At 42.9% G+C, this 57,671-nt stretch carries 23 protein-coding genes and 1 tRNA gene (2 of these 24 only partly in view); 15 read left to right on the forward strand and 9 right to left on the reverse strand.

Translation table 11 applies throughout. The features are described from left to right. The 7 genes from bcp to NOS7524_RS27750 all read left to right on the forward strand — a co-directional run. Window positions 1-27, forward strand: the 3' portion of a protein-coding gene (gene bcp / locus NOS7524_RS06390; RefSeq protein ID WP_015137661.1) for a thioredoxin-dependent thiol peroxidase. Its footprint begins 453 nt before the window's first position; 27 of the gene's 480 nt are visible here — the last part of the coding sequence; its start codon lies off the left edge, out of view; the stop codon is at window positions 25-27. Between the two features lie 145 nt (window positions 28-172). Then, window positions 173-829 (forward strand): hypothetical protein, encoded by a 657-nt coding sequence (locus tag NOS7524_RS06395; RefSeq protein WP_015137662.1) that lies wholly within the window; start codon window positions 173-175, stop codon window positions 827-829. A gap of 127 nt (window positions 830-956) precedes the next feature. Next, window positions 957-1,583: a hypothetical protein gene (locus NOS7524_RS06400; RefSeq protein ID WP_015137663.1), complete on the forward strand. Its 627-nt coding sequence runs from the start codon at window positions 957-959 to the stop codon at window positions 1,581-1,583. Window positions 1,584-1,585: 2 nt separating this feature from the next. Beyond that, on the forward strand, window positions 1,586-2,752 hold the full coding sequence (locus NOS7524_RS06405; RefSeq protein WP_015137664.1) for a cysteine desulfurase family protein: 1,167 nt from the start codon (window positions 1,586-1,588) through the stop codon (window positions 2,750-2,752). 299 nt (window positions 2,753-3,051) lie between these two features. Then, window positions 3,052-3,804 carry an IS630 family transposase gene (locus tag NOS7524_RS29270; protein WP_015137665.1) on the forward strand — a complete coding sequence of 251 codons (753 nt, stop codon included), beginning with the start codon at window positions 3,052-3,054 and terminating at the stop codon, window positions 3,802-3,804. Window positions 3,805-3,839: 35 nt separating this feature from the next. Next, window positions 3,840-4,121, forward strand: coding sequence for a transposase (locus tag NOS7524_RS30560; RefSeq protein ID WP_235622437.1), 282 nt, complete (start codon window positions 3,840-3,842; stop codon window positions 4,119-4,121). A 417-nt stretch (window positions 4,122-4,538) separates the two neighbouring features. After that, window positions 4,539-5,516, forward strand: coding sequence for a calcium-binding protein (locus tag NOS7524_RS27750; RefSeq protein ID WP_015137666.1), 978 nt, complete (start codon window positions 4,539-4,541; stop codon window positions 5,514-5,516). Window positions 5,517-6,060: 544 nt separating this feature from the next. Here NOS7524_RS27750 and NOS7524_RS06425 read toward each other — a convergent pair. From NOS7524_RS06425 to lepA, 3 genes are all read right to left on the reverse strand, one after another. Beyond that, window positions 6,061-7,065 (reverse strand): cyanophycinase, encoded by a 1,005-nt coding sequence (locus NOS7524_RS06425; protein WP_015137667.1) that lies wholly within the window; start codon window positions 7,063-7,065, stop codon window positions 6,061-6,063. Between the two features lie 142 nt (window positions 7,066-7,207). Then, window positions 7,208-8,395, reverse strand: coding sequence for a glycosyltransferase family 4 protein (locus tag NOS7524_RS06430; protein ID WP_015137668.1), 1,188 nt, complete (start codon window positions 8,393-8,395; stop codon window positions 7,208-7,210). A gap of 323 nt (window positions 8,396-8,718) precedes the next feature. Further along, on the reverse strand, window positions 8,719-10,530 hold the full coding sequence (gene lepA / locus NOS7524_RS06435; RefSeq protein WP_015137670.1) for a translation elongation factor 4: 1,812 nt from the start codon (window positions 10,528-10,530) through the stop codon (window positions 8,719-8,721). Window positions 10,531-11,058: 528 nt separating this feature from the next. Between lepA and NOS7524_RS06440 the strand changes: the two genes are divergently transcribed. Then, the gene (locus NOS7524_RS06440; protein ID WP_015137671.1) at window positions 11,059-11,295 is read left to right on the forward strand and encodes a hypothetical protein; all 237 of its coding nucleotides are present in this window, start codon (window positions 11,059-11,061) and stop codon (window positions 11,293-11,295) included. 178 nt (window positions 11,296-11,473) lie between these two features. Beyond that, window positions 11,474-13,231: a sensor histidine kinase gene (locus tag NOS7524_RS06445; RefSeq protein WP_015137672.1), complete on the forward strand. Its 1,758-nt coding sequence runs from the start codon at window positions 11,474-11,476 to the stop codon at window positions 13,229-13,231. 109 nt (window positions 13,232-13,340) lie between these two features. On the opposite strand, the gene NOS7524_RS06450 is transcribed toward NOS7524_RS06445, so the two are convergent. Next, a complete protein-coding gene (locus NOS7524_RS06450; protein WP_015137673.1) occupies window positions 13,341-14,078 on the reverse strand; it encodes a Uma2 family endonuclease in 738 nt (245 codons plus the stop codon). A 316-nt stretch (window positions 14,079-14,394) separates the two neighbouring features. Between NOS7524_RS06450 and NOS7524_RS06455 the strand changes: the two genes are divergently transcribed. Both NOS7524_RS06455 and NOS7524_RS06460 read left to right on the forward strand, forming a co-directional pair. Continuing rightward, a complete protein-coding gene (locus tag NOS7524_RS06455; protein ID WP_015137674.1) occupies window positions 14,395-14,625 on the forward strand; it encodes a NifU family protein in 231 nt (76 codons plus the stop codon). Between the two features lie 111 nt (window positions 14,626-14,736). After that, window positions 14,737-16,971: an alpha-amylase/alpha-mannosidase gene (locus NOS7524_RS06460; protein WP_015137675.1), complete on the forward strand. Its 2,235-nt coding sequence runs from the start codon at window positions 14,737-14,739 to the stop codon at window positions 16,969-16,971. 71 nt (window positions 16,972-17,042) lie between these two features. Here NOS7524_RS06460 and NOS7524_RS06465 read toward each other — a convergent pair whose 3' ends face one another. Beyond that, window positions 17,043-18,224, reverse strand: a complete 1,182-nt coding sequence (locus NOS7524_RS06465; protein WP_015137676.1) for an RtcB family protein — start codon at window positions 18,222-18,224, stop codon at window positions 17,043-17,045. A gap of 253 nt (window positions 18,225-18,477) precedes the next feature. Here NOS7524_RS06465 and NOS7524_RS06470 point away from each other — a divergent pair, with 253 nt between their 5' ends. The 4 genes from NOS7524_RS06470 (at window position 18,478) to NOS7524_RS06485 (ending at window position 21,109) form a co-directional block, all read left to right on the forward strand. Then, entirely contained in the window at window positions 18,478-19,380 is a 903-nt protein-coding gene (locus NOS7524_RS06470; protein ID WP_015137677.1) for a class I SAM-dependent methyltransferase, read from the forward strand. Continuing rightward, window positions 19,377-20,105, forward strand: a complete 729-nt coding sequence (locus tag NOS7524_RS06475) for an HAD family hydrolase (RefSeq protein WP_015137678.1) — start codon at window positions 19,377-19,379, stop codon at window positions 20,103-20,105. Before NOS7524_RS06470 ends, NOS7524_RS06475 begins: the two co-directional genes overlap by 4 nt. A 69-nt stretch (window positions 20,106-20,174) precedes the next feature. Continuing rightward, window positions 20,175-20,247 (forward strand) — tRNA-Ala (locus tag NOS7524_RS06480). A 217-nt stretch (window positions 20,248-20,464) separates the two neighbouring features. Continuing rightward, window positions 20,465-21,109, forward strand: coding sequence for a hypothetical protein (locus NOS7524_RS06485; RefSeq protein WP_015137679.1), 645 nt, complete (start codon window positions 20,465-20,467; stop codon window positions 21,107-21,109). A gap of 238 nt (window positions 21,110-21,347) precedes the next feature. On the opposite strand, the gene NOS7524_RS06490 is transcribed toward NOS7524_RS06485, so the two are convergent. The 4 genes from NOS7524_RS06490 to NOS7524_RS06505 form a co-directional block, all read right to left on the reverse strand. Beyond that, window positions 21,348-51,254, reverse strand: coding sequence for a DUF4347 domain-containing protein (locus NOS7524_RS06490; RefSeq protein ID WP_015137680.1), 29,907 nt, complete (start codon window positions 51,252-51,254; stop codon window positions 21,348-21,350). A 754-nt stretch (window positions 51,255-52,008) separates the two neighbouring features. Continuing rightward, window positions 52,009-53,559 (reverse strand): M16 family metallopeptidase, encoded by a 1,551-nt coding sequence (locus NOS7524_RS06495; protein WP_015137681.1) that lies wholly within the window; start codon window positions 53,557-53,559, stop codon window positions 52,009-52,011. A 54-nt stretch (window positions 53,560-53,613) separates the two neighbouring features. Next, complete coding sequence (locus tag NOS7524_RS06500) at window positions 53,614-55,167, reverse strand: M16 family metallopeptidase (protein ID WP_235622406.1); 1,554 nt, start codon at window positions 55,165-55,167, stop codon at window positions 53,614-53,616. An 815-nt stretch (window positions 55,168-55,982) separates the two neighbouring features. Then, window positions 55,983-57,671, reverse strand: the end of a protein-coding gene (locus NOS7524_RS06505; RefSeq protein ID WP_015137683.1) for a DUF4347 domain-containing protein. The gene runs 21,735 nt beyond the window's last position; 1,689 of the gene's 23,424 nt are visible here — the last part of the coding sequence; the start codon falls outside the window, past its right edge — the gene reads right to left on this strand; the stop codon is at window positions 55,983-55,985.

Genomic DNA, 57,671 nt, shown 5'->3' on the forward strand with positions numbered 1-57,671 from the left:
AAATTGCAAGAACTAGCAAAAGCCTAAATCAATTTATATCTTCCACCCTTGTTCATAACCGTAGGGTGGGCAATGACAACAACCTAAAACTTAGGAATTAAGCGAATTTGCGGCATTGTCCACTAGACAAAGCTTTGACTACAATATTAATAACTACCGTGCTTAATTAACTATGGTACAAATCATTCCATCACAGGATATTACTCTTGCCTATTTAAAGCAAAGGTTTTCACTTTATAAGTCTAATGATCAACAGTTTTTTACAGAATGTTTCAATGATTTACCTGCTATCAGTGAATTAGAAAAACAATATTTAGATAGAGTTAAGAATAACTATCTCAGCCTGACAGAAACTTCTCCACTTTTAGAAGATGCAGTCAAATTAGTAGTTTTGTCTCCCTTGCTAGATTTAGCTTGTTTTTATCAGCCTCCATTTTATATTGTTACAGAAAAAAGTATAGATATTACCGAGGAAATATTCATAGATGCAGAAATGCAAACAGAAGTTGAGAAAGAAATTATCAAAGGCAGAATTGATGTATTAGTAATTAAAAGTAAATTATGGTTACTGATAATTGAATCTAAAAGGTCTAATTTTTCTCTAGCCAAGGCAATCCCACAAGCACTTACTTATATGTTAGCTGCACCTGATACTGATGATCCTGTTTATTCCTTAGTAATGAACGGAGAAGACTTTCAATTTATGAAGCTCAGTCAGAAAGATACCCCAATCTATGCTCTATCTGATAGATTTACTTTATATAGACGTGATAACGAATTATATCAAGTTTTACGTATCCTAAAAAAGATAGGTCAAAGTTTCCTCTAATTAAGGTGGTAGGGTGCGTCAGTCTGAGAAAAATTAACTATAACAAGAACTTCTTTATACTGACGCACCCTACATATTGAATATTTTTTATCTGGAAGTCCCTAATCATCTATATCTGTGTGAAAATATGGTTCAATTTATTCAATCTCAAAATGTCGGCATTGCCTATCTAGAAGAAAGATTCGGCATTAAACTTGCTGAAGATGAGGCATTCTTTACAGAATGGTTTGAGAACTTACCAGAAATCACAGATATAGAAAAACAATATTTAGATAGAGTTAAATCTCACTTTATCCGATTGGTGAAATATCCTCCTTTATCGGAAGAAACAGTGAAATTAGTAGTTTTATCTCCATTGCTCAATTTCGCGGGCTTCTATGATGAACCTTTCTTGATTAGAAGCGAGCAATCTATAGAAATTTCTGCTGAGGATGAGGGAGAAATTATTCGGGGTAGAATTGATATTTTAGTGATCCAACAGCAATTTTGGTTATTGATCATTGAATCCAAGCGGTCTAGCTGGTCACTATTAGAAGCTATACCCCAAGCACTTACTTATATGCTAGCTCATCCGAATCAAGATAAACCTGTGTTTGGATTAGTAACAAATGGCAATGATTTTACTTTTCTAAAACTAATTAAAAACTCTAACATAGAGTATGCTTTATCTGATAAGTTTACTCTTTGGAAGCGAGAAAACGAATTGTATAAAGTTCTGGCAATATTAAAAAACTTGAGTCAAATATTGAGATAAATATGTCTACTCATCCTATATATCTTGATTGCCACGCCACCACACCTGTAGATGAACGGGTGTTAACAACCATGCTACCTTACTTTACAGAAAAGTTTGGCAATCCATCTAGTATTAGTCATGTTTACGGTTGGGAAACAGAAGCGGCTGTGAAACAATCACGGGAAATTTTAGCCGCAGCCATTAATGCGACACCCGAAGAAATCATCTTTACTAGCGGGGCAACGGAAGCGAATAATTTAGCCATTAAAGGTGTAGCAGAAGCTTACTTTCAAAAAGGTCAGCATATTGTCACTGTGGCAACTGAACATAATGCTGTACTTGACCCTTGTGAATATTTAAAAAATCTGGGTTTTGATATTACTATCCTGCCAGTTAAACCAGATGGATTAATTGATTTAAAAGAATTAGAAACAGCATTGCGTCCTGAGACGATTTTAGTATCGGTGATGGCGGCTAATAATGAAATTGGTGTATTGCAACCCTTGGCGGAAATTGGCGCAATCTGTCACGATCGCCAGATAATTTTCCACACAGATGCAGCCCAAGCCATTGGTAAAATTCCCCTTGATGTGCAAGCGATGCACATAGATTTAATGTCTATAACCGCCCATAAAGTTTACGGACCAAAGGGTATTGGCGCATTATATGTCCGCAGACGCAACCCCAAAGTCCAACTCGCACCCCAACAGCACGGGGGAGGACATGAACGGGGAATGCGTTCTGGTACATTGTACACACCGCAAATCGTTGGTTTTGGCAAAGCTGTAGAAATCGCCTTAGCAGAACAAGAGACAGAGACTCAACGCCTCACCCAGTTAAGACAAAGTTTGTGGGATCAGCTATCACATTTAGAGGGAATTTATCTTAACGGACATCCCACCCAGAGGTTAGCGGGAAACTTGAATATTAGTGTAGAAGGTGTAGATGGTGCGGCATTATCACTAGGCTTACAGCCAGTTATGGCAGTATCTTCTGGTTCAGCTTGTTCATCCACGAAAACCGCACCTTCCCACGTTCTTACCGCCTTGGGACACTCCGAAAAACTAGCTTATGCCTCTATCCGCTTTGGGATAGGACGTTTCAACACTCAAGCAGAAATTGATTTAGTAGCGAAACACGCGATCGCTACTATTCAAAGTTTACGTAAACAAGCGACTTTGGTATAAGGAATTTGGGGTTAGAGACATGGAAGTAAGTACGATACTTCCGCGTTTATTGCTTAGTTGTTGTTTTGGTATTGATATTCTCACTTTCCAGTCTCAAGCTATTTAATTCACATTAGGCATGATTGAGTAATTGTGAGGATAGTTAAGTAGGTGGGCAGAAAAATTTACAGCTATGTCATTACGAGCGTAACGGAGTGAAGCGACGTAATCGTAAGAGTTATGAAGTGTTTACACTCTCTTATACCAATTCACGAAAAGTATGATACAGATAAATAAGGAATAAATATTAACGAGCAAAGATGGCTGGAGTAACCAAAGTAGAAATAAAAGAGTCAGTAGAGGAATTACATGAGTTGCTCTTAAAACAAAAAACAGCATCAAGTTTTGAACGGATTCAAGCTTTGTATTTGCTGAAAATAGGACAAGTGAAAACAATACAAGATGTAGCGGTGGTAGTAGGAAGGGCAAGGGTAACGGTACAAAGATGGTTAAAAAATTATCAAGAGTCGGGAATCAAGGGTCTATTAACAACTCTAAAGAGTCCAGGGCGACCTGCAATAATTAGCTTACAAGTAAGAGAGCAGCTAGACAAAGAGCTTCAAGAATCGGAGGGATTCAAAAGTTATGAGGAAATCCGAACATGGTTAAAAGCAGTAGAAGGGATAGAAGCATCATATAAAGTAGTACATGATACAGTGCGCTATCAAATGAAAGCAAAGCTAAAAGTGCCGCGAGCAGTAGGTATTAAATACGATAGCGAAGCAGAATCAGAATTTAAAAAAACTGCCACAATACCTAGAAGTAATAAAAAACACGTCATAGCACCAGTAGATAGGCAAAAAACAATGAGATATTGGTGTGGGGACGAAAGCCGTGTGGGATTGAAGACTGAAGCTGGGAGACTAATTACTAAAAAAGGAGTCAAGCCCATCGGCATTATGCAATGGAAGCGGGATAATTTTTACTTATATGGATTAGTGGAACCCTTAACTGGAGAGTATTTTATCTGGGAATTCTCTCATTTGAATACAGCCTGTTTCAATATTTTTTAGAAAAATTTTCCCAGACTTATGCTCAAGATATTCATATTCTTCAGTTAGACAATGGGGCTTTTCATTTAAGTCAGCATCTGAAAATACCAGAAAACATAGTTTTGTTATTTCAACCTCCACATACACCTCAAGTTAATCCAATAGAAAGATTGTGGGAAGAAGTTAAAAGGCATCTAACTTGGGAAAGCTTCTCAAATTTAGATGAATTAAGAGAATTTATCTGGAAGCGATTGGAACAATTAAACACATCAGTTGTTGCTTCTATCACAGGTTGGGATTTTATTCTTGATGCTTTATTTGTATCAGGCTTTTCGTGAATTGGTATTACATAGATGACTTTATTTGCGCCTACCTACTTATTACCTAAAATCAGCAGTCTAACTATTCCAATGTAGAAATAAGTCATCAGATTACTTCTAATAAATGCGCTCATATAAATAACGCTTATAAGCAATCATATTTTACTAATTTGTTTAATTTTTATTGTTTCAAATACCAAAATTAATAATTGCCAATTTGGCTACCACGCAACCTGTAATTCATACATAATAAGTTACCCAAATTGACTAATTAAAGATGTGTTAGCTTTCGTTTTATATATAACAAGTCTTTTCAACGGTCTTGTCCACATTTGAAAAAGCTAGCCAGAATCTCAAAATAATTCCCGTATTTTTATTACCTAATCAAGGTAATTTTCCATTGACATTCTTTGAAAAATAAGAGGATATACGATTATGGACACTTATGTAGGAACACGCGGTAACGATAGGAAACCTCAAGACTTTACCCCACCTCTGCCTCCTTTCCCCAGTGCTATTAGTAACTCTATGGTTTATGGGGATACTGATGGCGAGCTAAATGACAATCAAAGAGGTGGGAACGACCGCATAGAGATTGTTGGGAATGATAACCGTCTCTTCGGCGATGCTGAGATTATGCGCGACAAAGCCAGAGGTGGCGACGATATGCTCACGCTACTTACTGGGAATAGCAACATCCTCATCGGCGATGCTGTTTTTATGTTGGGAAACGCCAGAGGTGGCAACGATAAGCTCACTGCTATTGGGAATGACAATGGACTCATCGGCGATGCTGTTGCTATGTCGGGAAACGCCAGAGGTGGTAACGATAAACTCACCACTACCGGGAATGACAACGGACTTGCCGGCGATGCTAGGAATATGCTCAGCAACGCCAGAGGTGGCAACGATAAGCTCACTGCTACTGGCAATAATAATTTTCTCTATGGCGATGCTGCTGTAATGCGCGACAACGCCAGAGGTGCTAACGATAAGCTCATAGCTACCGGGAATAATAACTCTCTCTACGGCGATGCTACAGATATGTACGACAACGCAATAGGAGGAGATGATATATTAATCGCCTCTGGTGGGGTCAACACCATGTGGGGGGACGCAGAGTTGCTAGGGACTGGAGTAATCACAGGGCGTGATATCTTCGTCGTACAAAAAGGTGTTATCCCCTGCCTAAGTGGTGACATGGACTACAACATCATTAAAGATTTTCGACCAGGAGAAGATCGGATTGGTCTTTCTTTTGGTCTGTTTTTCCACAAACTCTACTTTGGTGTAGACCATTGTAATCATACTACTTTAAATATTTTTAGTGACTCGACTCAAACTGACTTATTAGCAAAAGTAGAGAATGTCACCGCCCTCACACGTAATGATTTTGTTTATTTTTTTGGTTAGATAATGTTTGAAAACTATAAAACTAATGGCGTTGTATGGCTTATTAGTTAGAGGTTGTTTGAAAAGTATTCGGCTGTGACTTTAAGTACATTCAGATCCCCGCGTAAACTACGGCAAGATTTAGTTCCCTCCTCGTTCACCTATGGTGTATACACAAGTCTTGGTGTAGTGCATCTATCCCGCCTCGGAATCAATTCCGAGTCTCATAGCGTAAGTCCTCTCAAGAGGACTCAGGGACTTCCAGATAAAAAAATATCCAAAATGTACGGTGCGTCAGTGCGATAGAACCTAACTATACCCAGAAATTATTCATACTGACGCACCCTACCAAACCGTCAATTTCGGATAATTTATTTTCTGGTCTTCCCTCAACAAAAAATTCCATCCCGTCCACTTAAGTGGACTTTAGCTATAAGAGAGAAACTTTAGTTCTAGGCGGGATATGGGTTGAGCGTGAAAATTTCCGACTTGTGTATACACGGTAGCCCCATTCACGGGAAGGGTTAGGGTCGAGTAACAAATATTTTTGCAAGAGGTCTATTGACTAATAGGGATCAGAATCAAACCTACCCCGCTTCACACTCCGAAAATAATAACCCCTACTAGGTGGATTATTCAAGTCGAAGGTATTACCACTGGGAACACGCCAAATTTTGTAGTCGTGATATGTCAAGGGTGTTCTGGGTTTACATACCTCTGGTGGATGATCTCCTAAAACAAAATAGGCTGCATTCCTCCCCATCACTTTCGCTTTACCATATTTATCTACAACTATCGATGTCTCCTCACTAATGGCGATACCTAAAGCACTCCTAGACACACCATCTTGAATTTGTCGGGCAATAAACGCCATAATGCGCCCCATGCGTTTACGACTATCAAAATGGGTATCAATAATCGTTCCCTGTAAATGATGCCATCGGAAAAAGTTGTAGGTAAAGGTAATATTCTGGTAAGGATCTTCCAAAGCATCCTTAGTTTCAATAGGGTCTTCACAAGCACAAGCATCGTAAATAAAATCACTGAGAATCATTGCCCCGGCGCTAGTGCCACCAATACCGCCACCCCTTTTGTAAACGGACTGGACAGCCGCTTCTAGTTTGGTGTTTTTCCAACTGCGAATGTATTGGCATTGATCACCACCAGCAAAAAAAACTACCCCAGCATTTCTAATTTTGCGTAAAATATCATCTCTGTTAGCATCTTGGCGATTGCTGACTATCAATGTTGCTACAGAGTTCACACCTTTCATGCTATAAATCAAGCGATTGTAGTCATCACTACCATAGGTGCGGATAACTACAACATTGATTTTATGGGGAGAATTAGCACCGCCTCTGACTTGGTTGATCATCCACTGGATAGCTGCTTCTACGTCAGTCCCGCCACCACCTAAGTTAAACACAGGGCCAGCTAAGGTGGGCAGAATCTCGGCAGTGTTGCTATCAAAGTCAAATCTCAGGTATGCTTTCAGGCGGCTAATCACCCTCAACAACATAGTTCCTGTTGCTTTCAAGAACCTGGCTATACTTGGGAATGCCCTTGTCATACTAACCTTCTGGAGCAAACTGCAACTATTGCTTAATTTCGCACTCCCAAGGGTAAAATTCCCAGCGTACAGGGCTGGTGTTGTTTTTTAACGCCAAATAGTCCAAAATAAACTTTGTGTATCTGGTTAACGCGGCATTTTGTTACCAATCAACTTGCGATCGCTCCTCTAATACTTTTTGATAAACAGCATCGGTTTGTTGAGCTAATTTCGGCCAGCTAAAGCGGCGTTCTAAATCTTCATAGGCATTATCAACCAACCATTGGCGATAACCGGGATTTCGCAACACTTCCAAAATTCCCCACGCCAATGAATCGGGATTATTCACCCCGGTAACAACCCCAGTTTTAGTATGCTGCACTACCTCTGGGAATCCGCCTGTATCGGATACCACTACAGGAACCCGCGAGGCGAAGCTTTCTAAAGCCACAATGCCGAAAGGTTCGTAAAGGCTGGGAAAAACAGCACAATCAGCCACAGTTTGGAATTTATCTAAATATTCATCGGTTAGGAAGCCGGTAAAATAACATTTATCCCAAATTCCCAAATCCCAAGCTTGACGTTTGAGGTTATCTGTGTTACCTCCCCCAACAATCACAAACTTGACATAGCCACCCATTTCCCAAAGTACCTTGGGGGCAGCATTCATTAAGACTGAGACACCCTTTTCGTAGGTCATCCGCCCCACATAATAGACAATTTTCTCATGGTCGGCGGCGAACTGGCGGCGAAAATCTTGGGCGTGAAAATCTTCGTGATGTTTTTTCTTTTCGGGGCGGATACCGTTATGAATGACATCGATTTTATCCCAAGGGCTAGCTAAGGTTCGCGCTACCTCTTGGCGCATATAATTGGTACAGACGATAATCCGCCAAGCGTTGTAAGCCAGTAAGTTTTCTTTACCGTGAATATAGTTCTGGACATCGTTGTGAATGCCGTTGTAGCGTCCGTATTCCGTGGCGTGGATGGTAGCAATCAGGGGAATTTTAAAGGTATGCTTGAGAGCGATCGCGGCATCTCCAACTAGCCAATCATGAGCATGGATTAAGTCAAACGGCCCTTCCTCCGCAATTAACTTACCACCATGATGTCCCATACTCTGATTAAAATTGACTACCCAATGAAAAAAGTCATTACTGTGGGAAACTGGGATTCGATGTACGTGAATTCCCTCCACTACCTCATACATCGAAGCATGACCAACCTCTACTGTAATCAAGTGGATCTCATGGCCTAACTTGACTAATTCGGGGTATAACTCTGCCACATGACGCGCGATACCGCCAACTATTCTCGGTGGAAATTCCCAACTTAGTACCAGTATCTTCATGAACTAGACTCCCCAATGCTTTATAAAGATTTAAAAGTATGAGAGTGGCAATTGCAGTAGGTAGATTTACTAAAATTTTCTAATTTTTTTCAGTTTTTGTTGGAAAAGCTGATCAAAAATTATCAATCCTGAGTAGATGAGCAAATACTATATGAAATTTTTTAGGTTAACTGATCCCTACTTAGATAGTATGAAGTCTCTTACCCCCCAATATACGGAACAGGGAACAGAAGACAGGGAATAGTTAGTTCCCGGTTTCCTGCTCCCTATTAAAATTTAATATCTGTTAAAAACAAACTCTAACCTGTCACCTGTCCCCTTCCTCAACTTTGATCTAAACGCAACACAGCCATAAAAGCTTCCTGGGGTACATCAACTGTCCCGACGGATTTCATGCGCTTTTTACCTTTAGCCTGTTTCTGTAACAGTTTCTTCTTCCGGCTGATGTCACCGCCGTAGCACTTGGCAAGTACATCTTTCCGCAAGGCGGGAATATGTTCACTGGCGATGACTTTACTACCAATTGATGCTTGAATGGGGACTTTGAATTGGTGGCGAGGAATCAATTCTTTAAGTTTTTCTGCCATTGAGCGTCCCACACCGTAAGCTTTGTCACGGTGGACAATCATTGCTAAGGAATCCACAGGATCACCGTTGATCATAATATCCAACTTCACCAAGGGATTCTCACGGTAGCCAATCAGATGATATTCCATGCTGGCATAACCGCGCGATCGCGATTTCATCTGATCAAAAAAGTCGGTGACAACTTCCGCCAAAGGTAACTCGTAAGTCAGGGTGGTGCGTCCTTGGGTGAGATATTTCATATCTTTGAACACACCCCGGCGATTTTGCGATAACTCCATCAACGTACCTACGTATGTTTCTGGTGTAATCATTTCTACTTGAACGTAGGGTTCTTCGATGCGTTCGCGATCGTTGGGAGCAGGTAAATGGCTGGGATTATCAATATACAGTTCTTCACCCTTGGTAGTGATTACCTTATAAACCACAGAGGGGGCTGTAATAATTAAATCCAGGTCGTATTCTCTCTCTAACCGTTCTTGCACAATTTCCATGTGCAGCAAACCCAAGAACCCACACCGGAAACCAAACCCCATGGCGCTAGAAGTTTCTGGTTCGTAATGTAGCGCCGCATCATTCAGCCGCAGTTTTTCTAAAGCTTCCCGTAAGTCTTCAAATTGATCAGCATCAATGGGGAACATCCCACAGAAAACCATCGGGTTGGCTTCGGTGTAACCAGGTAAAGGTTCGGTGGCTTTAGCGTTGGCGAGGGTGATGGTATCACCTACCCGTGCATCAGCTACAGCTTTAATAGCGGCAGCTAAATAACCTACTTCTCCAGCGTGGAGTTCATCAACTTGCTTTTGGGTGGGAGAGAGAACGCCTAACTCATCAATTTCGTATTCCTTGCCAGAAGCCATCAGGTGGACGCGATCGCCTTTTTTCAGCTTCCCATCCATCACCCGGAAATAGACGATGACACCGCGATAGGCATCATAGTAGCTATCAAAGATTAACGCTCTTAAACGTTCATCTACGGTATCCGGGGCGGGTGGTACCCGTTCCACAATGGCTTCCAGAATTTCACTAATACCAATTCCCTCTTTCGCCGAGGCTAAAATTGCCCCACTGCAATCAAGACCGATAATTTCTTCAATTTCGCTGATTACCCGGTCTGGTTCAGCCCCAGGTAAATCAATTTTATTGAGAACAGGGATAATTTCTAGATTATGTTCCAGGGCTAGGTAGACGTTAGCCAGAGTTTGTGCCTCTACACCTTGAGAAGCATCAACCACCAACAACGCCCCCTCACACGCCGCCAAACTGCGCGACACCTCATAAGAAAAGTCCACATGACCTGGGGTATCAATCAGGTTCAACACATACTGCTGACCATCTTGAGCTTGATAGTTCATCCGGGCAGCTTGCAGCTTAATTGTAATGCCGCGCTCCCGTTCCAGATCCATGTTATCGAGAAACTGTTCCTTCATCTGCCGGTCTTCAACAGTTCCCGTCGCTTGCAGGAGGCGATCGGCAAGGGTGGATTTCCCGTGGTCAATGTGGGCAATAATACAAAAATTGCGAATGCGAACTGCGGGAACGTCAGTCATATACTAATCTTTGCTGAAGCAGCAACCAAGGTTAAAAAGCGATTTACTTCATGTATTTTAATGCTTTCTTCGCCAAGACGGTATTAAGTGATAGGCAATAGGCAATAGGCAAGAGTTATTAGTTTTTCTCCTCTGCTACCCTGCTACCCTGCTACCCTGCTCCCTTGCTCCCTTGTCTCCTTAAAGATTTTCGACAGACTTTTTAAGAATCTCTATAAAGTCCATTTTTCGGTGCTAGTATTCATCAACCTGAAGCGTACAATAAAAATATAAGTACATAGTGTAGATATGATGGGCGATTGCTAGCCGTAATTGCCCGGATGCTCTAATTTACTGACAACACTTCTAGCTTAGTTTCTAGAACGTTTTATGAACACTGCCACTTGCTACCTGATGCTGTTAGTTTGATGAAAATTCGGGGAACTATGTAAATATAAACTTTTCATATTTTGTCAGTAAACAACCCGAACAGTGAAGATAACTGCTTTACAAAGCTTGTGACAAGAGCGTTTCTGAGTATATAAACCTATGAATATGAAAGAACGAGCTACCGATGCGGAATCAATGCCAGCCGATAAGGTAGAAATTGCTGTCCATCTAGACTCGGATTTACTGGAGCAAATTCAGCACCTTACCAATGATCCCAGTAAAGTGATTGAAGTAGCCATTCGTCAATGGTTGCGGGGTGAAATTCTCAGAGATGATGAACTAACACGCACCCCCCATCGTATCCCCATTCCACCCAGAGGAGAATGGAATGATTAACTTTCCATAAATAGGTTGTAAAGAATCGAACCGAAAAATGTAAAGTTGGTCAATCTAAATTCCAGAACAGTTACAATACGCAATACTCAGTGCGTAAGTGCTGTAATATTTTATGCCAAGCTTTGCCTAGCTTTAGTAAAACTGTTTTGAGTTGCCATTTGTCTATCCAACTCGATTAATGACTATTACTGCCAGCTCCCAATTGCCAAACATATATTCTCAGAATCTGGAATTGATTACTCATAAGGCTGATGGCTTATTACCAGCCCTCGGTGCTGAGTTGGTATATACGCAGGATGGCGTAGGGCGTTATCTGTCGTTTTATTGGCACAAAAGTGACCTTTTGGGATGCAACCCTGAACAAATAGTCACACAATGCAATGAACAGAAAGCTTTTGTACCAGTAGATAGAGTTTCCTATTTGGAAACATTGCATCGGGTGTTGACCAATTTGGTTCCAGAAAGGTGTCAGTGTTGGTTTAGCTGTGAGCAAAATTTATTCGAGTTGGAGTTGGCAATCTGTCCGATTATCCCGCCCTTGGGAACTGCCGCTACTACAGTCTTGGTTACAGGCAGGTTATTACAACTGAAAGTTAATCACCAAGAAGCAAACGTAGTTATTAATCCGCCTACACAGATAGATTTAGCTGTGCGATCGCAGCAACACCAAAGAATCGTCAATAAATTTACCAGAAATATTCGCCGGACTCTAGATTTAGATATCATCTGGCAACAAACAGTTGATAGTCTAGGTAAAGCATTGCGGCTAGAGAGGTGTATTATTTGTCCCTACCAGCCCTCTAGCTCCAAAGTGCGGGTGATAGCAGAGTACCATCAACCAGAACTTCCTTCCCTGCTGGGTTCAGAAATAGATGTGAATACTGAACCAGCCTTTGCTCAGGCGTTAGCCACCTTGGAACCAATTGTGATGGAAATTCCAGGGTATAATGTCTGTCCCCAAAACAAAATTTTAGTAGTGGCTACCTGCTATCAAGACCAAGCAAATGGCTTGATTGCCATTAATTTGCGAGATGAATGCTATCCCCTCACAGATGCAGAATTAGAATTAGCTAAAGAAGTAGCAGATCAGTTAGGAACTGCGATCGCTCATGCTACCCTGTACAAAGAACTAGAAGTAGCCAGACAAAAAGCCGAAGAAGCTTCCCGCCTCAAAAGTGAGTTTCTCGCTAACGTCTCCCATGAAATTCGTACACCTCTCAACGGCATGATTGGCTTTTTAAAGCTGATTTTAGAAGGCATGGCAGACGATGCTGAAGAAAGAAATCAGTTTTTAGCAGAAGCCCATCACCTATCTTTACATCTACTAAATATTATTAACGACATCTTAGATATAGCCAAAATTGAAGCTGGAAAAATGGAGCTGGTTTGCGCTCCCGTTAAGCTAGATGAGCTATTCTCTGATGTGGAAAACTTCATGCGTCCCCAAGCCGAAGCTAAAAACCTCAGTTTCCGGATGCAATTACCGCCTACCTCTGATGACATCATTGTTCAAGGCAACTACCAACGGCTATTGCAAGTCATGCTGAATTTGACGGGTAATGCCATCAAATTTACCCATGAAGGCGGTATTACTATTAGCGCCGATGTTGTCCTGAAAAAAGGTAAATTACCAGAACAGCAGTTTCCTGGCATGGTGAGAGTGAGGGTAGCCGACACAGGTATAGGTGTCTCCCTCGACAAACAAGACAAACTATTTCAACTCTTCTCCCAAGTAGACGGCTCTCGTACTCGCCAGTACGGTGGTACAGGTTTAGGATTGGCAATATCCCAGAAATTGGTAGAGGCTATGGGTGGGGAAGTACATTTTTATAGCCTCGGTGAAGGACTTGGTTCTACAGTCACCTTCACAGTACCCTTATATCAACAACCAGTCATGTTGTCATCTACTGACATGGACTCAGAAAGTTGTTCTTAATAGCCTTGAACTAGCGCGGCGACACAGGCAGCAAAATAGAGAATAAACAATCTCTTCGACTCTTACTCTTATTTGTCACCTGTCACCTGTCACCTGTCACCTGTGTTTCTTAAAGGTTGCCGGGTAAATCCTTCGGATCAATACCTTGAGATTGTAAATAAGCCATGAGCCGTTCTTTTTGCTGACGTTCTTGTTCAGCGCGTTGGCGTTCTTGTTCAATCTGTTCCACAGCCCACAACAACAAGTTACCTGATTCATCCCACCACCGCAACCAGTAACCTGTTCTACCCTCTTTTGTACCGTGCCAAGTTCCTAGAAATAATCCCATCGCCGCTATCCAATGATGACCATTTTCATCGGGCTGCTTTAACTCATAGCGTCCGTTTTCCAGGTGATAAAATTCCAGCAAGCCGCCAGTGGGGTCAAAAATTACGTAAATTGGAACTTGTAAGATTTGCTCGTAGAAAAACCATTTACCCGGCGGGTAGGTGCGCTTAAAAGAATATTCTCCCCCCTCCGTATCAGATAAAAATTCCATGACAACCGCAGGAATATCTCCTTCTAAGTTGGGTGTGTAGCTTTTGCGATCGCCTACAATTTCTTTTACACAAGGAACATACACCCAATCAGGAGCTTTAGCAATAAATTGCCCGTTGACTGTCGCACAAACAGCAAAATTGGAAGCAATTAACATTTGGGGTTGGATGAAACCAGCAATTTCTAGGCTCTCACGCAAAGCACCAGCCAAAATTGGCTGACTTGTATTTTCCACCGGTTCATCCTCAAGCTGAAAATTATCGGGCAATGGTTCCCAAGAAATGTCCAGTTTAGTGATTTGGGCTACCATAAGTAAAGTTTTTTGGGTTTATTTCAGTGTATCAAGGGGTTGGGGACTGGGGATTGGGGACTGGGGACTGGGGAAGCAGGGGAGCAGGGGAGCAGGGGAGATGAGGGAGAATAACTAATAACTCTTGCCTATTGCCTATTGCCTCTTGCCTCTTGCCCATTGCCTATTGCCTATTGCCTAAAAAACCAGCATTTAGATCTAGGATCGATTTAATCAGGCTAAAAAATAACATTTCGGATAATGTGTTTGTAGTAGACTTTAGCACTACTACACATTAATTCGTTATCACCATTGTTAACTTACTAGGTATCACACGATGGAATTAACAGTTGAAAACGTTGAAAAAGTCTTGGATGAAATGCGTCCTTACCTCATGTCTGATGGTGGCAACGTGGAACTCGTAGAACTCGATGGGCCAATTGTCAAACTGCGCCTGCAAGGTGCTTGTGGTTCTTGCCCCAGTTCCACCATGACCCTGAGAATGGGTCTGGAACGCCGTCTGCGGGAAATGATTCCCGAAATTGCCGAAGTTGAGCAAATCATGTAACGGCAAAATCTCAGGGAAATGGGACTGTGTTTTTAATGAATTATGAATACGCAATTGAAATCATTCATAATTTATCATTATTACCCAGTCCCAAATCCTTAATCAGTTCCCATGTCTCACCCACTTTATGTCGCCTTCATTTGGCATCAACATCAGCCGTTGTACAAATCTCCTGGCAACGGTGTTTCAGCGTCTTCAAGTCAGCAATATCGTCTACCTTGGGTACGCTTGCATGGTACAAAAGATTATTTGGATTTGGTGTTAATTCTGGAAAAGTACCCTAAATTACACCAAACGGTGAATTTAGTACCATCCTTAATTCTGCAACTAGAAGATTATATTGCTGGTACTGCTTTTGACCCTTACCTCAAAGCCAGCTTGACACCTACAGAACAGCTGACTCAAGCACAAAAAGAATTTATCATTCAACATTTTTTTGATGCCAATCACCACACCTTAATTGATCCCCATCCCCGTTACGCCGAGTTGTATTACCAAAGGCAAGAACAAGGACAAGCTTGGTGTTTAGCTAATTGGGGATTGGCGGAGTATAGTGATTTGCTCGCATGGCATAATTTGGCATGGATAGATCCCCTGTTTTGGGATGATCCAGAAATTGCGGCTTGGTTAGAGCAGGGTCGTAACTTTACATTAAGCGATCGCCAGCGCATTTACTCCAAACAACGCGACATCCTCAGCCGCATCATCCCCCAACACCGTAAGATGCAAGCAGCAGGACAATTGGAAGTTACCACCACACCCTACACTCACCCAATTTTACCCTTGCTAGCTGATACCAACTCTGGGCGGGTCGCAGTGCCACACATGACTTTACCAGAGTCTCGCTTTCAGTGGGCTGAAGATATTCCTCGTCACTTACGTAAAGCTTGGGAATTATATAAAGAACGCTTTGGACAAGAACCCAGAGGTTTATGGCCTTCAGAACAGTCCGTAAGTCCCGCAATTTTGCCGTATATTGTCAAACAGGGATTTAACTGGATTTGTTCTGATGAAGCCGTCTTGGGATGGACATTGAAACACTTTTTCCACCGGGATGGGGCGGGGAATGTACTAGAACCTGAACTGTTGTATAAACCTTACCGCCTGACAACTCCAGCCGGAGATTTAGCCATTGTCTTCCGTGATCATAGATTATCAGATTTAATCGGTTTTACCTACGGGGCAATGCCCGCCAAACAAGCCGCAGCTGATTTAGTGGGACATTTGCAGGCGATCGCTAGAAAGCAAAGAGAACGTCCCAGTGAGCAACCTTGGTTAGTTACCATCGCTTTAGACGGCGAAAATTGTTGGGAATTTTACCCCCAAGACGGTAAACCCTTCTTAGAAGCTTTGTATCACAGTTTAAGTAACGAACCCCACATCAAACTCGTTACCGTCTCCGAATTCCTGCAACAGTTCCCAGCTACAGCCACCATCCCCGGAGAACAACTCCATAGCGGTTCATGGGTAGATGGCAGCTTTACCACTTGGATTGGCGATCCTGCCAAAAACCGCGCTTGGGACTACCTCACTCAAGCTAGGGCAATGCTAGCCAGTCATCCCGAAGCCACAGAAGAAAATAACCCCGAAGCCTGGGAAGCTTTATATGCTGCCGAAGGTTCTGACTGGTTTTGGTGGTTTGGGGAAGGACATTCTTCCAATCAAGATGCCATCTTTGACCAATTATTTCGTGAACATCTGTGTGGCATCTACAAAGCATTGAATGAACCAATACCACCATATCTTAGACAAGCCGTTGAGGTTCATGAAGCACGGGCAGATCATTCTCCCGAAAGCTTTATCCATCCTGTAATTGACGGTAGAGGTGATGAACAAGACTGGAACAAAGCCGGACGCATAGAAATCGGCGGCGCACGGGGAACAATGCACGTCAGCAGCGCCATTCAGCGTCTTTGGTATGGAGTCGATCACCTCAACTTTTATCTGCGCTTAGATTTTAAAAGTGGCGTGAAACCAGGCCAGGATATACCCACAGAGTTAAATTTGCTGTGGTTCTATCCAGATAGAACAATGCACAACAGCCCTATTCCGTTGGCAGACGTACCGGATACAGCCCCTCTGAATTACCTGTATCACCACCACTTAGAAATTAATTTACTCACCCAATCAGTACAATTTCGGGAAGCTGGAGAACATTATCAATGGCATTGCCGCAGCAGTCGCGCTCAAGTCGCTTTAGAAACCTGTTTAGAATTAGCAGTACCTTGGGCAGATTTACAAGTACCACCTGATTATCCCTTACGCTTGGTTTTAGTCCTAGCTGATGAAGGATGTTACAAAAAATACTTACCGGAAAATGCTTTAATTCCCATTGAAGTACCTTAGTTTGTAGTCAGGACTTTAGTCCTTTTTAAATAGGAAAATGAGGGCTAAAGCCCTCACTACAAGCCTTTGTATCAACCTTTTACACAAACAACTTGTTTGAGTGTGGCTACAACTTCCACCAAATCAGATTGATTCTCCATCACTTGATCTATCGGCTTATAAGCACCGGGAATTTCATCTAAAACACCCGTATCTTTGCGGCATTCTACACCCTGAGTTTGCTCAATTAAATCATCAAGGGTGTAGACATTTTTAGCTTTATTTCTTGACATTAAACGACCAGCACCGTGAGAGCAAGAACAAAAGCTATGAACATTACCTTTACCTTTGACAATGAAAGATTTTGCTCCCATTGAACCAGGAATAATCCCATAGTCTTCTTTATCGGCGCGGACTGCACCTTTACGAGTGACATACACATCTTCGCCAAAATGTATTTCTTTTTCAGCGTAGTTATGATGACAATTTACCTGTAATAAAGGTTTAGTTACCTTGCCTCCGGCTAGATGTTTTTCTATGATGCGTTTAAAACGTGCCATCATTACATCGCGATTGAAACTGGCGTAATTTTGCGCCCATTGTAAATCATGCCAATAAGCCTGAAATTCTGGTGTACCAGCTATAAAATAAGCCAAATCCGGGTCAGATAAATTATTACCCGCCATCTTTGCTAATTCCTTAGCTGTATTAATATGGCATTGAGCGAGATTATTGCCAATGTTCCGAGAACCGGAATGTAACATCAGCCAAACTTGGTTCTCTGTATCTAGGCACACTTCAATAAAATGATTTCCGCCGCCGAGAGAACCCATTTGTTTCATCGCTTTACTTTGTAAGTCTTGCACCCCACGATGCAAGTCTTGAAAATCTCGCCAACGTTGCCAATTGGTGACAGATTTTTCTGCATCTTTATTTTCGTTAAAACCTGTAGGAATTGCTGCTTCAATATCGAGACGAATTTTCTTGAGTTTGCCTTCTAATTGTTCAGCAGTAAATGGTGTTTTAATAGCACTCATACCGCAACCAATATCCACGCCGACAGCAGCAGGAATAATTGCTTCTTTTGTCGCAATTACAGAACCAACTAAAGCACCTTTTCCTAAGTGAACATCTGGCATTAATGCTACGTGTTTAAATACAAAAGGTAGCGATGCCACATTTTTAGCCATCTTGATTTCTTCTGAACCCAAGGGGTGATTTGCCCAAGATAAAACGGGTGATTGTGTCTTAATTTCTAACTTTTCGTAAGGCATATTTTTAGAGGGAGTAGTGAGCGGGGAATGGGGAATGGGGAAGAATGATTATAATTTTTTTTGTATAAACGGCGATTTGTCACGCTTCTCTCAGCGTGAATATAGGTTTGACAAACTATTTATATTACATTTGTAGTACAAGTAGGTTTGAGTGTCAACCTCTGCGCCTACCAGTTAAGTCTGCCAAAAAAAGCAGACATTTGCTAAATAAACTACAATTTGTAAAGACCATGACTCAGCCTCACTTAAATCTATGACGGCACGTCAAAATACTATTTGGGAAAGTTTTTTATCGCCTGTAGTACGTTTTTTTATTGATGAAGAGAAATTGCGGCGTTACGCTGAAAGTATCGATTGGGAGAAAGAAAGCGACAAGTTCCGACGGGGCGATGTGACAATTCCCGCGTACTACATTAACCAAAACTTTCACGGTGTCGAGAGGGGATATCTTAATCCTAGTGCGGCTGTCACCTACGACCCCATTACCGAATACGTCTTACCACCCAATGAAACTTTGGTGCGTCAAGCCTTAATTGATGCGGTGAAAGTCCAACCCCGGCGCATACTTGACTTAGGGTGTGGTACAGGTTCTACAACTTTGTTATTAAAGCAAGCGTTCCCCCAAGCAGAAGTCATCGGTTTGGATTTATCACCCTATATGCTGGTAAGAGCCGAAGATAAAGCTAGAACTGCGGATTTGGATATCATTTGGCGACACGGAAACGCCGAAAAAACTAGCTTCCCAGATGCTGCCTTTGATTTGGTGACGGCTGCTTTACTATTTCACGAAATACCAGTTGATGTATCCCAAACCATTCTCCAGGAATGCTTTCGGTTATTGGTAGCTGGGGGACAAGTGTTAATTCTCGATGGAAATCAGAAAACCCTACGTCAATTAGATTGGCTCAATAATGTCTTTGAAGAGCCTTACATTCGTGAGTATGCGGCGGATAGTATAGATGCGCGGATGGGTGCGGTGGGGTTTGAAGCAGTGCGAACCGAAGAAGTGTGGTGGATACATCAAGTAACTAGCGGTGTCAAACCCATTCCTATAACAGATGCAAGGACTTCAGCAAAAGTCAGACAATATATACCAGCAATAGATAATAATAATTTGGAGGGTCTAGAGTCTCCAGCTTTTGGCATAACGGCATGAGTTTAAAGGCAATTCTGTTTGATTTTAATGGCGTAATCATTAATGACGAGCGCATCCACCTACAACTGATAGATGAAATTCTACTGCAAGAAAATCTGCAACCCCAAAAAGTTAAAGAGCGTCAAGCTTCATTAGGACGCAGCGATCGCGCTTGTTTTCAAGAATTGCTAGCAAGTCGTGGTAGAGTCGTGAGTGAAGAATACTTAACCCAGCTACTCCACCGCAAAGCTGAAGCTTATGTACTGGAACTGGATAAGCTAGAAAAGCTGCCCATATATCCAGGTGTAGAAGACTTGATATATCAGGTGCGTTCCCAGCATCTCAAACTAGCTATAGTCAGTGGTGCGCTGCATCAAGAAATTGAATTGGTATTAGAGCGAGCCAAACTAGCAGAATATTTTACAGTGATCGTGGCTGGGGATGACATCACTACCAGTAAACCCCAACCAGATGGTTATTTACTCGCAGTTGCACGCCTCAATCAGGAGTATCCCGACTTAAATCTCCAACCCCAAGAATGCTTGGCAATTGAAGATACCCCAGCAGGTATCCAAGCCGCGAAACACGCACAAATGCAAGTGTTGGGTGTAGCTAATACTTATCCCTTCCATATGCTCCAGCGTTGCTGTAACTGGACGGTAGATTATCTGACTGACTTAGAACTAGAACGAGTACAACAAGTGTTTTCTGGTAAACAGCCCCTGCCCAGCATGAGTGAATGTTAAAATAAGCTACAGTAGCAGAGGGTTGACATTAACTGTCCTCAAATCAAGACTCAGCACTCAGCACTGTTCGGGGAATTAGCTCAGTTGGTAGAGCGCTGCGATCGCACCGCAGAGGCCAGGGATTCGAGTTCCCTATTCTCCATTTGTACATTAAATAATTATTGTCAGTTTTAAAGAATTATTGTCCAAAAATATGCGGCACAATTTAGCCAGATATACGCTCTCTAATGTTCATATAGTTTCTTTGTGTCTTTTGCAGTCTAGCCTGATATCCACATAATATTGTATAATTTTACTCATTATGCAATAGAATTTCCTCAGCCTCATTGGCTATTGTTTTGCACATAAAGACTCTAGATATGGTTAACCTAGAAGTTGAAGACCGCAAACAATTGATAACTCTTCTCAAAGATATACCAGAACTAGCTACAGAGCGATCGCGTCAGCAAATTTTGGAACAAGCAGATTTAAAACAGTTGTTGCCAATGATTGACATTTCTGGAGCGACCTTTGTTGCAGTTAGTGAAATAGTCAGCTATTTATCTAATTACGGGCGTTTAACTTATGAACAAGAAGCATTAGGACGTTTCTTAAATACTGTGAAAGGCTTTGTGGGAATGCAGCAGCAACACTTTTTAGACAAGCTGCTTACAAAATATGACATGATGACACCAATCGCCGCATTACCAGCGATAAATGACTGGCGAGGAAGAGAAACTGTAGCAGACATATTCGAGAAAATAATTGGAGAAAATACCCTACGCCCAATTTCATTTTTACAGCAGGGGCTTGCAGTTGCAAGGTCAGTGGCCTATATCGGAGTGCGAAGTAGCCAAGGATGCTGGTCAGGGACAGGGTTTCTAGTGGCTCAGAATTTATTATTAACTAACAATCACGTTTTACCAAGTTCAGATTTACTACCAGGTACGATTTTTAGGTTTAATTATGAGGAGAATTTCCACGGAGAAGCTCTTCGAGGTACATTATCTGCAAGGCTCAAATAGGAAAACGTTTTATCTTGCTCTATAGTCAGTTTTATTCTTAGTGCTGCTGGCATTTTCAATCATTTGTTCTTTTCTAGTCTTATGAGTCACGATCTGTGTAGAAAGTCAGGCGATCGCTTTCTATAAAACACCTGATTGTGTGAGTGATGAACTGTCATGTGGCTAGGGTATTTTTTCAAACCTAACTGTTCTGCTCTGACTTGTACTCTCATTGCCACCTGAGCAGGAGTCCGAAAGATTAGATGAGTTTACTAACAGTAGTGGTGGCAGTATATTTACGACCATCATTGTCAGTCACAGTGACAGTCACAATGTAATGATCCACATCGTCATAGATGAAATTGCTAGGATTCTTCATATCTTCCAGAGCAACATTCTCAATAATTAAGAAATTTCGGAACATAGCCGAACCAGACTGACCATCACGGTCAATTTGCACAATTGTGCTGGGGATTTTGGTAAGACTACCATCATTATTAGTTACAGTGCGTGTTGATCCGTTAATCAATCTGACATAACCATCAGCAATAGCATCCGTACCCTGATAACCACCATCTACCAAGCTATCAAGTAGCTGGCTGAGATTGATTTTGTCACTCCCAACTTCAAAGTCGGCAATGCGATGACCCACTTGGTTGAGGTCGGTATAAACAAACTCATCATCCCCTACACCACCAGTAATCGTTTTACTATTCACACCGCCAAAAATCCGGTCATCACCGCTATTACCATTGACAGCAGAGCGGCTACCATCACCACTGATGACTTTATATTCATAGGTAGCAGTGAATGTGCCTGTAGTCGCATCGACTACTGCATTGGAGGTAGTACCATTACCCCAATCAATAGTCACAGTGTAGGTATCTGTTAGTTCTATATCAGCGAATTGACCAGTAATAGAGACTAAATTGCTGCGATCAACTTTAGTTTCAGTGTGTTGGAATATGGTGTTAGGACCTACTGTCTTGACTTGATTCGTTGAGAGGGTGATGCTGATGTTTTTGGGTGCAGAGTCCTCATCGACTGCGCTGATGATAATTTGAGCTTGGCCAGGATTGGTGTAAATGTGGCTGGCAAAGGTGGTGTTACTACCAAAGGTTGCTATCGTGCCGTCGCCCCAATCAATGCGCCATTCAAAAGTGGGTTCATTACCAGGCTCAGTGGCTAAGAAGTTGATGATATAGGGTGTGCCTACTGCGACGTTGATAGTTGGTAGTTTGACACTGCCCTGGATTAAGCTCAATTTGCCAAATTCTAAGAATAGGGTTCCTGCCTCCAGGACAATATTTTGGTTAACATCAAGCTGTTTTGCTGCGGCTAAATTTAAGGTGTGACTGCTCAAAAGCTGATCAGTATCTGAGGTATTCAGCAGGTCGATAATTAAATCTTCTGTTTCACTACTCAAGTCAATGGTACGACTAGCACCAGCCGTGAGTTGAGCAGATGTTTTCAATGTACCAATGTTGGAAACTAAGATATTTCCAGTGGTGGAAGTAATGCTGTCAACAGAAAGGGTACGGTTATTATTACCAATTACACCCAAGCCCTTAATCTTCACATCACCGTAAGCATTGGCTGTGATTTCACCCACATTAACTTCTATTAAACCAATGTTTCCTGTGCTGGCGTTAGTTGTCAGGTTAGCCTTGGCGGCAATCAATTCAGCAATACCATCATTGTCATTGAGAGCAACAATATCACCACCTCCATTAGCTGTGAGGTTGATTTGGCTGAAGTTCAGGGGATTCCCACTATTGTCATAGCTACTGAACAAACCAGCATCAATCTGACCAATGCTCATGTCGCCATTAGCAGTTAGGCTAAAGGTGCGGGCTTGACTGTTGTTCATCAACTTCACTAAGGTAGCGGTGAGTGTACCAGTGGTTGTTAAGGTAAAGTCGCCATTGCCAATTTCCACCGAGGTCAGGTTGAGATTAGTAGCACTGTTATTAATTGCAGCGTTACCTGTACCACCTGCTACTAAGTTGAGGTTCCTGACTTGGGTGTAGAGGTTAACATTACCGTTAACAGTCTTGAGGGCTAAAGTATTGGCACTAATGTTATTGGTATTATTGCGGGTGATGTGATTAGCCGCAACAGTCATCAAGTTACCAGCAGATAAATAAGCAACCTCGTCTAAATCCAGAACTAAATTACCCGTCGCTTTTAAGGTCAAATTATCAGCCGCTTGTAAGCGATCAATGGTGACTGCACCACTGGCTACAACTGTAATGTCATTTCCACTACCTAAACCTCTGACGTTTTGCAGACGGATACTACTGATGGCATTAATGGTAATATCGCCGTTGTTGGTAGTAACTGTCGTGGCGACCTCACTGCTGTCTTTTTTATCTATTGTCAGGTCAATGTTGCCTGTGCTGGTGTTCGTAACAACTAGATTGTTAGTTTTGAGGTTGGCGTTAATACCTGATTTCGCTGTTAGGTTCGTGGTGTTAGCTGTAATTAAACCATGTTGGCGAATATCGTTATTAAATTTGTAGTTATTGATGCTGCCCTGGGAGGCTGTCATGGTGAGTTTACCTGTGTCTAGCCAACTGGAAGGCAAATCAATATTACCAGTAGTTACCCCTGCTCTAATGGTAATGCTACCCGTTGAGCCTGTTTGCAGGTAAGTAAAAGCATCTCCTGAAATGTTACCATTACCACCTACTTGACCAGCATGAGCGGTGATGCTGTTGTTAGCACTAGCAAAACCTGCCAAATTCAAATCATTACCAGCATTGAATCTAATCTGGCTACCGTTAGTACCAATGTTTCCAGCTATGGCATTGCCACTAAAGTTAATGTCACCAGTGGCAGAATTGGTAGTGAGGTTAATTTTGCCATTATTACCATTGGCACGTAATTCACTCAGGTCGGAAACGTTGATATTAGCTGCGGTGATAGAGAGGTTATTTTGGGTAGAAATTACAGCAGGTGCAGCAATGGTGGTACCAATGTCTGCACCGATTGGTAATTTACCCTTCACTTCTACATCATTGCCACTGGTGATGGTAATGTTTGCATTAATCCCAGTAGTGAGAACTTGACCACTAATGTTCACCTTACCACCCGCATCAATGGTAATGCCGTTAACTGCTCGGATGGAATCATTGTCAAATTTACCGAAGGGTCTGTTCTTACCACCGTCTGACCGTTCCACAATCCAAATTGTTTGGTCTTCAGTGATATTTTCCGTACGGTATTTATTCTCGGTTTTGATTTCTACATTTCTAGTAATAAAGTTGCGGGTTTCAAATACCGGGCGGTTATCGTAGATATCTTCATCTTTGCCGGTCCACCGGTATTGTATTGTTTGGCGTGGGTCTTCAATGTCGGTAGTGGTTGATGTCCAATTGTAGAGGTAGTCATACTGGGTTTCGGTAAGATATCCACCTGTCCAAACTCTGTATAGTCGTTCTACTTTGAATGCGCCATATTGATCATTTAGTCCACTAGGATGCACATTAGTCCAACGAATATTGAAAAGTATAACGGGATTATTATTTGGATCGCCATTATATCCAACGTATTGACCACCATAACGTACATCAGGGGTATCACTTGTGTAAAGATAAGCCGCACCTCGTCTTGATGGATCAACCCATCCATGTTCGTAGCCTGTAGCACGCATTCCCGAAGGAATTCTGATAGAAGAAACGGTATTATTAAAGCCTGGTACGTCACCTAAGTAGAAGTAGTCAGTTGTGTAAATATTTAATGCTGCACCACTATAATTCCCGTGAGTATAAACAGTGATGAAGTTATCATTGAGGTCTAGAGAATCTACATCACCGAAGGGTCTATAGGTATACCAACCATCACTATATTGCTCACGAGGAGAATAACCTACAACAACATTGTCACGAATTGCAAATGTGGAATCAAAAGAGAGCGCGGCGGTTTTTGAGAGGTAGCCATCAAGAGGAGCAAAAACGTATCTACCCAGATAATCATAACCTACTTGATTACCCCCCCAATTAGGATCTTGACGATGAACCGGAGTATCGGAACGCTCATTAATTGCATATTGACGATTACCGGTGTTATCGTGGTAACTTACCGCCCAACGTCCCTCACTATTATCATAATCAACAAGCCAAACACCATTTTTGATATCTGGTGTGAAAACTGATCTGTCTTGAGTGTACTTAGCTTGTGCTGTATCCCAATAGTAACCAACCTTTTCATTCCAGTCATATGGACTAGAACTTTGAACCACTCCCAAGACATCTTCTAAGTCAGCTTTTGCACCCACAGGAACACGGATGTATTTATCACTCCAACCATCTACCTGGATGTTAATAATCTCTTTAGCTGTAGTAGATTTCCAACTAGGATTCCAGTCTGTAACTGTGGTGTTGCCATTAATAGTTTGATTTTGCTTGAGATTAGTAAAGCTGAAGTCATAGAGTTTGTAGTACCCCAAAGACTTCATCACGGCATTTTTCTGTTCAGGGCTTAACTCCTTAAAACTATGGTTAGGGTTGGTGGGTTTAGTGGCAAGATAAGCTGCCCAGTTAATGCCATTTGTCGTATAGTCAACCTGATTAATAAACCATTCCCGTTCTGTTTGAGTGGTGGGATTCCAGTAACTATCTTGGGTGAGCGTAGCATCAATAGAGTAGAACTTATTCCCTACTTTGAATAATTCTGTGCCTACTTGAGACACTGTAGTAGTAGGAATCCAGTTGATAACTGCCACTTGAATTGTGCCATCAGCAACCTGCTTAGTACCAACGACAACAGGAACAGTAATGGCACGTTGATTAATCGAGGGGACAGGTACTGGTTTATTACCTCCTACAGTAGAGTCAGCATCAACAGTCACAGTGCCACCCGCTAACAGCGTCACTGTACCTGTGGTAGATTGCAAAGTTCCTTTACCGTTGATGAGGATGTTACCTCCTGTTAACTGAGAACGGGTAACAGTTCCCCGGAGTGTACTTAGTGACCAGTTGGGGTCAACACCAGCTCGGACTGCTAAGTTGCCGTCTGCGTTAACTAAACCACTGATTTCAGCAGCATTGACAACATTAAGGGTAATGTCACGACCAGCACCACTTTCTAAATATCCTTGTATCCAAAGATTATCGGCGATTACTTCTATATCTTGATGGGAATCTACCAACGCACGGGTCAGAGGTGCTTGGCTAAGGGCAATCACGACTTCACCTGTGCCGTGAATTTGAATGGCTGGGTCAGTGACGGATAAACTGCCACTACCATAGGTTTTAATCAGGGCGTTATTGGGACGAATGGAGGACTGGGGATTGCTTTCTTGGTAGTCAACTAGGTAGAGATTATTACCTTTAACTATGACCTGACTTCTTGCGTCTATGATAGTGTCGATGAAGATATCACCAGTGTTGTTTTCACTAATAATGGTAACTTTTTCGGCTCTGACTGCACCATCAATAGCATTGGCTGGTGCGACTTGACCACGCAGAACAATTCCTGCCTCAGCAGAAATATTAATGAATCCTCCAACTCCAGTTTCGAGTGTACCGCCACTCACACGAGTAAGGTTGTCAAGGTCTTCTGTAGTAGAAATAGGTGCGACACGAACAGCTAATTGATTTCCGTCAGCATCCACATATTCACCAACGGCATTGATGTAGAAACCGGAACTGTTAACTAAACGTCCCTGGGTATCTTGATAAATTAATGGTGTGAGCATTAAGCCATACCTTTCGGCGTTTGTGCCACCATCCAAGTTAAGAGTGTCTTCGGCGTACAGGTAGCCGTTAATTAACAATAAGCCTGCACTGTCAATGGTGATATCTGCATTGTTGTCGTAAGCCTGAATTAAACCGTCAATTTCTACTTGACCTTGGGCAGTAATGTTAATGCTGGTGTCGGTGTCATTGGTAAAAGTAAGTGTTTCTGTTTCACCAAAGCGGGCTGTGGTATCACTCTGAATCGAACTGAGACTATTCATCAACAAGTCTAGTTGATTTGTACCACCAGAGACATTGATGTTAATGTTGCCTGTTGCTGCTGCACTACCACCACGAGTGACTATGTTTGTACCATCTGCACCTGCACCTCCAAAGGTAACTAAGTCAGTAGCGTTGAGGTTAATTGTTGCTACTTTACCTGTCCAGGTACGGGTATCGTTGATCAGGTTAGCACCTGCTGCCAGAGAACCGACTACGTTGATGACATCACCTGTAACATTGATGCTACTGTTATCGCCACTGGTGAATAGACGGACTCCAGAACCAATGTTAACTGTACCGCTACTATTGAGACGAAGGTTATTGATTGCTACTAAATCTAAGCCTTGTTGTTGATATTTGCTATCCACAACAACTGTGCGACCCAGGTTAATGCTACCGTTGGCATTGGTTTGATTGATGGTGAGAACTTCACCTGTGCCTTGTACTAATATTTGACCGTTGTAGGCGGAGATGTCATCCCCTGCAACAATACTAATTGACCCTTGGCTAATCACATCGGTCATCAAGGTGGTTGTATCTGTGGCAGCTATGACTAATTCTGTGGTGTTACTATCACCATCACCTTGAGTTTGCCGCAGTACCCCTTCTATGTTGACATTCTTACCTGTGAGGATGATGTCTGCATTGGTGATAATTCTGCCAGAGATACGAGCTAGGGTTAAATCACCATCGGTGGCAGCAATCTCAATGTTGGTCATGTTGGTTTTGTCTTTACCGATGGTGCTGTCGATGATGACATTATTTAAACCTGTGATCTTGAGGGAGCGACTATCAATTTTGCTGGTTCCCAGGGTGTGAATACTGGTTTCTCCAGGAACTATAGTTTTTCCGGCACTGAGTTGAACTTGCTCAGTTGCAGTTAAACTACCGTGTAGTTTTAGGGTGTTGTTAGCAGTGAGGATGATATCTGCATCTGTGCCGCCGGCGATAATATCACCTTTAATTACGCCGTATTCACCCACATTGAGGTTGATGGAACCGTTGATGGTTTCTAGTAAACCTGTGGAGTCGAGGTCGATATCAATACCATCGGGGGATGTACCACTGTAGAGAGCGATCGCACTTTCGGCAATCACTTTTCCTGCTATATATAATTTACCGTTGGTGGCTGTGGGTGAACCAATACTAACCACTGAACCGGAGTGAATGGCTTTGATTGTGTAGGGGAGGCTAGAAGTTAAATCACTGGTTAAGTTGGTGAAGCCTAACAGGTCAGCATTACTTGAACCACTCTGGATTAACTTAAATCCGTAGGAACTGGTCAACATTAACCGTCCTTCCCGAATTTTTACCTTCATGTCTGCATCACTAAAGCCGGTGTAGGCACTACCCACAGGATGAGTCGTGGTATCTTGAGATGTCACAACTGTCCAATTAGCCCCTTGTAGAGCAGTTTGTAAATCAGCTACTAGGTCAGCAACGCTTTGGTTATCTTCGGTGGCAGATTTGGGTAAGGTGACACTGGCTACAATCTCAAAATCTACTCTATCGATGTGTATTTCTAAGGTGACATCTTGACTAACAACACCTGTGGCTAACTCGTAGAAACCAGTCGCTTCAATTTCGTTGGTATGTGCTGGTGCCAAAATAGCCACTTCTCCCGGTGCATTGAGGTTAATTTGGCTATTGGCTTGCCAAGTTTCGATTTGGGTTGAGCCAAACAACACTATACCTTTGCCAGAATAATCTACACCTGCTTCTACAGGATCAATGCCACCAATTAGGTCTATTTGCTTCCCGGCTTGCAGTGTTTGACCAATGCGGATTTGATGGTCTGCTGTAATTGTGATAGTTGAGTCGCCACCGAAGTTATTAGTATAACGCCCCATGTACTTACCGTTGGCATCTCTGACGGGGATTACTTCTCCACCCGGTAACAGTAAACCTTGGATATCTGCATCTTGGACAGATTTGATGGCAATGGAACTATTGGCATTATGGGTAACTAATTCACTAGCAGCATGAATATATGTGCCTGTACCAGAACTGTGTGTACCGCCAGTAACTTCTATGCGGTCATTGGCAAATAAGTAACCACCTGTTTGAATGGGTGTACCTTCTTGGTTGACTGTGTTACCACCAATGAATGCTTGACCTTGGGAGTTAATTTTAATTTCACCGTAGTTACGTGACCAGGTAACTGTTTGGGTGAGCAGATTTCCATCAACATCAAAGGTCTGATTCAACTGACCACCAGCCACCAGGGTTCCCATCATTTCTATGTCACCAGTGCTGTTGATAGTCAACAGTCCACCAGAGTTATCAGAGGTGAAACCTGCGGCTGTGGCACCACCTGCTGGTGTCACCAATACAGCTAAATTATGATCATCGACTCCAGCAACACCGCCATTGATGGTGATGGCTTTGGAAGCTAATAAACCAGTGTCGAGGAAGACTTGCTCTTGGGCTGTTACAGTGATACTAGAATCATCTCCAGCCCAGGTAACGCCAGTTTCATTAATTGTGCCTCCTGCAACTACCGCACCGAAGATATCAACGTCTTTTGCACCTTTGAGGTTGATGCTACTACCGGCTTGCTTGGTGTTGACTCTGGATGTACCGTGGACATAAATACTGGAGCCTTGACTATTAGAGGTGTTTGTGCTGCTGCCATCGGCTCTGTAACCACCGAGAATGTCGATCTTATCCTCAACGGTGAGGAAGCTTTCAATGTAAACCCAACCCTCAGAGCGAATCTTCAGATCGGAATTGCTACCGTTGACGTTGATATTACCGCGCAGAATTACATCATCACTAAATTCTAGGTTGACTGTGGCATCGTCAGCATTACTGGTGAGAGTTCCGACGAGGAAGAGGGAGAAGTTATCTGGTTGTAGTGCTTTGAGGTAGAGGTCATCAGGCAATCCTACACTCAAATAATCATCATAGTTCTGTAGTCGAGAAGTACCTGCCACCAAGTTCATTTGATTGGCTGTGGTGATTGCGCCCCAGATAAACAGACCATTATTCGCGTCTAAATCTAGGGTATCTGCGGTGATTGAGCCGACGCGCATATCACCCGATATGACAGCGATATCTGCATGACCAACTGCGTCTACTTGGTTAACAAACAGGTCGTCCGTTGTTTCTTGAACATAAACATCACCGCCACTGGTAACTGTGAGTTCACCATCATTTACTGAGTCGGTGTTGATTTCTAGAACATCGGTAACTGTACCAATATTACCTATGGTTTCTAAAGTGATATTTCTACCAATGACATCAACAGTGGTGTCTTCTGTATCTAGAATGGATGATCGCGATCGCAATCCCACATCAAATTGAGTGTTAATTTGCCCAACTCTCAGGTGATTTTCTGGGGAGTTGAGGTAAATATCACCTTGTAAAGCTGCGGCATTAATTACACCATCAATATCTAGATAGTTGGTAAATTCACCAATAGAACCTTGTGTGGATTGCAGGTCAATTGCAGAACCTTGAATATTTAACTCGTTGGGCTGGTCGGCTGCGAGGATAGAACCTTGTGCTTGTAAATTGACGCTACCCGTAGAGGAGATAATATTTACCAATATTCCGGCTGTGGGTGCTGCTAATGTGACATTGCCACCAGCATTGACTTGATCAATAAATAAGGTATTTTCTGCGACTTGTTTTAGATGAATCTCACCGATGACTTCGGCACTGAGTTTGCCGTCAGCAGCCAAACTGACTCTTAACGAGTTATCAGTTGTTAATCCCTTAACTGCACCCTCGGTACGTAATAGTAGACCCCCAGAAGTAGTAGTAATAGCGGCTGTGGCATCGGTGCCATTATCTAAGATGTCTCCAGCCGCTTGCAGACGCACATCATTACCAGCATTGAGGTGATTAATCTTCATATTGCCTGAAGATTGTACTGCTACCGCATCACCTGCATCTATGGTGAGGTTATTAGTAACAGTAATGTCAATATCATCAATTAATTGCAGAGTTAAATGCTCAACTACGGCTTTATTCTGCACCAATTGTCCGTTGAGCAGATTGACATTTCTGCCTGTGTCTGTGTCATAACTGGTTCTGACTTTTTCCCACAGACGGAGATTACCATAGACTTGTTGTGATAAATCCAGTGTTGCGTCGTCACCTAGGTACTTGTAAATACCGTATTCAGCCGCTTCATACTGTACTAGGACGGTTTGACCGGTCAAGATAGATACTTTTTGTTCAACTTTCCTCGTGGTTTGAGAGATCAAGTCAATTTGTAGTTCTTGCCATAATGTTGTGTCAGTAAAGTCGGCTGTAGCTAGGTCAACACCTGTAGCATCATCGCCTAGGTAGGTGTAAATCTCGTAGGTTACACCCACCACATCAGAGGCGGTGGCGGTGGAGAGAATTTGCTTATTGGCGGTTGATAAGCTGTCATAACCACCAGAAAAATCAATTGATATCTTATCTGAGATGCTGCCTAACTGGGCATTTGTGCCTGTGGCTTTGACAGTTATATTTCGACCACTAATATTGATATTTTCGCTGCTGCTCAGACTTTGGTTCACCCCTAAGAACTCTGCATTAGGATACAGGAAGCTGTAGAGATTGGGAGACAGTGGATATTGCAGTGATTCTAAGGTGAAAGTACCCGCATCAATTTGTGCTTGTAATAAGGGGTTGATGCTTCTGCCGATGAGTTTGGAACTAACTGACGGATCTTCGATGAAGCTGTCGATGATTGAACCATTGGTAGTTTCTAAATAAATGTCTCCGGTTACAGACTTGATGGATACTAAATCAGTTGTGCCAATTGAAGGTGTACCCAGTTTCATATCCCCTGATGTTTCTAGGAGATAGATGTCACCGTTGGCTTGGGCTGTCACTCCAGTGGTGCTGTTGATGCGAATTGGTTGGTTAGTTGCAGTTCCTATCGCCCCGCTTTGAGCATACAGTTCAATTTGTTGCCCAGTGATCAGGGAATTAGAATTTTCTGGGGTAATTCCATGCTGTGCATTGATAATTACGTTACCACCAGTGGAGGTAATTGTTCCGATCACAAAGCTGCTGCTGGCGTTGTCTACTGAAACTGCTGTGACATCAATATTGCCACCTGCTGTCAAACTCAATGGGTGGGAACTGCCTTCAATATTTGCCTGGAAACCACCACCGACATTGACGTTATTGATTTTACTGAAAATTGCTACGGTTGGCGCAGATGTCACTGAACCATTGGTAGTGGTAAAACTGACGCTACCAGTATCAGGCGTTTCGATGTTGCCCTGTAGGTAGATGTCATTTCTGGCATGAATCTTGATTTCTGGTGTGGCCGAACCCTGGATAAATTCAATATCAATGGGGTTATCGGCTGCTAAAGTGTGGGTGTAATAGTCTTTGAGTCCAGTAATGGTTGTGACTTTGGTGTGATAGGTTTTCTTCCTGAACCAACCACCGCCACTTGTCCAGTTGTCTATAGTTCTGGAGAAATTGACGTAATTACTGTCAAATTTGTTGTTTTGTCTATCTGTAATGCTGCTAGTGCTGGTGGTGTCGGTATCCTCCCATTTACTGGTGTCTGTGAAGTCTTGGAGTGATAATTCTAGGTCAGCGTTGTTGCCTATGTAACGGTATATCTTGTTAGTAGAAACATCCCTCACTAGGGAAGTGTCTTTAATCAGGTCTACGCTGTTATCGTTCCTTTGTTCATAGCTGATCGTGTATATAGGTACACTGATGTAATTGCTATCAAATTTATTATTTAGTCTATCGGTAATACTGCTAGTGCTGGTAGTGCCAGTATCTTGCCACTTACTTGTGTCTGTGAAGTCTTGGAGTGATAATTCTAATTCAGCGTTGTTATCTATGTAGCGGTATATCTTGTTATTTGAAACATCCCTCACAAGTGAAGTGTTTTGAATGAGGGCTACAGTAGGTATGCTGGGTGTAGCGATCGCCAAGGACTCAGACTCTAGCAGGGGTTGGTCATCACGGAAAGTAGTTTGTTCCCAGGCACGTCTTCCAGGATCTTTTGCTAGATCATCCCAATCAAAACCGAAGAGATTGAAGCTTTTCTTTTCAAACTTCTCAACTAAAACCTTTGTTTTCTCTTGTCCCTCTGTCCAAACGTACTGTAAGCCTGTAGTTGGTCGATATTGAATTGTGACGCTGAAGCTATGGGAAATGGGAGAACCTTCCAGGGTGTAGTCAATGTTGGTAGTGCCTTCTCGGCGAGTTCCCGTATATTTGGTTTCTTTAATCTTGCCAGCACTAACAGTATACTCAACCTTTTTGAATTGCTTAGGATCGCTGTTGCTGTATGTGTCAACAAGCGTAATTATGCCTTCTCGGTTGGTAGTCGTGTCAATGCGGTTGAGAATGAGTTTGTAGGCACTTTCATTGTTAATATCGACGCTGGCGTAACCGTTAGCAACCTTGAGTTGACCATTACCTGTACTGAGAATTTGACCTGCTAGAGTAATTCTGCCACCTTGCGGCACAATATCTTCGATGACGATCGCACCCTGTGCCGCATCAAAGTAACCCTTCACTGGTACATTTTCCGTACCAAAACTCACACCAGCCAGGATATTACCGTCATCATCGATCAAGCTTTGGGTAGTTGTACCAGGGTTGAAGTCAGGAGATATTTCCAATTCAACGGTATCGACACCACTTTGGATTAAGCCGTTGATATTGAGATAACGGGCTGTAACTGCGATCGCGCCTTGGGCTAAAATTGCAGATTGATTGCGCTTAATACCTGCATCTAAGTTCTGTCCTCCAACCTTGATACCCAATATTGTCTGTTCTCCAACATTCGACCCCTGGGTATAAGTTTCGGACTTCGGAGTCCCATTGACGTTGTATACTCCTGCCCGCGCTCCATTATAGTCAATGTATTGTCGGGGATCTTGATTGGTGTGCAACCAGTCCTCGGTATTCAGGTTAAAGTCTCTGACTGCCTGAATTGTCACATTTTCGCCTCTAATTTCCCCGGAGACGTTAATACTGCCTTCTTCATTGTTGATGTATAAATCCCCGGCTTCATTGACAACATCACCGATGATATACAAATCCTGGTCAATCTGTGGTATTACCAGATTACCTATATTGTAGGCACTATTGGCGAAGGCATTCTGAACAATACTGATGTTCTTACTTTCTGCAACAAATTTATTCCGTGTTGCGTCTGGGACAAAGCTATTGGCATTCTCATTAATATCTACTTCCCAAGCTGCATCAGTATCATAACTTACTTCAGACAAAGACAATCTCTGGGTAGTATTGCCAATATAGCGGTAGACTTGATCACCATACTTAACTAATGTGGTGTTGGGAATTACATTTACACTAGCGCCACCAACTAGGATGTTGTTGACGTAAACATTTCCAGGTTGCAGGACTGTATACTTACCATCAATAACTGTGACTCGCTTGTTATCACGGATAACGGTGTCGTTGACTGTCAGGGTAAATGGAGACTGATTGAGGATGTCAATTTCTGCACCAGAACGAGCCTTGAGTCTGTTACCTAGCAAGGAAGTGAAATCACCTGCACTCATGCTATCTGCTTCGATAAAGATTGAGCCTGGGGCTGCATAAATATCTGGCAAATTCACAAATAACAGATCCAACCCTCTCTTAATGACTTGGATATTTCGTCCATTGACTTCGATTTTTTCCGATAAACCCAACTCTTTTAATGTGGTATCCAGTTCGGCTAATTGTACCTCATAACGGGCGATCGCTTCAGCCTTAGTTGAGTGATTAGCTATCCACTCCAGAATTTTCTCCCGTTGTTCTAGTAACAAATTACCGACGTTGGCATAGGAGAGGGTGACTGCATCTAAGTCTTGCGGCTTAATAACGTAAAACTTATCTGTGAGTTGTGCTTTTAAATCTTGTGTGACGTTACTTTGGTAAACTGTGTAGGCTTCTTGTTGTTCGGCTGTCAAGGTGGCACCTAGGTTTGTCCATCTAGCCGTGTTTGAGAAGTCCTCATTTTGCAGAATAATTGTATCGGAAGCACCTCCGGTAATGGGCTGGTATTGATAGTAATTACCAACTTCACCTCCTTGGTTAGCATTGGCAACTACCTTGACTACTGTGTCAGTGGAAATACTAAAGGTAATGTTATTTAAATCTAATCGGCTGTATTCATAGGCTGTATCTAACGATAGTCCTAAAGCGGTTTTTTCATCATTGCTCAGTAGCGTTCCCAATTTGGAACTAGGTAACTGTTCTACACCATTTAAGCTCAGAGGCTTAATCTGCACCACTGACTTGTTATTAATCCCGGCTTCAATGGTGGCATCAGTGCCAATATTGACTTGATTTGTACTGTTGACATTTGCCTGAATTGACGGTCTAGAAGCATCGGGAGTCAGAGGAAATCCGTAGGGAGGAATAGCTAAATTGACGAGGGTGCCATCAGTTCTGGCTCGTTCTCCACCTCCTATTCCTTCATTAGCCACTAGGTTGACATCTTCTAGGGCTTGGATATTACTTGTGCCAGTAATGTCTACCTTGTTAGTTTCATTGATTGTGGCATTCAATACTGGAATACTCACACCGAAATAGCTGACTGTAGTAATTTCGGCATTGGCAAAACTATCTATGAGGTTGGGAACTGCAAAACTATCTCTACCTGCATAGAGATGAATATCACTGCCTTTAATAGTTGCATGATCAACTTTAATTTCATTGGTGGCGTTAGTAGTGGTTTTGGCATCTCCAGCATTAACTGAGCCAGCACCTAGAATTAACAGATTGTTGCTGGGAGCGAGACTAGAATCAGTGCGGGACGTGAGATAAACATCGCCAGTTTTATTTTCTAGAGTTGCCCCATTTAAGTTAACTCCGGCTTTGGTATTGGAATCTATTCTGGATAAACCCACGCCTAGAGCATAAACACCGGCACTTTCGATAATTACCTGGTCATAGGCAGTCACTTCATTGAGGGTTTCAATTTGCAGTAGTCCAGGATTGGCGTTTGTGCCGTTGACGGTAATATTAGTGCTGTTACCAATGTTAACTAAAGCTGCAAAGGGATTACTTGATGTACCGATATCTGTACCACTTTCTAGAACTGTCAGCACTCCTGCACCAGCAGAGCCTGATTTGAGGTTGGCAGAGTTTAATAGTCCGATGGGGCTGTTTACAGAGTTCGTATATCTATCTTTAGTCAGGCGGTTGATGGCGTTGATGATGACGTTATCGGCAGTTACCGTGGTGTTAGCACCAATATCTACATTGGCTTTCGAGGTAATTTCATTATCTACACCTGCTCCGTTACCAACTGCGCCTCCGTAGGTATAACTGTCGGCGGAGGAGTCAACATCTTGGGTATGGCTGGAGGTGATAGACAGGGTTTTCACTGTGACTTGGGCATTGTCACCAATTTGTCCTATGGTGGCATAGTCACTGCTGAGAGTGGATTTCGCACCTCCGGCTGCCACTAACCCAGCCCCAGCCGCGACGCTTTCGGCTAACAGGTCATCGGTACTGGTGGCTATAATTCTTAAGGTGTTGGCGGTGACTTCTGTCCCGTCCCCGATGGTGGCTTCTAGTTCATTTACATCGTTACCTCTACCCAAGTTAACGTCAGACACCATTGCTGTTACAGCTAGTCCTCCCAATGCCCCACCGTTGGCGGAACTTCTCGCCCGGTTGTTAGCTGTAGACTTAATTTCAATATCTCTAGTTGATGTTAGTCTTGTTCCTTCTACAAAGGCTTTGACTATCGTTTGGATATTGGCTTTGGCTTCGTTCCCGGCTCCTGCAAAAGTGGAGGCAGAAACACCTGCGGTTAAAGTTTTGTCAATGTTGGCAACTGAATCTGCGTGGACTCTTGTGTTAACTGAGTTAATAGTGGTGGTGATGGGAGTACCACTTGTCCAGGCTGTGGTGGCATCATTATCAACCCAGGCTTGGATGCTGCTGTTAATTTCATTTTCCACTATGGCTACACCCAATGCCCCACTGATAATAGAAGCAGCAATAGTTACTACCGTGGCATCACTGGAGAGGAAAGCATCTTCCTTGGCGAGAATATCAACGTTACCACTGGTGGCATTGACGGTGACAGGCCCAGTAATGTATGCGTCAACTTGATTATTGATTGTGTTGTCCAAACCAACTCCGCCACCACTCAAGGCAAAGCCTTTGACTGTTGCAGCAACCGATGCCACTACCGCCGTGACGTTGCTGATGCTGGCGCGACCAACATCGGCGGAGACTAAGACATTCCCTGTGTTAGCTTGGATGGTTTTAGCCGTGTCACTCTTAATGTAAGCTTGGACACTATTTGCAATTTTGTTGACTACTTTAGATGCCCCTACAGAGACTGATCCTCCTTCACCTATGACAGCAGCGATCGCCGCCCCGACGGCATGGGCTTTAGTCACTTGACTATCGGATGTAGCTGTGATTTCTATGTCAGATCCGGCGGTAGCTTGGGTATTTTCTAAGTAGGCGTGGACGTTGCTGGCCATTTTGCTGGTTGATTCTGCTCCAGAGCCAGCTAAGGCTAAACCAGCAGTGCCTGCGGCGATCGCTACTGAACCGGCAAAGGATACTGTTTCAATTGTTTCTGTGTTGCTGGCATTAACTTTGATGTTCCCGGTTGAGGTGGCTGTCGAATTTTTGATATATGCCAAAATTTCGTTGCCATAGCCTGAGTTATCGGTGATGGAATCATAGCCAATCAAGTTTCTCGCTAAGGAAACACCAATGGACCCTGCTGCTGCTGTAAATCCCCCAGAACCAGCAACGCCAACTGCTCCAGCCAATGCAGAGATGTATGAGGTGTTTCGGGCATCCAGTTTGATATCGCTGGCGTTGCCACCTTGGGTTTCGATGGTGCTGTTATCAACGTATGCTTTGACGCTGTTGTTAATAATATTGGTTGATTCTGCTCCGACCCCAGCCAAAGACAACGCACCTGTCAAGAGACCGGAAGATACGGCAGCACTCACAGATACTGCTACGGCATTGGAGGTGATCCTGGAATTTTCCATCGCTTCTATTGTCACAGAGCCATTTTTGGCTTCTACCTTATCAGCATTCTGAATGTAAGCGTGGACTTGATTGTTAATATCATTATGTGCCGAACTCACCCCTATGGAGGCGGCTACTGAGTTCTGTCCCAGAACTGCGAATCCTACTGCGGCTGCTCCGACTCTGGCTGTAATGTCGCTGGTATCATTGGCTTTCAAGGCGATGCTATTGGCAACAATTCCTGTATCTCTATCTCCGTCAATAAATGCACTGATGACTTGGGCAATTTGATTATCAGCTAGAACACCTGCAACACCAAGACCAACATTGGTGCCACTGGCTTTCGCTGCAATGGCGATCGCTCCTGCACCAATATCGGCGGTGATGCTGCCCGATGCTGTGGCTGTTTGTCTCAAGTTACCACTGGCTTGAATACTGGAATTTTCAATGTATGCCCTGACTTGGTTTTTCTTACCGTCGGAATGATTACCAATGAAGTTTTTTGCTACTGATGCGCCAATCGCTGCGGCTCCTCCTACTCCACCTGCACCTGTGCCGCCTGCTCCGCTACCTGCTACGGCTACTACGTCAGCATCTATTGTGTTGTGGGAGTTGGCAGTCAATGTCACATCCCCAACGTCCCTGATGCTGCTGTCTTTGATGTAGGCGTTGGTATCAGTGAAAATGAAATTGGTGGCTTCTGCTCCACCGCCATTCAAGGCTACACCCGTATTACCAAGGGCTGCTGATATGGCTACTGCGGTGGCAATAGTTTTTATCGTTGCGGCTGACTCTGCACTGATAGATATGCTGTTAGTTGTCACAGGTGCAGATGTAGAAGATGTGCTGCTACTAGGCGGTGCAGATACGCTGGAATTATTAATATAGGCTTGAATGTTGTTCTTAATTTCATTTCTTGCTAAAGCCACACCCACGGCTATTGAGACGGAGGTACCCGTTCCCACTGAGAAGCCTAGTGTGCCACCACCTGCATTGGCAGTAATTTTGGAGGTATCTTGCGCTGTAATGGTTGTTCCTCCTGAGTTAGCAGCTGGGTTGCTGCCACCATTCCCAACTATCTTACTGCCATCAATGTAAGCTTGAATGGTGTTTTTAATATCGTTGGTGGCTTCTGCTCCCACACCATTTAAGGCACCATTCAAGGCTGATGCAATGCTGTTACTAATCGCTCCACTGACTGATGCTGCTACGGCATCAGCGTCAATGGTGGCGTTGGATATGGCTTCTAGTGTTAGTTCACCTGTTCTAGTCTCTACTTTAGTGTCTGCATTTTTGATGTAGGCTGTGACTTCGTTTTCGATATCATTACGTGCCAAACTCACCCCTATGGAGGCGGCTACTGAGTTCTGTCCCAGAACTGCGAATCCTACTGCGGCGGCTCCCACTCTAGCTGTAATGTCGGTGGTGTCATCAGCTTTCAAGGCGATGCTATTGGCAACAATTCCGGTATCTCTATCTCCGTCAATAAATGCACTGATGACTTGGGCAATTTGATTATCAGCTAGAACACCTGCAACACCAAGACCAAAATTGGTGCCACTGGCTGTAGCTGCAATGGCGATCGCTCCTGCACCAACATCGGCGGTGATGCTGCCCGATGCTGTGGCTGTTTGTCTCAAGTTACCACTGGCTTGAATACTGGAATTTTCAATGTATGCCCTAATGTCATTAACTTCCTTTTCAGGAACGATTAACCCTGCCGCGTTTCTTTTCGCTTTGTAGCCAATGAAGTTTTTTGCTACTGATGCGCCAATCGTTACGGCTCCTGCAACTGTGCCACCTGCACCTGTGCTGCCTGCTCCGCTACCTGCTACGGCTACTACGTCAGCATCTATTGTGTTGTGGGAGTTGGCAGTCAATGTCACATCCCCAACGTCCCTGATGCTGCTGTCTTTGATGTAGGCGTTGGTATTAGTGAAAATGAAATTGGTGGCTTCTGCTCCACCGCCACTCAAGGCTATACCTGTATTACCGAGGGCTGCTGATATGGCTACTGCGGTGGCAATAGTTTTTATCGTTGCGGCTGACTCTGCACTGATAGATATGCTGTTAGTTGTCACAGGTGCAGATGTAGAAGATGTGCTGCTACTAGGCGGTGCAGATACGCTGGAATTATTAATGTAGGCTTGAATGTTGTTCTCAATCGTATTTCTTGCTAAAGCCACACCCACGCCTATTGAGACGCTATTTGCGTTCGCACCACCCAAAGAGAAGCCTAGTGTGCCACCACCTGCATCGGCAGTAATTTTGGAGGTATCTTTCGCTGTAATGGTGGTCAATCCAGTATCGGCAACTATCTTACTGCCATCAATGTAAGCTTGAATGGTGTTTTTAATATCGTTGGTGGTTTCTGCTCCTACACCATTCAAGGCGACTGCAATCTTATCACCGATGGCACCACTGACTGACACTCCTACAGCAACAGCATCAATGGTGGCGTTAGATATGGCTTCTAATGTCAGTCCACCCGTTCTTGCTGTGATTGTGGGGTTATTAGTGCCAAGGATATAAGCTTCAACTACATTCTCTACACTGTTGCGCGCTAAACTTGCTCCTATGGTTGCAGCTAGATTGTTGTCTTTTGCTACTGAGGCTGCAATGGCAACTGCACCCACGTTGGCTTCTATTTTTGTGATGTCATTAGCTTTAAGAATGATGTTGTTAGCAGCAATTCCTTTATTACTATTGCCATTGATAAATGCTTGTACTCTAACGGCAACCTTGTTATCTGCTGCTGCTCCCGATAAACTGCCTGTAATGGCTGATGGAGTCGGTCTTATTGAGTAGTCTCTGGGTGGTTGTGCAGGTGGTTGTGCAGGTGGTTGTGCCGGCGGTTGTGCCGGCGGTTGTGCAGGTGGTTGTGCCGGTGGTTGTGCCGGCGGTTGTGCCGGTGGTTGTGCGCCTTTTGCAACTCCTTCAACAAAATTTATTAATGCTCCAAAATACGACAAAGCTCTTGCTGCTGCTACCCCTAATCGACTTCCTCCTAATGCTCCTGCTCCTGTTCCAACATCGGCAGTAATGGTTTCTTCATCTTCTAGTCCAAATGTAGCTGTTTGTGTCAGATTACCACGGGCATTGATCCTAGAGTTATCGATGTAGGCTCTGATTTCGTTACCGTCACCAACGTAATTTTGAGCGACTGATGCGCCGATGGCTAAACCTGAGCTTCCTGATGCTGATATGGTGACTACTGCGGTTGTAATTTGGGATGTATTTTCTGCCTTCAGGGTTAAATCCGTGACACTATCAATAGTGCTGTCTTTAATGTAGGTGTTAGTGTTAGTGAGAATATCGTTTTTAGCATTTGCACCACCTCCACTTATAGAAATTGATTGGCTGCCCGTAGAACTAATACCTGTGGCAGCACTTAGGGCAATAGATACGGCTACACTACGGGCAATAATTGTAGCATCAGAGTCTGCGATGATCTCTATGTTGTTACTGGTTGAAGAGACTTGAGCATTATCAATGTAGGCAGCAACTTGATTGTTAATCTTGTTTTGTGCTAGTGCTACACCTATAGCAATCGATAGTGGTGTCTTAGATGCGCCAGCAATGGCAGATGTTAAAGCTCCACCAGCCACAATGGAGGTGATTGTGGCAGTGTCTATTGCAGTGATAGTTATTTTCTCTTTTCCTTTCACTACTGCACTATCTTTAATAGCCGCTTCCATGGTGTTTATAATGCTGTTATCTCCCTCACCACCTGCTCCAGCTAAAGCTCCACCAAATTTGCCAGCAATTCCACTGACAGCAATAGAGCCTCCTAACGCGAAGCTGTCAATAGTAGCAGAGGAAGTAGCAGATATGGTAACTCCTCCATTTGTAGAATCAACTTGAGTATTTGTACCTTGAATAAAAGCTTGAATTTTGTTTTCTATGTCATTAACCGCTCTTGAGCCTCCCATCGTTGCCGATATAGCAACGGGAGAGCCAGGAATCACCCTCGAATAAGCAACCCCTACACCACCTGCATCAGCTTCAATCTTAGATGTATCTTTAGCTGTAACGCTAATATCTCTACTGGCATCTACATCAGCACTGTTACGAATACTTGCTTCTATCGTATTTTTGATTCTGTTATCAGAAATCGCTCCAAATCCTGATAAACCCAATGAAAGTTTAGCGAAACCACCCGCAAGGTTATTGTGAAAGGAATTACTAGCGTCAGTGTTTGCAATTGCAACAGCACCAGCGATTGATAAGGCATCAATAGTAGCTTCTTCTAATGTAGCTGTAATACTCACGCCCCCTGTTGTGGACTGGACTGTAGATTTATCAATGTATGCCTTGATACTGTTCTCAATATCATTGGTGGCAACGGAAACTCCAATACTAATGGCACCAACACTACCTCCCGTGCCTGACAGTAGCGCAATAGCTACACCACCTGCATCAGCTGTGATTGTCGATTTATCCTTTGCTTCTAGAGCAATATCGCCTATGCTACTGACACTAGAAGAATTCTGAATGGTGGCTTCAATTGCCGTATTTTTAATCTTATTATCAGCCCCAGCCCCAGCCCCGGCAAAAACTCCACCTGATGCTCCGCTTGATCCATCTATGCTGCCACCTATGCTGAGAGCATCGATATCTGCTGTTGAGTAAGCTTTGATGGTGATAGCTCCATCCGTATCAATTTTGGAGTTATCTACATAGCTCTTGATGCTGTTTTCTATTTCATTTAGAGATACCGAAATCCCTACAGAACCTGAGAAGGCAGAAGACTTCTCACTTAAAGCACGGGAAAGAGCAATGGATACTGCTCCAGCATCAGCATCAATCTGGCTATCATCAGTGGCAATCATGCTGATATTACCTAAACTGATGACAGTTGATCTATTATCAATGCCTGTTTCAATGGTGTTGTTAATTTTGTTGCTTGTTCCTACACCAGCCCCACTGATAGCCAGTCCTCTGGATTGGCTGGCGCTAGATGAACCGACAGCCAATGCCCCAGTCCAACCTACGGCAGAGATATGTGTGGTTGAATCAGCTTTGAGGGTGAGATCCCAAGAGGATGTCACCTGAGACTTGTCAATCTTGGCACGAGTTTTTGATGTGAATTGATTCTCTGCTACCGAAACCCCTACTGAGATAGATGTGCCACTGCTTTCTCCCAAGGCTAGAGCTACGGAAATCCCACCAGCATCAGCGTCTATTTCACTGTCATTAATGGCTATCACGTCAATGCCGAAACCTGTGGTGGTAGTGATCACCTCACTATCGTTGTTGATTAAAGACTCAATGGTTTGGTCAATTTCGTTATGTGAACCAGCACCAGCCCCAACAAAACTAAAGGCGCTGGAGGTTGTAGAGGAACCACCAGAACCAGCAGCAGATATACTCACAGCTTGAATTTTTGCTGTTGATTTACTGTTGAGAGATACCTTACTACCAGCCGTTAAACGGGATTTATCAATCTTAGCTTTGGTCTTAGTAGTGATGGTGTTATTGGAGATTGCCGCACCAATACCAAGGGCTGTGGCTGATGTCTGTCCACGAGTTGAGCTGATCGCTAAACCACCTGCGATCGCTAAAATGTAACTATCATCAATTGCACTCAGGGCAACAGCACCAGTAGTGTTAACACTACTGTTTTCTTGAATTAATGCTTCAACAGTGCTATTGATCTTGTTTTGCGAACCTGTACCAGCCCCACTAATACTAAAAGCACTACCACTGACTGAGGAGGCATCAGAAGCAGTACCTCCGATACTTACAGCATATATCTCTGCGTTTGAGGTAGCATCTAAAGTCACCTGTGCTGCCTGAACTGTTGAATTAGTCAAATAGGTGCGAACTTTATTATCGATTTCGTTGATGGCAACAGACACCCCAAAAGCACCAGAACGAGCATTATTCAAATTTCCTCTGACTAGGGAGAGATTTACTGCCCCAGCTACTCCTACAATTTCAGATTCATCTTTGGCTTTTAAAGACAAATTACCTTGTGTCAGAGTAATTGTGGCATTTTGAGTGAAGGTTTCAACAACGTTATCAAAATTATTCCAAGTAAGTGAGACTGCACCTGAAAAAGTATTGATACTAGTGCTAGGTGGATCTGCTGGTGCTACAGCAGCGCCTTCCTGTACTCTTGCACCACCGAGTCCAACTGCCACACCAATCATTCGGCTTTTTTCTTCTGCATTCAGGCTGACATTGCCAACAGTGGTAACATTTGCACCAACAATAAAGGCACGAGTGTTATGTTCAATATCATGTGTACTCACAGCCCCAGATAATCCCAATCTGGTAGTCTGATTTTGTAACTTAATTAATGATAATGCTCCTGATCCTGCACCAAAGTCTGTATCATTTTTGCTGTTGAGAGCAATACCTAGGGCTGTACTGGGTGCCGCAACTCTAACATTGCCAGTGCTATTGATGTAGGATTGAGCTTTTTCATCTACATTTCTAACAGACACACTCCCTGCAACTCCTATTCCAAAGGAGGTGCTAGGATCGCTAAGAAGAGCCGTTGGGCTTGAGCCGATGAAACTACTACCAGTGTCAGCCCTCCTGGCAAGAGAACCGGCCAAGGTAGCTGACACTACATATCCGCTATTGCGAGCATTCAAATCAAGAACACTCCGACCTGCTTTTGGTGGTGTGTTGGTAGTTATATTGATATCCAAGCCAGAACCAGTGTTGAAGTTTTTAATCTCTCCTTTTTCACTGAAAATGGTCAGAGCATCAGCAACCTGTAGATAGGATAGTATATCCGGGATGCTTTCAATCTTGCTATCATCTTCGAGTTCAATTTCATTGCCAATTACTGCACGGGTGTTGCGGATAATTTTTGTGACATCAACAGTTGCTCCTATACCCAAACTACCTGCTGATGCTTGGATAGCCCCTAAGTAGTTAATGCGCTTAATGTCACTATCGGCATCTAGATAAACTGGACCACCTGTAATTTTTGTGTTGCTGCCAATGTGAGCGATAGTTTCACTAGCGTGTACACTGGAACCTCCTGTTCCACTCAAGCCCCAACTATCAACCTGTCCTCCAGATTGGACTAAATTCAGCACAAAAACTTCTTCCTTGGCTGTGACTTCTAGCCCATCACCACCATCCCCCGTATGCACCATTGCACCATCTTCTATTTTGGCGATGGTTGTATTTGTCATTCCCTCCAACATCGCAGATACACCAATGCCCTTACCCGCACGATTACCGTAGATGTTGATGAAGTCCTCTGGAGATTTTTCATAAAACCCTAGAAGTACAACATCAAGCCCTAAATTCAGGGTGAATATGCCGACTACATGGGCATGGGTAATATCAGTGATAGCACTTACTTTGACAGATTGGGTGGTGTTTTTCCGGTTCTGATTAATCCTGGCACCAGAACCAATCATTGCTATAGAATCGTTATCAAATAAATTAACTGCAACAGATAGAGCAAAACCAAATTTTAATAGCTGTTGATTATCTTTGACTTTGCCTTTGTTTTTCGTGACGGTAAAAGTGTTGACAAACTCGTCTAGCCCCAGTTTACCGCCAAAAACCGCACTAAAACCAAGTTCAGTCCATTCTGTGGCAGATAATCCCTTTGTTGGGTCTATTAAGATGGGATATGCCAAAGAAGAGGTGACAGCAAAACTCCCCGCCGCGTCAATGATGGCGTTATCTTCAATGAATGCTTTGACGTTATTAGTGTAAAGCCCCACGGTAAAAGCCATGGCGAAACCACCATCAGAACCACTAGAGGCACCATTACCTCCTACCTGAACGAATTGCTCCACTGCTGCATTGACTACTATATCGGCATCAGAATTTAGAGTACCGCCCACTGTCGCATGGACTTGATGATTGACGTAATTAGCTGAGATTGACAAGCCCAAGCTATATTTAGGAAATCCTTCTACACCCTGTGCCTTCTCCATTGCATCCTTGATGGTTTTAGGATTAATGACAGAAGCTCCTGTACTAGCAGCTAATAGTGCAGCTAAAGGTACATTAGTAATCAAATCTTTGAATCTAGGGTTAGAACCGGAAGTACCCCTAGATTCAGCAACATCTTCAGCAGTGAGGGCAGCATTCACAGAAATCCCTCTAGTAACTGGCAGAGTAGTCAAAGTGTGGTTGCCATTAATCGGCTCTGCTAGTAATGCCTCTTCTATGGTTGTTGCCAGCTTGAATTTATCATTATCAATCCGGACTACGTAATAATATTGCCCGCTATTGAGTTTACCAATGGATTGATTACGGACGGTATTTCCTTGGTAAAGCAGGCGATCGCCTGTTGTCAAACCATGATTGGCAAAGGTAAAGGTTTCCTGACTATCATCAACAACTGCACTATTAGTTGGATCAAATCTCAGGGAACTAACACCATAGTGCCAAGAATGCTCTCCAGTGCCTAAATCAGTTAAATCGATCGCATTACCAGCGATCGCATCTGCGTAAGTATCAGCTAACTTGATGGTGTTCTGGTCTACAACAATCACAAAGTAGCCATTCCCATCCAGTAATCTTTGACTACCAACTACTCCAATTCCTGTGGCATGATTATTAATGTCGTAGGTGATAAATTGCCCTGTAGATAGGCCGTGATTGCTCAGAGTAATTGTGTCATTACTCAGATTCACCACATCGGCATCACTACTTGTAAATGACAATTGTGCTGGTGTTAACTGATTATGAACGAGTTGATGACCCCTTAAAACCAAAAATTCCTGATTACCAGTGCCTAAAGTAGTTAAATCGATATTAAGACCAGCGATCGCATCTGCATAAGTGCTAGCCAATTTGATTGTGTTTTGGTCTATGGCAATGACAAAGTAGCGGTTGTTATCAATTAAACTTTGATTACCAGCTATCCCAATCGGTGTACTGCCATGTTTGTAGGTGATAAATTGTCCTGTAGATAGTCCGTGATTGCTGAGAGTAATTGTGTTATTACTCAAATTCACCACATTAGGGTCATTACTCGCAAACGACAATTTTGCGGTTACTGCCTGAGCAAAATTAGTCAGGTCTATATAGTTGCCAAGGGCAGCATCATCGACGGTTGATGCTAGTTTAACCCTATTGGCATCCACTACAATCACATAATATTCTTGGTTATGGATCAATCCCCCAGTGCTGGCTAATCGGTTGGGATCACCAAGGTAGGTAACAGCCTGACCGTTAATAAAACCGTGGTTGGCGATGTCAATCGTGCTATCTGTAGCAATTGCTTCCAGTTCTAAGAACTCTTGCTCACTGAAGCTATGATTACCACTCGTAAGGCTAGAAGTATCAATGTCAATGGCTTCACCTTTGAGTGCAATTGGTGCTGCTAAGACTGCTTCTCTAGCAGTTTCTGCCAACATGAAGCGGTTAGCATCGATAGCGATCGCATAATAACGCCCCCCACCTCTCAGGTTTTGAATGGGAATATCTCCCGCCAAAAAACTAGGCGTGGTGGTAGTGAAACTGTGCAGAGCATCAGCCGAACCCACGCTTAAATCAATATAATTATCTGCTGCTGCGTCACTTGCACTAAGAGCAATTTTTACCCAGTTGGCATCTTGGACGATGACATAATACTTTTGACCTGCAATCAAAGGTGTATCACTGCCGTTGTACTGGTACTGAATCGGAGTTCCTGTCCTGCCTAAATAGTCTACTTCGTAAGTTAATGCGTCTCCTGTACTTAGTCCATGACCAGGAAGATAAATTCTGTTATTGGTTAAATCTAAATCTGAGGCGATGGTTAAGTTAATCGCTGTACCTTGAGTTGCATCATCAGCAGTAAAAGCCAGTTTGATTGTGTTACTGTCAATTTTGATGATGTGGTAACTGGCGTTTTTGTAGAGTGGTGTATTCAGATCAACAGTAGCATCGTAGTTGGTCGTAGTATCTTCACCCAGGAGAATCGTTAATTCATTTAAGGTAAGTACATCTCCGGTTTGATAGACTGTTCCTGTTGTTACCCTGATTGTATTAGCATTGGCATCAACATTACTGGAATCTGAGTTGAGGTCAATGGCAATACTATTAGTTGCATCTGCCGCAGTCAGTGCCAATTTAATTAAAGTGTTATCGTTGGGATCAGCGATAACATAATATTGCGCGTTGTTATCTATAGGATATTCCAGAATTGTTGGTTGGGCATACAGGGTGTTACCAGAAACCCCTAACCCAACTAATTCTGTATAAGTAATTTCGTCACCAGTGTTGTATTGATGTCCAGTAACTGTAATAGTATCGTGATTAATATCTATAAAATTATTTCTATCCTGTGGCTCAAAACTAATGTTCAGGATAGTTTGTTCTTGGGTTTGTATGGTTTCGTCAATTTCGTAAAGAATTTCATCCCCTGTTTTAAGACCGTGATTCGCTAGAGTAAAAATGTTTTTATCTTGATCTACTTGATTACTATCTTGAGGATTAAATTGCAAAGCACTGGTTTCATAGGTGAAGAATTGCTGACCTGAACCAAGATCAGTGATATCAATTACTGTTCCTTCATCTGTGCCGACTTGGTATTCAATTGCATTTTGATAAGTAAGAGCTAGTTTGATAGTGTTTTCATCTTCCACAACCACAAAGTAGCTAGCACCTGTTGTTAATGGAGTTCCGCCAACGCTGATAGCATTACCACTGTTATTGTTGTAGGTGATCAGTTGACCAGTATATAGTCCATGATTAATAACAGTGATGGTATTATCGTTAGTCTTTACTGCCCTAGCACTATCAAACTCAGGTGTACGGGCTTGTTGGCGTTGATAAGTTGAAAGTATATGTTGATCCCCTACACTCACTGTTAAATCAACTGGAGTGTTAAGTACAACAAAATCTCGTGATTCAGCCAGTTGGATTGTGTCGCTATCAACCACGATGACAAAATACGTACCTTCCGTTTGTAAATCACCAATTTCTTGTTCTTCGGTGGTTTCAGGATCAGCATAATAAATCACTTCCTGTCCGTGGACTAATCCGTGATTGTTGATGCTGATGGTATTTTCATCAGCATTCACAACATCGCTATTACCACCATCAAAAATTAAGGTTTTGAGCGGGCTAAATCCATGTTGAACCTCGTGGTTAACTCGGCTATTATCAATATCAATTACTCCATCTAAGCCACCTTGGACGGTTAAAGCAATGGTGTAATCATCTACTACTAAAACTTCATATACAGCACCATCATTCAGTATTCCTATTGGATCTACATCGGCATTGTAAATAAACTGATCACCTGTTTTAAAGTTATGCTTTTCTGTAAAGGTAATCGTATTAGTGTCAACTCTACTATTCTCGATTGTCTTTATTTCTTCAGCCTGAACTAATCCGCCCGCAGTAATGCTACCATCTACTTTGGCTTCAATTGTAGTTTGATCCACATTGATAGCAGTACCAACTGTTAATTGACCATTAACCCAAATTGTTGCTCGTCCTCTGGCTTGACTATCCACTGCGCCAACAGCATTAACATTGACATTTCCGCCAGCAGTGATACTTGAATTTGTTTCAATAACTGTTTTAGATGTGGTGTCAGTAACTGCAACTGCTGCTGAGAATGCGTTTTTGGTAGCATCGTTACTAGGTAGCGATACACGTTTTAGCAAAGAACTAAAAGCGGCATTGACGTTCCCAAAGACAGTGGCTTCAACTACTGCTGTTGTATTTACATCGGACACCACATCCACATTACCAGCAGCGATAATTGTGGTGGTGCCATCAACTATAGTTTCAGCAACACCTTTTGCATATCCCCCAGCTCCAGCAAATTTCAATGGCAATCCTTTTGCTGATAGCGCCCTTTCTACTACGCTACCTAGCATACTAATTGCTTCAACAGAGCTATCAACAACTGCCTTCGATGAAATCGTTACATTTCCACTGCTATTGATATTTGAATTAGTAATTTTTACATAAGACTCTGACCAGCGAGCTTGCATGGACAGAGGAATACCTATATTTTGAATATTGTAGAGAACTGAGTTATCAAGACCAAAAAACCCAAAAGCTTCTGTTACTTGAGCAGGAATATCGCTGTTATAGGCAATATCTTCAGCCAGGGATGTGATTTCAATGTTGCCTCCTTTTAAGGTGACATCATCCAAGGAAATTTGTGACAGTTGCTTCACCCATCCAAAAATTAGTGGGGCGCGAATGTCTTTATCATAAGTTGTGAGCTTGATTCCTCCTGTGGCAAAACTACTATCATTCTCTACGTGAGCGAAGAATTTTGCACCACTAGCAGTAATTGTTCTAGCAGTTAAACTAATATCGCCAGAATCTCCCGTAGATATAGCTGTATCATAGCTACCATTATTAAAGTCAGTAGCACTAATTTGGCGAGTGAGTAATGTAGCACTGTCACCAATGTTAATATTTTTGGCGGTAATAGTAACTTGGTTGAGTCCGAGTCCACCAATTAAGCCATTAATGTTAACATCACCCAGGTATTCGAGACTATCTTTAAGTTTATCAGAAGCAAATTTATCATCAATTAGTTTGATGGTTAAACTATCAGTAATACCATCGTTATTACCTGTGATTTTAGAGTTGGAAGCAAGACGAAAATCTCCGTCAATTTCTAGCGTGACGTTTCCACTAATTATCAGATTGCCGCCATCAATTATTAACCCACCACTGTAGCTTTGATTACTACTAATATTGGTGTCAGTGCTGATAGTTGCTAAAACTGATTCAAAGCTGTTTAAGGTTGTAATTTGCCAGGGAATTATGGCTTCAATTGCACCAGTTGTATATTCAAACTCCCAGTCTCCACCTAGGTTGGCATTTCCTGTTAAATCATCAGAAGCAGCAACATCAGCTTTGGTAATATCACTCAAGTTTTGCAGGAAACCCTCACCTTGGTCATTTCCGGCTACATTACACCCATAAAAGAGGATATCTCCATCTGCACTGAGGGCATTACCCCACCATGCTAGGTCATTTGTGTAGCGAGATAGTGTACTGGAATTGAGAGTTTCCGAACCTAGTTGGACATTACCTTCGCTTCCATGAGCAAGTATGTGGATGGCAGAGAGGTTTGAATATTGCTGTAAAACTTGACTGATTTGAAATATCCCGTTTTGACTGGGGTCTAATTGAACTACTTCGACATTGCTATTTATATCATCTATTAAGCTCTGATAAGAGGAAATATTAGTGTCGATAAAAAGTATTTCATTAGGATTTGACAGACCAAGATGCTGAGGTTTTCCCAAATGTAGTGTGCTGGAATCTAAAAAATTAAGATTATGTAGGGAATCGTGATTTTCTATCATAAATACTGCGATTAACTGACTTGATAAAAATAGTAGAATCAGAGAGAAACTAGAGAGTGATGTGAGGAAAAGCTCTCAGTATTCGTTCGCCAGAAGAGTGATCCGTTTTTCATTTTGGATTGCCATCATAGATACCTAATGAAGCATCATCTGGCAAAGCCCCATACTTCGGAATACACCCAGCAGCATTAAAAATCTAGGGTGTTCGTTGACAGTTATGAAGAAACAACCGCAAAATTTCTAAGCTTGATGTAGCAGAATTTGATTTTGATACTACATTTAACGACTATACCCATATACAAATACCACAAAAATTAAGTACAAATTCTGAAGAAATTAGTGTTTTTTTCTCTTCTTTAAAGATAATTTATTCTTAATATAGGAATCCTATTTGATGTTTGAAAAAACTCTTTCCGGAATAAGCAAGTAGTAAATAACGAGACTTAAAAATTTTTGAGGCAGAAACAAGGCTTAAACCTATACAGGGCAAGGAAATTACACCGAAGACTCAAAAATGCTTCAAACCCAGATATATCAAGAAACTGAGTAAAAAGATGTCAAAGTCTTTCTGTATATACGTTTGATGTTTTTTTCGGACTACTTTTTGTCTAAGTCCCAATAACAAAAATAGCGATCACTGAATCTATAACAAAAAATATTTGTGCAACTTATCTTTTTGTGATTGTAGCAGCATTTTCCCTCTTCCCTCCTGCTCCCTAACTTATCCCAATTACAAATATTTACGCTGTTCCACTTACGAACCAGGAATCGTTACATCTATCGGTGTTACCTGTGTTGCCAACTGCGTCAACGGCGGTTGAATGGCAGTTTGATTGCCCACTACCAGAGTCACCATATTATCTGGTTTGAGGTATTGCTGTGCGACTCGCTGTACATCAGCTGCTGTGGTTGCTGCTACGGCTTTTTGGAAGCGAAACAAAAAATCGGCAGGATAACCGTAATATTCGTATGTCATCAACCGTAACAAGGTTTGCCCAGGCTCTTGAAATGCGAACACAAAAGAGTTAAGTGTAGACTCTTTAGCCAAAGCTAGTTCTTGTGGTGTTACTCTTTGTTCTTGAATACGCTTGATTTCAGTCTGTAAGGCTTTGATAAACTGTACAGTAGTAGCAGATTTGGTTTGTCCACCAGCAATGAAAAGTCCAGGGTAATCGTAGTTGGGACTCCAAAAAGCTTCTACACCGTAAGTTAACCCTTGACGCGATCGCAATTCATTAAATAAGCGTCCGCCCCATCCATTTAATACCTCATTCAACACACTCAGCGCACCATTATCGGGGTTGTCTAAGCGTCCTCCTAAATGCCCCATGAGAACTGTACTTTGGCTGAGTTGCGGCTGATTGACAAAAAAGACACCACCTGTGTTGGCTGGTGATACCTCTGGTAGTTGGGGTTTAGTGATGTTGGGGTGGGGCTGCCAATCACCTAACTGAGCTTGGATGAGCGATCGCATTTTACTGGTATCAAAGTCCCCCGCAATCCCCAAAATTATATTATTGGGATTGAAATATTGTTGGTAGAACTTCAGCAAGTCTTCACGAGTAATGCGATTTACCGTGGCATACTCTGCCGTGCGCGCATAGGGGCTATCTTTACCATAGATTAATTTACGAAATTCTCTGGCGGCGATACTATTTGGATCGTCATTGCGACGAGCAATACTATCTTTCACTTGATTTTTAGCTAAATCCAACTTTTCCTGAGCAAACACTGGTTCTCGCAACACCTCAGTAAATAGACCAAATACCAAGTCTAAATCTTCACTGAGTGCTGTAAAAGCAGCAGCACCATTAGATTGGGCAATGGCAGTTTCCACCGCAGCTGCCCGTTGTGCCAACAAGTTGTCTAGTTCGTCAGACGAATGCTTTTTAGTCCCTCCAGTTCGCATGACTGCTCCGACAATACTAGCTAAACCAACTTTATCTGCTGGTTCCCAGCGAGTACCTGTACGCACTAACGCTGTACCACCCACAAAAGGTAGCTCGTGATCCTCCGCCAAATACACAACCATGCCGTTTTCTAAAACAAATCGCTCGTACTTGGGTAGTTTAATCTCAGGTAGTGGGGCAAGCTGTAACTCGGTATAATGCTTGGTCGTTGCTGTCACTGCCAGAGTAAAGTTAAAAGTCACAATTAAAAAGGCAACAGCTAAACTCAAAGCATAAAACAACTTCTTGCTCTGGGAAATTTTGAACTTTGAGAGCAGTCTAAACGGCGGTTTGTGCTGCTCAGAATTTCGGTGATTTTCTATTTGCTTTCTACTATTCACCTTGTACCTGTGCATATCTTTAATTCCTTTGCATCTTTTGCATTAACCTGCGGCAAACCTCTGCTCGTCTCACCCCTCTGGCGACAACAGCTTACCAACTGTGCGATTTTCGGGCGTAAAAGTTGTCTTTGCCACTCGCTCAATATCAGCAGGAGTTACTACTGCAATTTCATCTAAATACTTAAACAAATTCTGCCAAGAGCCAGTTTTTACCTCATATGCCGACAATTGCTCAGCCATCGCCATATTGGATTTGAGGCTAGCTAATAAATTCGCTCTTACTTGGTGTTTCACACGTTGTAACTCAGTCACTGCAACAGGCTCAGTTTTTAATTTGTCTATTTCCTTGTGCAGAACTGCTGCCAACTCATCGACTGTGTGACCGGAAGTCGTAGCGGCTGATAAAACTATCAAATTCGGGTATTTGTTGCCTGGCGTACTACTAGCACCAGCTAAATCTGATGCCAACTGCTGCTGTTCTACCAAAGACTTATACAATCGCGACGTACGCCCACAGCATAATAAATCACCAATGATGTCATAAACAGCATCATCTGGATGATTCAGCGCCGGACGGTGATAACCTTCCAAGTACAATGGTTGAGATGGTAAATGCAAGGTCACTTCCCGCATTTGTGTCTGTGGTGGTTCCGTCGGAATTGGGGAAACTGTTTTTTGTTTGGACTTATAGCGTCCAAAGTAATTTTGTGCCAGTTTTTTTACCTCAGCCGGGTTGACATCTCCGACAATGGCGATGGTTAAATTGCTAGCTACATAGTGTGTCTCAAAAAACTGCTGGACATCTTTTGGTGTTAAGTTGCGGAGATCTTCTTCATAACCAGCTATTGGCCGTCTGTAGGGATGAACTTTGAAAGCAGTCTCGAAAAACTTCTCCCACATCACTGCACTAGGCAAATTTTGGTACTGAAGTCGCTCTTCTAAAACGACATCTTTTTCTTGATAAAACTCCCGCCGAAATTCTGGTTCTAGAAACCGCTCTGACTCTAGCGACATCCACAGTTCCAACTTATTAGCAGGAAAGCTGTAAAAATAAAGGGTGGCATCTCTAGAAGTCATAGCATTTAAATTCTGGCCTCCTGCTTGTCTGACAATTTGCCCGAACTCATTTTGCTTAATCAGTTTGGCTGCTTGCAACTTTACTTGCTCAAACTCGGCTTGCAACCGAGTAACCTCATCTTTTTTACCATCGGCTTTTGCTGCTTGAATTTGAGCGTCTAACTGTTCCAAGCGGTCTAATAGGGGTTTTTCTGCTTTATAGTCCTTTGTCCCAATGCGTGTCGTCCCTTTAAATGCCAAATGCTCAAGAACATGAGCCATACCAGTTTTTCCATCTGGTTCATCTACAGCACCCACATCCGCATAAGTGACAAAGGAAACTACTGGTGCTTGATGCCGTTCCAAAACAATAAATTTGAGTCCATTATCGAGACGAAACTCTGTGACTCGCTTAACAGCCTCATCTAAATAAGGTTGTATTGAACTTGAGGTTGCTGGGGTTTGAGTTTTGTTTGTTTGCAGTAGCTTTTGGGGAGTAAATGCTGTCTGAGTCTGGGTTCTGGCGACTTCTGGCACTATTCCCCACCATAGAATTGTTAGGATCATCAAGATTGCAAATAGCCGACGCAATCTGACAGACGCAGTAATTGCAAAAACTGAATTCAGAAGTAGTCTTTTTAGCTTAGATAACAGCATATAACTTTTATCCCGCTATTTTAGTAGCAGTTGGACTAAGCTAATCAGCATTTAACTGGGTTTTTGGTGTTGCTGAATCACGGGGTGATTCTTATCGGTTGGGCATTTTGCTTCTTGTGTTTTCGGGCGTGTCAGATGCCCACTCTCCAAAACCATTTAAATCATCTCGCAAATATGCAAAGCTGGATTTTTATGTATTAGCCAAAATTTAGGAGTCAATACCAGCAAAGTGCTTGCACTCTAAATTGGAAACTTAAAATCAAAAAAACGTCTTTGCTAGAGAAGAATTTATAGCATTACGCAGATCAGCTTATTATCTGTTGTTAGAAGGATGTTTTAAAAGTCCTTTTGTGAGTAGCAAAACATTTTAGATCCCCCTAAATCCACGCCACTGAGGGAGTCGGGAAACCCGACGACAGTTGCCTCTCCAACGCAGTGGTTCCCCTTAAAAAGGGTGACTTTGAATCTATTTCCCCCTTTTCAAGGGCTAGGGGGGATCAATATGTGCTTAAAAACACTGCGAATAACTTTGCAAACAACCTCTAATAGGCAGTGTAAACATACCTCCGACAATCTCCATCCCCCAAATGCTGTATACTTGCCAATACCGTTGCCAAAAAAAGAGTATGAAGAGGTAAGGCTGTCGTAGTAGAGTTATTGTCATCAAGATGGATTACGCGAATAATGAGTTGGGTATTGAAAACACCAACAGCAAACAAAAAACACTAAATAAGTTTACTAACAGTAGTGGTGGTAGTATCTTCACCACCATCATCGTCAGAAACAGTGACAGTCACAGTGTAATGACCCACATCGTTATAGATGAAATTATTGGGATCATTCATATGCTCCACACCAACATTATCAATAATTAAGAATGTTCTGAAAACTGCCGAACCAGACTGACCATCACGGTCAATTTGAAGAATAGTGCTATTAGTAGTAGAACCTTGTACTAAGCGCACATAACCATCAGCAATAGCATCGGTACCCTGATAACCACCAGGTACTAAGTTATCAAGTAACTGACTCAAGTTGATTTTGTCATGACCAACTTTAAAATCCGTAATCCGATGACCCAATTCTCTTATGTCGGTATAAATAAACTCATTACTTCCCCTACCTCCCGTGAGAGTTTTCACCCCAACACCGCCAAAAATGCGGTCATTACCATCAGTACCAACCAAAGCATTACGGCTACCATCACCACTGATGACTTTGTACTCATAAGTAGCAGTAAATGTCCGTGTAGCGGCATCTAATACTGCATTAGAAGTGATACCATTACCCCAATCAACAGTCACAGTATGAGTATCTAATACGCCCACATCAATGAACTCACCATTCATAGATACCACTCTGTTCCGATTCAGTGTTGTCTCATTGAGTTGGAATGCCGTAATTACCGGAGCAACATTAGTTATATTCACCGCCGTACTGGCACTGCCACTATCACCATCTTTATCCGTCACCGTCGCCGTAATCATGTAATCATCAACAGGTGTACCAGTAGGGTTGTCATCAGCGTAGCGATAACTGGCCGCGAAAGTCCGAGTGCTGGCATCCACCGTTGCCACAGAGGCGTTGCCATCACCCCAATCAATCACCACAGTGTGTGTATCCACCACTCCAGTATCAGCAATGATGCCAGAAACTACGACTAATTCATCTTCTGCCACTGTCGTATTTGATAGTATCAGTCCAGTAATGGTGGGAGCCGCATTACTAATCCTGGCGGTAGTCGTGGCAGTATCACTATCACCATCTTTGTCTGTCACCGTGACAGTAATCATATAATCTCGATTATCTTCATACTGATGGGACAGATCAAAATTAGTGGTACCAGCCGCCAAATTGAATGTCTCGGATGAGCCATCACCCCAATCCACTAAAAGAGTGAAACTATCTTGAGTTCCAGGGTCAACAATTCTGCCAGTCAAGCGACTGATACCACCTTCAACGGCGGTTGTCGCTGACAAGTTTTGCAGTTGTGGTGCGGTATTGCTCACCGTCACAGTCTTGGTTGCCGTGTAAGTGCCATCCTCATCAATGGCTGTCACCACAATCACCCGTGTACCATTGTCTGTAAATCGGTGAGTCAGAGACTGAGTAGCCCCAGCAAAAGTTTCGACTGTGCCATCATTCCAATCGACAACCCATTGACTAACTGTGTCATTTCCAGGGTCAGTGGCACTTAAATTCAGGGTGTATGATGCTCCCTCTATTGCTGTATCTGCACCACTAACGATTAATGTGGGGGCGACTTCCAATACAGTGATATCAGTAAACAATTCCGTGGCACCGCCATCTTGATCCTGAATTACACCCCGGATAGTGCTAATCCCGTTATCACTGAGGAATTGGGCAGGAACTACCACAGAACTAGAACTGCTGTTGATAATCTCAAACTGACC

Source organism: Nostoc sp. PCC 7524 (genome assembly GCF_000316645.1).
In the GTDB taxonomy this organism is placed as follows: domain Bacteria; phylum Cyanobacteriota; class Cyanobacteriia; order Cyanobacteriales; family Nostocaceae; genus Trichormus.

What these genes read in the sequence shown, in the direction of transcription:
- NOS7524_RS06395 (WP_015137662.1), top strand. Translation starts at nt 173, where the DNA reads ATGGTACAAATCATTCCATCACAGGATATTACTCTTGCCTATTTAAAG.
- NOS7524_RS06400 (WP_015137663.1), top strand. Translation starts at nt 957, where the DNA reads ATGGTTCAATTTATTCAATCTCAAAATGTCGGCATTGCCTATCTAGAA.
- NOS7524_RS06405 (WP_015137664.1), top strand. Translation starts at nt 1,586, where the DNA reads ATGTCTACTCATCCTATATATCTTGATTGCCACGCCACCACACCTGTA.
- NOS7524_RS29270 (WP_015137665.1), top strand. Translation starts at nt 3,052, where the DNA reads ATGGCTGGAGTAACCAAAGTAGAAATAAAAGAGTCAGTAGAGGAATTA.
- NOS7524_RS27750 (WP_015137666.1), top strand. Translation starts at nt 4,539, where the DNA reads ATGGACACTTATGTAGGAACACGCGGTAACGATAGGAAACCTCAAGAC.
- NOS7524_RS06425 (WP_015137667.1), bottom strand. Translation starts at nt 7,065, where the DNA reads ATGACAAGGGCATTCCCAAGTATAGCCAGGTTCTTGAAAGCAACAGGA.
- NOS7524_RS06430 (WP_015137668.1), bottom strand. Translation starts at nt 8,395, where the DNA reads ATGAAGATACTGGTACTAAGTTGGGAATTTCCACCGAGAATAGTTGGC.
- lepA (WP_015137670.1), bottom strand. Translation starts at nt 10,530, where the DNA reads ATGACTGACGTTCCCGCAGTTCGCATTCGCAATTTTTGTATTATTGCC.
- NOS7524_RS06440 (WP_015137671.1), top strand. Translation starts at nt 11,059, where the DNA reads ATGAATATGAAAGAACGAGCTACCGATGCGGAATCAATGCCAGCCGAT.
- NOS7524_RS06445 (WP_015137672.1), top strand. Translation starts at nt 11,474, where the DNA reads ATGACTATTACTGCCAGCTCCCAATTGCCAAACATATATTCTCAGAAT.
- NOS7524_RS06450 (WP_015137673.1), bottom strand. Translation starts at nt 14,078, where the DNA reads ATGGTAGCCCAAATCACTAAACTGGACATTTCTTGGGAACCATTGCCC.
- NOS7524_RS06455 (WP_015137674.1), top strand. Translation starts at nt 14,395, where the DNA reads ATGGAATTAACAGTTGAAAACGTTGAAAAAGTCTTGGATGAAATGCGT.
- NOS7524_RS06460 (WP_015137675.1), top strand. Translation starts at nt 14,737, where the DNA reads ATGTCTCACCCACTTTATGTCGCCTTCATTTGGCATCAACATCAGCCG.
- NOS7524_RS06465 (WP_015137676.1), bottom strand. Translation starts at nt 18,224, where the DNA reads ATGCCTTACGAAAAGTTAGAAATTAAGACACAATCACCCGTTTTATCT.
- NOS7524_RS06470 (WP_015137677.1), top strand. Translation starts at nt 18,478, where the DNA reads ATGACGGCACGTCAAAATACTATTTGGGAAAGTTTTTTATCGCCTGTA.
- NOS7524_RS06475 (WP_015137678.1), top strand. Translation starts at nt 19,377, where the DNA reads ATGAGTTTAAAGGCAATTCTGTTTGATTTTAATGGCGTAATCATTAAT.
- NOS7524_RS06485 (WP_015137679.1), top strand. Translation starts at nt 20,465, where the DNA reads ATGGTTAACCTAGAAGTTGAAGACCGCAAACAATTGATAACTCTTCTC.
- NOS7524_RS06490 (WP_015137680.1), bottom strand. Translation starts at nt 51,254, where the DNA reads ATGATAGAAAATCACGATTCCCTACATAATCTTAATTTTTTAGATTCC.
- NOS7524_RS06495 (WP_015137681.1), bottom strand. Translation starts at nt 53,559, where the DNA reads ATGCACAGGTACAAGGTGAATAGTAGAAAGCAAATAGAAAATCACCGA.
- NOS7524_RS06500 (WP_235622406.1), bottom strand. Translation starts at nt 55,167, where the DNA reads ATGATCCTAACAATTCTATGGTGGGGAATAGTGCCAGAAGTCGCCAGA.